Source organism: Amycolatopsis sp. NPDC052450 (genome assembly GCF_044547565.1).
In the GTDB taxonomy this organism is placed as follows: domain Bacteria; phylum Actinomycetota; class Actinomycetes; order Mycobacteriales; family Pseudonocardiaceae; genus Amycolatopsis.
The window spans coordinates 56209-113599 of record NZ_JBIUAQ010000025.1 but is presented as its reverse complement, the minus strand read 5'-3'; the positions used below and the strand labels follow the sequence as shown (position 1 = coordinate 113599).

The 57391-nt window shown below is 68.6% G+C and carries 50 protein-coding genes and 3 pseudogenes (2 of these 53 running past the window's edge); 37 read left to right on the top strand and 16 right to left on the bottom strand.

All coding sequences use genetic code 11. The features are described 5' to 3' along the window. On the top strand, positions 1-813 hold the 3' portion of the coding sequence (locus ACIHAO_RS31875) for a hypothetical protein (protein ID WP_396564080.1). 225 nt of this gene lie to the left of the window's left edge; the window shows 813 of its 1038 coding nt (coding positions 226-1038); the start codon falls outside the window, past its left edge; it ends in the stop codon at positions 811-813. A 155-nt stretch (positions 814-968) separates the two neighbouring features. Here ACIHAO_RS31875 and ACIHAO_RS31870 read toward each other — a convergent pair whose 3' ends face one another. Further along, positions 969-2336, bottom strand: a complete 1368-nt coding sequence (locus ACIHAO_RS31870) for a recombinase family protein (protein WP_396564078.1) — start codon at positions 2334-2336, stop codon at positions 969-971. A gap of 50 nt (positions 2337-2386) precedes the next feature. On the opposite strand from ACIHAO_RS31870, the gene ACIHAO_RS31865 reads away from it, so the two are divergent. The 5 genes and pseudogenes from ACIHAO_RS31865 to ACIHAO_RS31845 all read left to right on the top strand — a co-directional run. Beyond that, positions 2387-2983, top strand: coding sequence for a hypothetical protein (locus ACIHAO_RS31865; RefSeq protein WP_396564076.1), 597 nt, complete (start codon positions 2387-2389; stop codon positions 2981-2983). Next, positions 2980-3642 (top strand): hypothetical protein, encoded by a 663-nt coding sequence (locus ACIHAO_RS31860; protein WP_396564074.1) that lies wholly within the window; start codon positions 2980-2982, stop codon positions 3640-3642. Before ACIHAO_RS31865 ends, ACIHAO_RS31860 begins: the two co-directional genes overlap by 4 nt. Before the next feature lie 166 nt (positions 3643-3808). After that, on the top strand, positions 3809-4351 hold the full coding sequence (locus ACIHAO_RS31855; RefSeq protein WP_396564072.1) for a type IV toxin-antitoxin system AbiEi family antitoxin domain-containing protein: 543 nt from the start codon (positions 3809-3811) through the stop codon (positions 4349-4351). A 95-nt stretch (positions 4352-4446) separates the two neighbouring features. Next, the gene (locus ACIHAO_RS31850; RefSeq protein ID WP_396564134.1) at positions 4447-5229 is read left to right on the top strand and encodes a nucleotidyl transferase AbiEii/AbiGii toxin family protein; all 783 of its coding nucleotides are present in this window, start codon (positions 4447-4449) and stop codon (positions 5227-5229) included. Further along, a pseudogene (locus ACIHAO_RS31845) lies at positions 5162-5479 on the top strand (type II toxin-antitoxin system death-on-curing family toxin); the annotation flags it as partial. The gene ACIHAO_RS31850 and the pseudogene ACIHAO_RS31845, both read left to right, overlap by 68 nt. Here ACIHAO_RS31845 and ACIHAO_RS31840 read toward each other — a convergent pair. Further along, entirely contained in the window at positions 5467-5835 is a 369-nt protein-coding gene (locus ACIHAO_RS31840; protein WP_396564070.1) for a hypothetical protein, read from the bottom strand. The pseudogene ACIHAO_RS31845 and the gene ACIHAO_RS31840 sit on opposite strands and share 13 nt — an antisense overlap. Positions 5836-5877: 42 nt before the next feature. On the opposite strand from ACIHAO_RS31840, the gene ACIHAO_RS31835 reads away from it, so the two are divergent. The 4 genes and pseudogenes from ACIHAO_RS31835 to ACIHAO_RS31820 all read left to right on the top strand — a co-directional run bounded on the left by ACIHAO_RS31835 (position 5878) and on the right by ACIHAO_RS31820 (position 9971). Beyond that, on the top strand, positions 5878-6417 hold the full coding sequence (locus ACIHAO_RS31835) for a hypothetical protein (RefSeq protein WP_396564068.1): 540 nt from the start codon (positions 5878-5880) through the stop codon (positions 6415-6417). Then, positions 6414-8318, top strand: a pseudogene (locus ACIHAO_RS31830) (DUF6357 family protein). Before ACIHAO_RS31835 ends, ACIHAO_RS31830 begins: the two are co-directional and overlap by 4 nt. Beyond that, on the top strand, positions 8315-8836 hold the full coding sequence (locus tag ACIHAO_RS31825; RefSeq protein WP_396564066.1) for a hypothetical protein: 522 nt from the start codon (positions 8315-8317) through the stop codon (positions 8834-8836). The pseudogene ACIHAO_RS31830 and the gene ACIHAO_RS31825 overlap by 4 nt, the downstream one beginning before the upstream one ends. A gap of 64 nt (positions 8837-8900) precedes the next feature. Beyond that, positions 8901-9971 (top strand): ankyrin repeat domain-containing protein, encoded by a 1071-nt coding sequence (locus tag ACIHAO_RS31820; protein ID WP_396564064.1) that lies wholly within the window; start codon positions 8901-8903, stop codon positions 9969-9971. A gap of 48 nt (positions 9972-10019) precedes the next feature. On the opposite strand, the gene ACIHAO_RS31815 is transcribed toward ACIHAO_RS31820, so the two are convergent. The 3 genes from ACIHAO_RS31815 to ACIHAO_RS31805 form a co-directional block, all read right to left on the bottom strand. Further along, positions 10020-11381: a M20/M25/M40 family metallo-hydrolase gene (locus ACIHAO_RS31815; RefSeq protein ID WP_396564062.1), complete on the bottom strand. Its 1362-nt coding sequence runs from the start codon at positions 11379-11381 to the stop codon at positions 10020-10022. Positions 11382-11472: 91 nt separating this feature from the next. Next, entirely contained in the window at positions 11473-11847 is a 375-nt protein-coding gene (locus ACIHAO_RS31810; RefSeq protein ID WP_396564060.1) for a hypothetical protein, read from the bottom strand. A gap of 85 nt (positions 11848-11932) precedes the next feature. Next, positions 11933-12106: a DUF2716 domain-containing protein gene (locus tag ACIHAO_RS31805; protein WP_396564058.1), complete on the bottom strand. Its 174-nt coding sequence runs from the start codon at positions 12104-12106 to the stop codon at positions 11933-11935. Between the two features lie 243 nt (positions 12107-12349). Here ACIHAO_RS31805 and ACIHAO_RS31800 point away from each other — a divergent pair. Next, positions 12350-12677, top strand: a pseudogene (locus tag ACIHAO_RS31800) (winged helix-turn-helix transcriptional regulator). A gap of 386 nt (positions 12678-13063) precedes the next feature. On the opposite strand, the gene ACIHAO_RS31795 reads toward ACIHAO_RS31800, so the two are convergent. Next, a complete protein-coding gene (locus ACIHAO_RS31795) occupies positions 13064-13354 on the bottom strand; it encodes a 4a-hydroxytetrahydrobiopterin dehydratase (protein ID WP_125791925.1) in 291 nt (96 codons plus the stop codon). Between the two features lie 74 nt (positions 13355-13428). On the opposite strand from ACIHAO_RS31795, the gene ACIHAO_RS31790 reads away from it, so the two are divergent. From ACIHAO_RS31790 to ACIHAO_RS31780, 3 genes are read left to right on the top strand one after another with little or no spacing between them, the layout of a single operon-like run. Further along, positions 13429-14481, top strand: a complete 1053-nt coding sequence (locus ACIHAO_RS31790; protein ID WP_396564055.1) for a thiamine ABC transporter substrate binding subunit — start codon at positions 13429-13431, stop codon at positions 14479-14481. Positions 14482-14525: 44 nt separating this feature from the next. Continuing rightward, on the top strand, positions 14526-16103 hold the full coding sequence (locus tag ACIHAO_RS31785) for an ABC transporter permease (protein ID WP_396564132.1): 1578 nt from the start codon (positions 14526-14528) through the stop codon (positions 16101-16103). Further along, positions 16103-17119, top strand: coding sequence for an ABC transporter ATP-binding protein (locus ACIHAO_RS31780; RefSeq protein WP_396564053.1), 1017 nt, complete (start codon positions 16103-16105; stop codon positions 17117-17119). Before ACIHAO_RS31785 ends, ACIHAO_RS31780 begins: the two co-directional genes overlap by 1 nt. Positions 17120-17174: 55 nt before the next feature. Here ACIHAO_RS31780 and ACIHAO_RS31775 read toward each other — a convergent pair whose 3' ends face one another. Genes ACIHAO_RS31775 through ACIHAO_RS31765 form a run of 3 tightly spaced genes read right to left on the bottom strand, consistent with a single transcriptional unit; the run spans position 17175 to position 20124 of the window. Beyond that, complete coding sequence (locus ACIHAO_RS31775; RefSeq protein ID WP_396564051.1) at positions 17175-18044, bottom strand: ABC transporter permease; 870 nt, start codon at positions 18042-18044, stop codon at positions 17175-17177. Beyond that, positions 18041-19036: an ABC transporter ATP-binding protein gene (locus ACIHAO_RS31770; protein WP_396564049.1), complete on the bottom strand. Its 996-nt coding sequence runs from the start codon at positions 19034-19036 to the stop codon at positions 18041-18043. The genes ACIHAO_RS31775 and ACIHAO_RS31770 overlap by 4 nt, the downstream gene beginning before the upstream one ends. Further along, entirely contained in the window at positions 19033-20124 is a 1092-nt protein-coding gene (locus tag ACIHAO_RS31765) for an outer membrane lipoprotein carrier protein LolA (protein WP_396564048.1), read from the bottom strand. The genes ACIHAO_RS31770 and ACIHAO_RS31765 overlap by 4 nt, the downstream gene beginning before the upstream one ends. A 144-nt stretch (positions 20125-20268) precedes the next feature. On the opposite strand from ACIHAO_RS31765, the gene ACIHAO_RS31760 reads away from it, so the two are divergent. From ACIHAO_RS31760 to ACIHAO_RS31750, 3 genes are read left to right on the top strand one after another with little or no spacing between them, the layout of a single operon-like run. Beyond that, positions 20269-20997: a response regulator transcription factor gene (locus tag ACIHAO_RS31760; RefSeq protein ID WP_125789390.1), complete on the top strand. Its 729-nt coding sequence runs from the start codon at positions 20269-20271 to the stop codon at positions 20995-20997. After that, a complete protein-coding gene (locus ACIHAO_RS31755; protein WP_396564045.1) occupies positions 20994-22322 on the top strand; it encodes an ATP-binding protein in 1329 nt (442 codons plus the stop codon). Before ACIHAO_RS31760 ends, ACIHAO_RS31755 begins: the two co-directional genes overlap by 4 nt. Before the next feature lie 10 nt (positions 22323-22332). Beyond that, positions 22333-22722, top strand: coding sequence for a (deoxy)nucleoside triphosphate pyrophosphohydrolase (locus ACIHAO_RS31750; RefSeq protein WP_396564043.1), 390 nt, complete (start codon positions 22333-22335; stop codon positions 22720-22722). A gap of 383 nt (positions 22723-23105) precedes the next feature. Here ACIHAO_RS31750 and trpS read toward each other — a convergent pair whose 3' ends face one another. Then, complete coding sequence (gene trpS, locus ACIHAO_RS31745) at positions 23106-24071, bottom strand: tryptophan--tRNA ligase (RefSeq protein ID WP_396564041.1); 966 nt, start codon at positions 24069-24071, stop codon at positions 23106-23108. 325 nt (positions 24072-24396) lie between these two features. Between trpS and ACIHAO_RS31740 the strand changes: the two genes are divergently transcribed. Then, positions 24397-24696, top strand: coding sequence for a YciI family protein (locus ACIHAO_RS31740; protein WP_396564039.1), 300 nt, complete (start codon positions 24397-24399; stop codon positions 24694-24696). A 10-nt stretch (positions 24697-24706) separates the two neighbouring features. Here the strand turns inward: ACIHAO_RS31740 and ACIHAO_RS31735 are convergent, their stop codons facing one another. Beyond that, entirely contained in the window at positions 24707-24865 is a 159-nt protein-coding gene (locus tag ACIHAO_RS31735) for a hypothetical protein (RefSeq protein ID WP_007028942.1), read from the bottom strand. A 233-nt stretch (positions 24866-25098) separates the two neighbouring features. Here ACIHAO_RS31735 and typA point away from each other — a divergent pair, with 233 nt between their 5' ends. From typA to ACIHAO_RS31710, 5 genes are all read left to right on the top strand, one after another. Continuing rightward, on the top strand, positions 25099-27021 hold the full coding sequence (typA, locus tag ACIHAO_RS31730) for a translational GTPase TypA (protein WP_396564037.1): 1923 nt from the start codon (positions 25099-25101) through the stop codon (positions 27019-27021). Positions 27022-27874: 853 nt separating this feature from the next. Next, positions 27875-29584, top strand: coding sequence for an ABC transporter family substrate-binding protein (locus ACIHAO_RS31725; protein WP_396564130.1), 1710 nt, complete (start codon positions 27875-27877; stop codon positions 29582-29584). Positions 29585-29871: 287 nt separating this feature from the next. Further along, positions 29872-31677, top strand: coding sequence for an ABC transporter family substrate-binding protein (locus tag ACIHAO_RS31720; RefSeq protein WP_396564034.1), 1806 nt, complete (start codon positions 29872-29874; stop codon positions 31675-31677). A 182-nt stretch (positions 31678-31859) separates the two neighbouring features. After that, on the top strand, positions 31860-32876 hold the full coding sequence (locus tag ACIHAO_RS31715) for an ABC transporter permease (RefSeq protein ID WP_125792879.1): 1017 nt from the start codon (positions 31860-31862) through the stop codon (positions 32874-32876). Beyond that, positions 32869-33801 (top strand): ABC transporter permease, encoded by a 933-nt coding sequence (locus tag ACIHAO_RS31710; RefSeq protein ID WP_396564032.1) that lies wholly within the window; start codon positions 32869-32871, stop codon positions 33799-33801. Before ACIHAO_RS31715 ends, ACIHAO_RS31710 begins: the two co-directional genes overlap by 8 nt. 447 nt (positions 33802-34248) lie before the next feature. Here ACIHAO_RS31710 and ACIHAO_RS31705 read toward each other — a convergent pair whose 3' ends face one another. After that, positions 34249-36030 carry an ABC transporter ATP-binding protein gene (locus ACIHAO_RS31705; RefSeq protein ID WP_396564030.1) on the bottom strand — a complete coding sequence of 594 codons (1782 nt, stop codon included), beginning with the start codon at positions 36028-36030 and terminating at the stop codon, positions 34249-34251. A 157-nt stretch (positions 36031-36187) separates the two neighbouring features. Here ACIHAO_RS31705 and mshB point away from each other — a divergent pair, with 157 nt between their 5' ends. The 3 genes from mshB to ACIHAO_RS31690 are packed head-to-tail and all read left to right on the top strand — an operon-like array spanning position 36188 to position 38236. Beyond that, complete coding sequence (gene mshB / locus ACIHAO_RS31700) at positions 36188-37030, top strand: N-acetyl-1-D-myo-inositol-2-amino-2-deoxy-alpha-D-glucopyranoside deacetylase (RefSeq protein WP_396564028.1); 843 nt, start codon at positions 36188-36190, stop codon at positions 37028-37030. Further along, a complete protein-coding gene (locus tag ACIHAO_RS31695) occupies positions 37027-37452 on the top strand; it encodes a hypothetical protein (RefSeq protein WP_396564026.1) in 426 nt (141 codons plus the stop codon). Before mshB ends, ACIHAO_RS31695 begins: the two co-directional genes overlap by 4 nt. After that, on the top strand, positions 37445-38236 hold the full coding sequence (locus ACIHAO_RS31690) for a hypothetical protein (RefSeq protein WP_396564024.1): 792 nt from the start codon (positions 37445-37447) through the stop codon (positions 38234-38236). The genes ACIHAO_RS31695 and ACIHAO_RS31690 overlap by 8 nt, the downstream gene beginning before the upstream one ends. A 4-nt stretch (positions 38237-38240) precedes the next feature. Here the strand turns inward: ACIHAO_RS31690 and ACIHAO_RS31685 are convergent, their stop codons facing one another. After that, positions 38241-39002 (bottom strand): site-2 protease family protein, encoded by a 762-nt coding sequence (locus ACIHAO_RS31685; RefSeq protein ID WP_396564127.1) that lies wholly within the window; start codon positions 39000-39002, stop codon positions 38241-38243. 171 nt (positions 39003-39173) lie between these two features. On the opposite strand from ACIHAO_RS31685, the gene ACIHAO_RS31680 reads away from it, so the two are divergent. Continuing rightward, entirely contained in the window at positions 39174-39557 is a 384-nt protein-coding gene (locus ACIHAO_RS31680) for a WhiB family transcriptional regulator (protein ID WP_007028952.1), read from the top strand. 132 nt (positions 39558-39689) lie between these two features. Further along, positions 39690-42953 (top strand): glycosyltransferase, encoded by a 3264-nt coding sequence (locus tag ACIHAO_RS31675; protein WP_396564021.1) that lies wholly within the window; start codon positions 39690-39692, stop codon positions 42951-42953. Between the two features lie 363 nt (positions 42954-43316). On the opposite strand, the gene ACIHAO_RS31670 is transcribed toward ACIHAO_RS31675, so the two are convergent. After that, positions 43317-43748 carry a metallopeptidase family protein gene (locus ACIHAO_RS31670; RefSeq protein WP_016337110.1) on the bottom strand — a complete coding sequence of 144 codons (432 nt, stop codon included), beginning with the start codon at positions 43746-43748 and terminating at the stop codon, positions 43317-43319. A 116-nt stretch (positions 43749-43864) separates the two neighbouring features. Here ACIHAO_RS31670 and ACIHAO_RS31665 point away from each other — a divergent pair, with 116 nt between their 5' ends. From ACIHAO_RS31665 to ACIHAO_RS31640, 6 genes are all read left to right on the top strand, one after another. Continuing rightward, positions 43865-44218 (top strand): DUF3499 domain-containing protein, encoded by a 354-nt coding sequence (locus tag ACIHAO_RS31665; protein WP_073848429.1) that lies wholly within the window; start codon positions 43865-43867, stop codon positions 44216-44218. 72 nt (positions 44219-44290) lie between these two features. Continuing rightward, positions 44291-45646: a phosphomannomutase/phosphoglucomutase gene (locus ACIHAO_RS31660; protein WP_396564019.1), complete on the top strand. Its 1356-nt coding sequence runs from the start codon at positions 44291-44293 to the stop codon at positions 45644-45646. A gap of 52 nt (positions 45647-45698) precedes the next feature. Next, on the top strand, positions 45699-45920 hold the full coding sequence (locus ACIHAO_RS31655; RefSeq protein WP_125673982.1) for a Trm112 family protein: 222 nt from the start codon (positions 45699-45701) through the stop codon (positions 45918-45920). Further along, on the top strand, positions 45904-46995 hold the full coding sequence (locus ACIHAO_RS31650; RefSeq protein WP_396564017.1) for a hypothetical protein: 1092 nt from the start codon (positions 45904-45906) through the stop codon (positions 46993-46995). Before ACIHAO_RS31655 ends, ACIHAO_RS31650 begins: the two co-directional genes overlap by 17 nt. A gap of 66 nt (positions 46996-47061) precedes the next feature. Then, positions 47062-48285, top strand: a complete 1224-nt coding sequence (manA, locus tag ACIHAO_RS31645; RefSeq protein ID WP_396564125.1) for a mannose-6-phosphate isomerase, class I — start codon at positions 47062-47064, stop codon at positions 48283-48285. Between the two features lie 209 nt (positions 48286-48494). Further along, entirely contained in the window at positions 48495-49004 is a 510-nt protein-coding gene (locus tag ACIHAO_RS31640) for a hypothetical protein (RefSeq protein WP_396564015.1), read from the top strand. A 58-nt stretch (positions 49005-49062) separates the two neighbouring features. Here the strand turns inward: ACIHAO_RS31640 and ACIHAO_RS31635 are convergent, their stop codons facing one another. Further along, positions 49063-52062 carry a BTAD domain-containing putative transcriptional regulator gene (locus tag ACIHAO_RS31635; protein WP_396564123.1) on the bottom strand — a complete coding sequence of 1000 codons (3000 nt, stop codon included), beginning with the start codon at positions 52060-52062 and terminating at the stop codon, positions 49063-49065. Positions 52063-52205: 143 nt separating this feature from the next. On the opposite strand from ACIHAO_RS31635, the gene ACIHAO_RS31630 reads away from it, so the two are divergent. The 3 genes from ACIHAO_RS31630 to ACIHAO_RS31620 all read left to right on the top strand — a co-directional run bounded on the left by ACIHAO_RS31630 (position 52206) and on the right by ACIHAO_RS31620 (position 55812). Further along, positions 52206-53120, top strand: a complete 915-nt coding sequence (locus ACIHAO_RS31630; RefSeq protein WP_396564013.1) for a cation diffusion facilitator family transporter — start codon at positions 52206-52208, stop codon at positions 53118-53120. A gap of 247 nt (positions 53121-53367) precedes the next feature. Further along, the gene (locus tag ACIHAO_RS31625; RefSeq protein ID WP_396564011.1) at positions 53368-54888 is read left to right on the top strand and encodes an amino acid permease; all 1521 of its coding nucleotides are present in this window, start codon (positions 53368-53370) and stop codon (positions 54886-54888) included. A gap of 222 nt (positions 54889-55110) precedes the next feature. Continuing rightward, positions 55111-55812: an LPXTG cell wall anchor domain-containing protein gene (locus ACIHAO_RS31620; RefSeq protein WP_396564009.1), complete on the top strand. Its 702-nt coding sequence runs from the start codon at positions 55111-55113 to the stop codon at positions 55810-55812. Positions 55813-55856: 44 nt separating this feature from the next. Here the strand turns inward: ACIHAO_RS31620 and ACIHAO_RS31615 are convergent, their stop codons facing one another. Continuing rightward, positions 55857-57391, bottom strand: the 3' portion of a protein-coding gene (locus ACIHAO_RS31615; protein ID WP_396564007.1) for a hypothetical protein. The gene runs 760 nt beyond the window's last position; the window shows 1535 of its 2295 coding nt (coding positions 761-2295); the start codon falls outside the window, past its right edge; its stop codon occupies positions 55857-55859.

The following is a 57391-nucleotide window of genomic DNA, read 5'->3' as shown; positions in this document are numbered from 1 at the left end:
GGCAACTTCTCAGACCGCTCGCTGCCACCTCCGCATCTTCGGCCCCCTTCGACACGGCTCATCAGCGCGAACGGTGCGGCGCTACGGATCTTCCTGACCGCGTTGTTCGAGGCACAGACCTCCACCGCAAAGGCAGGGACCCACCCAACAAATAAGCGTCCGCTCAAGGGCACGAGGGACGTCACGGGCTGGATAGACCTGATCGCTTCACCGGCCCAGCACGCACGACGGGGCGCTGGGGCGGCCACCATCAACGACAAGAAGCTCCGTCAACTCGACGCCACGCTCGTTCGCTTGGCTGCCGACGAACTGATCATGCTGCCCAACGTCGAAGCCGGTGCCAACAAGCGTGCTGGCTTCGAACTCCTCGACGAGGGTGGCCAACGCGCACAGGGACCGAATGATCGATACGTGCTACCCAAGCCCGCTGAGAAGGGCGTCTTCAGCATCCCGCTCACCCTCTTCACGCAAGGGTGGGTCCACTGCCTCGAGGACACGGAGCTCGCCATGCTCCTTCTTCTGGCCGAGGCCGGCGCCAAGAAAAAATCTGTCAAGATCCAAGGTGACTACCGGCTGCGGCACTGCGGTCTCGGACGCGACGCCTACGAGGCCCACAACATGCTCAACCGACTCGGTCTGATCACTGTCCTGCCGGACCCCAATCGGCGCCCGGACGGCAAAGTAGACGGCTACGGTATGAATTGGGCACGTCTCCACGAGTTCAACCTGTTTCCGGAGAACTTCGCGACACCTGCCTACGACGCAGTGACGAATGCGATCAACGAGGCGCTGCTGCAGGCCGAGATCACCTAGCTTCCTTTCTTGGCACAGAAGTTGTGGCGGAAGGAAGCTCCAAGTACTAGTTCGCCTTGCCTAGTCGCCGATCTGCGACTGTTGGTGACTCTCAGGCTCATGCTGACTACGTGACCGCAAGACGATCTACTTGTTCGAGCGCACTCCGTGGCAACTCAGTCTTGGTCTTCGCGCCATTCGATCGCTACGGACTCTGGATCGAACGCCTTGCGTCCGCGTGGAGTCGGCGCGACCTTGACGACGCACAGCGCGTCCACCACGTTTCGGCGGATCATGAGCGGTGCACTGTCGAACGCGGTCACAGGATCGGCCGCGGTGAGCGTCGACGCTGCAGCATGTCTCGTGCTCAGCCGGGCCTGGGTGAGCCGTGCTTCGGCCAGTTCAGCCATGACCTTCTGGGATGAGACCTTGTATCGGCGCCCGTCAATAAGCTCGGCATCGTAGTCCGCCTCGATGCGCTCCAGTCTCTTGGCCAGCCGTTTGACTTCCTCGCTTGCCGACTTCGCCTTGTCGGACTCGGCCGGCGTGATCAGTTCGACGAGGTCCGGACGCGCGAGCCGTTCGCGAACTGTCTTGAGTACGAGGTCGTCGATGTGCTGCTGGGCGCGGGTCAGGCAGCCGTTGGGGCAGCGGTACCGGTTCCCGGACCACGAGCGGAGTTTGGTTTCGCACTTCTTGCATTCGAACAAGCCGGCGCCGAGGTGCTTACGATCTGTTCCCTGCTGGGTCTTCCGGCGCGGGTCGGCGAGCTTGGCTTCAACTAACCGGAACACGTCGTCCTCGACGATGGCTTCCCAGGTTCCTTGCTTGCCGTTGGTTGTGCCTTGATACACGGCGTGGCCTGCGTACCGCGGGTTCACAAGAATCGTTCTGACGCTCGATGGATTCCAGGGTCGGCCGTGACGCGTCGACACGCCGGACTCGGTGAGCCACGCAGCCAGTGCCCGGAGCGAATCTCCGGCAGCGAAACGGTCGAAGAGCTGCTGCACGATCGCGGCCTCCTGCTCGATGACTTCACCTGCCGGGGTGTAGCCGGTCAGGCGAACACCGAGCGGGGGCTTGCCGCGCTCTGCTCGCTGAAGAGCGGCAGCGCGTTGACGCGCCGCCTTCCGCTCGATCTCGCCGCGGGCGACGGTCGCCTTGATCCGGGCGAACATACGTCCACCATCGGTGGACAAGTCCGCCTCGCCATTAGCGGTGACCAGGAGAAGGTCACGATCCTGCGCCGCGTCGATCCAGTCTTCGAGCTGGCGTGGTTGGCGGGTCAATCGGTCCAGGTCCCAGCACACCAGCGCGTCGAACTCGCCTGCTTCATATGCGGCGACCAACCGGTCGTACTCGGGACGGGCCTTGTGTTTGTCGGATGCCGACACGGAGTTGTCCACGAACTCGTCGACGACTCGCCATCCGCGCTGGTGAGCGATGCGCAGGCAGTCGGCACGTTGTCGCTGCACGGCCAGCTGCTCGCCGGTCACGTCGAGGCTGACACGTAGGTAGATGGCGCACCGGAGAGGATCGGTCACCGACCAATTGTTGCATTGCATTGCAAATAAGAAAAGATGCAATCAGCTCTATGGGTGCCTTGAGGCTACGCAGTGCAAGCGCCGTCAGCGGCTTTGCCGTCTCCTTGCCGACCTGGCTCTGGTTAAATGGCTGGCTGATCGAGTTGGCAGTTCTCGAGCGTCAGGGAGGGGCGATGGCCGTCGAGGATGATGAGTATGCGCGCATAATGGCGCAGCTCGAGAGGGTGATGCCGGGGTTGGCTGCCCAACTGGTTGACGAATTCCGGAGCGGGCGCGCGGTTACTGAACAGGGGCTTCGGCAGGAGGGAAGGTTTGAGGAGCGGGCAAGTCGGTTGGCGGCGAGTGAGTTGCCGCCCCTGGGTAAAACAGATGTTGCTGTGATCCCGTATACGGGAGATGAACGTATCGACCTTATTCGCGAGGCTCTGCTGACGTTGGCTGACACCATGTACGCATCGCGGCTGGCAGTGCTAGAACTAGCGCGTGAACTGAATGTAGACTCAGAAATTGAGTTCGGCGACCCTGAGCTTGAAGTTCCGTCGCAAGTCAACCTCGATGACGAAACGGAGCGAGCGAGGCGCGTGCAGGTTATTGTGCATGAGCTGCTTGGCGATACGGGCCAGGCGTACCCGGAGAATATCCGATGAGCCGCGAAGACTTGATACGCGATATCGAGGTCGCGATAGGTGCTCTGCAGGATGTGTATCGAGACGATGCTGATGAATCTGACCTCTATGAGGCGTCGTTGCTTGCTTTATGTGTAGATGCAGCCAAGGCTGCGGGAGGACGTGTGCTGCTGACCGATGATGGCAGGGGCCGGTCGGCGAAGCTGTGCTTCCGTAGGAGTCCAGGAAATCTATGGGCAGGCAATTTCTCGTTCGGAATTGTGAGTTTCCCTGGCACTTCGAAGCAGCTTGAGATTCATCTGGGTGTGTACGTCGCATCGGGTGGTTCCCGTGTGGCGCACGAATGTGACGTCGCTATTCTGGATCATCAGGAGGGTGAGAGGAGTCGTCAAGCCGCTGTGCATCCCAGGAGTAGGGCGCTAGTTGCCGCTATTGAAGCTAAGCACTACAGCGCTTCTCCTTCACTGGGCGTTGGTCGCGGATTCCTTGGTTTGGCGCAAGAGCTTGGTAGTAAGAACTGTTCTTTGGTGTTTCCGTCGAAGAGTTCGGTTAATCTTGCTGCGCTTATCGCGAAGCAGAGCAGTGAAGCTTACGGTGAGTTGCTGCCTGGTCGCGACGCTGCGGCGAGGCTCCGCTCGCGCCTTGATCAGTCAATCCGTAACTGGAGGGCGCGAATCTAACTGAGACATTCGATCAGCCGTCGCGGTTGGCCTAACTCTTGGTGGTCAGTCATCTGCGGAGAGCATCATGTTGCATAGTGTGGTAATCTGGTGGAGTTCCGCTTCAACGTCTAACCGAGGCACGCGTCATTTGTCACAACTCTACCGGTTTCGGTAGAGTTGTGACATGGCTTCCGAGGTCAAGTACCGGGACATCGTTCGCGAGATAGCGCTCGATCACTACGGATACGTGACTACGAACGACGCAGCCGAGGCAGGCGTTCCTGCCGTTGAGCTCCCGAAGCTGGCTGCCCGGGGTGGCTTGGAGAACGTCGCATACGGGCTGTACCGCGTGCCGGACGTTCCTCCCACGAGATATGACCAATTCGCGGAGGCGCTCCTCCGTGTCGGCCAGGGTGCCTATCTCCATGGCGAGTCGGTATTGGCACTGTTCGGGCTCGCCGATGTGAACCCCCGGCGGATCAAGGTGGCCGTTCGCCGGCGCGCGCGTCCGAAGCTGCCGGCATTTGTCGAGCTGACCCAGGTGAGAGGCGACGTGCGGACGACGTACTACGAGGGGCTTGAGTCCCAAACCGTTGCTGATGCCCTCCTTGAGTGTCGTGGACATATCGAGGCCGAACGTCTTCTGGCTGCCGCCGAGCAAGCGCGAGCAGAAGGGCTGCTGACGACCGCCGAGTGGCGGGGCCTGAAGAAAGGGATTCGGCCGTGAGGTATTCCGGCGTGCCGACGAGTGTGCGCTCCCTGGAGCAGCGCATCCGCAACCTCGAAGGTGGCGACGGCTTGGCGCAGCGTCGCGGGATCAGCATGGCGCTGGTCGTCGTCGGCCAGATGCTGCCTGGAGGGGCGGTCAAAGGCGGCAGCGCGATGGCGTTGCGCTACGGGCGCGATACAAGGTTCACCCAGGATTTTGACGCCGCGCGAGCGCAGACGCTCGGCCGGTTCCGCAGTGACTTCGAGGAGTCTCTGGTGGGTGGATGGGCCGGTTTCACCGGCAGATTGATCGAGAAGGCCGCACCCCGTCCTCCTGCCGTTCCGACGGCGTACGTCATGCAGCCCTTCGAGGTGAAGCTCGACTATCGGGGCAGAGCGTGGTGCACAGTGAAGTTCGAGCTCGGTCACAACGAGATCGGCGATGCCGAGGAGCCCGAGTTCCATCTCGCCGAGGACTTGGCTGAGCTCTTCACTGAAGTCGGCCTCGAAGCTCCTAAGCCGGTGCCTGTGATGCGCGCAGACCACCAGATAGCTCAGAAGCTGCACGCTGTTTCCAGTGAGGGCAACGAACGTGCGCGCGATCTCGCCGATCTCCAACTTCTCGAGAAGCGTGAGAGTCTCGACCTCGAACAGATCGCCGAGACGTGCGTGCGGCTCTTCGACTATCGGCGGCAGCAGGTATGGCCGCCGGGCATTGTCGCGGGTGAACGTTGGGACACGCTCTACGCCGAAGCGGCAGAGGGCCTGGATGTGATGCCGTCAATCGAAGAGGCCGTCGTCTGGGTCAACGACTTCGTGCGTCGCATCGTTGCGGCAGGCGGCGCATCGGCCACGGTCGTCGCTGATGGGGCAGGACGCTTATCCGGGTCTGCATGAAAAAGCGGCGGTTCTGCTGGAATCGCTCGTCCGCAACCACCCGCTGGTCGACGGCAACAAGCGGCTGGGCTGGATGGCGGTGTTCGTGTTCTACGGCCTCAACGGTGTCGACCTGGAAGCGCCGGAGGACGACGCGTACGAGCTGGTGATCGCGGCAGCGACCGGGGCCGTTGCCTACGAGGACGCTGCCCAGCGCCTTGCGGACTGGACTCGCCCGGAAGTCGCTTCAACGTCTGATCAGACGCCGTAGCGGCCTTGATGGATCGTCGCGGGCGGCTTGCCGTGCCGCGCCGTGTAGGCCGCCACGATCTCGTCCGTCGTGTCCTCCCCGGCCTGGAGGCGGACCAGGTACGGCACCGCCCAGTGCAGGTCCGCCTGGTCGAACTCCTCTGTCCAGTTCGGACTGAGCCCGGTCCGGGATTCGTCGAGCACCTGTGAGAGGGCGACCTGCCCACCCGCGTTCACGGGATGCGGTCCCACCGAGATCGAGACGCGGGAAGCGGCGCCTGCCGGGTGCAGCGCCACTTCCATGGGGTGCGGGTGGTGACCGGGTGCCGTGCGTGCGATGACGAGGAACCGCAGAGGCCCGCGTTTCGTCTTCTTCATGCGGCCATTCGAGCACGCCGCCACGGACCGAGGATGAACCGCATGACGAGCCCCGCCCTCTCACCGCTCGCCCATGCCCTGGCGCGCACGGACTTCGCGGAGAACTGGTACCGCTGGTGCGACGCCAAGCGTGACTGGGCGGCCGAGGCGACGGGTACCTATGAGGAAGACACCCTGCTCACCGCGAGCGGTGCGTTCGCCGCGCTCCCCGCGAGCGAGTTCATGCGGGCGTATCGCGCGGCCGGCGCCGAGGTCTCGCGAGGATCGAGGGTGCCGGACGCGCGCCATCGGTCGTTCACGGTGGAGGTCGCCGCGGGACCGGCCGTGTGCAGCCTGGCGGTCCAGCTCGGGCGGGGGCTCAACTCCCAGGAGTGCGGTCTGGTGGTACTCCTCGACAGCGAGCCGCAGGGGCAGCCCGAGACGCTGCACGCGGTCGCGCTGGCCATCCGCCGCACCCGGGGCGAGCCCGACCCGAATCCGCCTTACCCTCGGCCGATCATCGGCAGCCGCAGCCAGCTGGAGGTCGTGTCCAGCGGCATCGTCGACGTCCTTGGCCAGGTCGCCCGCGGCTGGGCGTCATGAGCGAGGTCCTTTTCATCCGCGAGAACTCCTGGATGCCGCGAGTGATCCGCGCGGACGGTGAGCTCAGGCTCGAACTCGACGCCGGAGCCAACGCCGACCATGATCCTCGCAGGTTCGCCTTCCCGATCTCGGAAACCCATCTCGAGGTGATCCGGGACGATCTGACCCGGCATTTGCTGCTGTGGAGCGCGATCCTGCCGCTGTGTGAGGCGGCCGGGAGCCGGGGGCCTCTCGACGAACCGGCGGCGGTCGCGTTGCTGGACCCGATCCTCCTCGGCGCGCCTTCCGACGTCGAGTCGTTGTTCCGGGACATCCGCTGGGACGAACGCAGGCTCGTCACCCAGGGCGCGGACGTCGAGCCGCTCGAACGCGGGCTGCTCTTCGAGGCGTTGCGCTCAGCGAACGCGTGGTCCGATTGGTCGCTCGTCCACGAGTTCGACGCGAACCGTGTTCGCGCCCGGCCGGCCCCGCTCGAAGAGGCGCTCCTCAAGTACACAGGTCGCCACGGCGGGAAGGCGGTCCGGGATCCGGGCGCCGTCGATCCCGGCCTGCTTCCCGAGGTCACGCGGGTGATCGCCACCGCGGAGCAGGCGTGTCCAGCATGCGGTTCGCCGCGCCTTCCCGGACCTCGCCGACGACGCGGTGCGCACGGTGAGCTTCCTGATGTGCTCCGAAGCCGCAGACAAGGCCAGAAAGCAAGGATGACGATGAGACCACTGACCTTCCGCGACGCCAAGGACAACGCGCAGAAGTGGGCCCCGGGCGACGCTCGATCCGCGGCCGACGCGTTCCAGGAGTTCGTCGACCGGCACCGTGCCGACGACAACGCGTCGTTCCGCGTCGAGGACGAGGGGAGCGAAGAGGCGCTGTCGCTCATGTTCGACGACGGCACCATCTGCCGGGCCAAGGGAGCGCAGGACTCCCGGATCGAGTACCGCCTCGTCACCAACCGCGGCGACTACCGGACCCAGGTGGCCAACTTCGTCCGCGGCGGTTTCAGCGCACTCGACCGCAACGGCCCCTGGTGGCCGGACGTCGCCGCCTTCGAGCGTGCCCGGCTCCGCTCCCGGTTCGACGAGTCGACGCTCCGGCGGACCCACCCCCGCGAGCTGCGCCGCCGGCTGGAGATCCTGACCCGCGTCGACGGACACGAGCCGGTGACGGTCGACGGGGTCACGCACTTCGGTTTCGGCAACGGCGGCGGCGACACCGTCAACGCCTGGTTCACCGCGGAGGGCCGCGGTCTCGTGGTGACGTTCGACCACATCGGCGACCTCAACTTCTTCGAAGACCCGCAGGCGCAGGCCGCGCTGTACGAAGGCGTACCGGCAGACCTTCTCGCTCTGGTGAAGAACGTGCCGGAAGCGGATACGACGCTCAATGCCTCGCACCCTGACGGAGGCACCCTCGTGGTCGCCTCCGGCGTTTTCACCTTCTCCGGTCCCTGCGCCATGGCGGACGGGCTGGTGTCCCGCTTGCAGGAGGAGCAGCTGGGTGTCGAGGACACCGGGGTCGGCTGGCTTCTGGAGGGCTTCCTCGCGCTGGAGGACTTCACTCCGGCCGCGGTCGCCGACGCCGTGGCTTGGTGGAGCGCCGAGGACATCGCGAAGGGTTTCGCCGCGGCGGGCGAGCCAGAGCAGGCCGTGCCGTTCGACCGGAAGACGGTGGACCGCTTCTGCGAGATCTGGGCCGACTCCGGGTACAACGATCGCTGGGACGTGCACTACGTCCTGTTCGACAGCTACTCCCTCGAGGACGTGGGCGAAGAACGGGACGAGCTTGTGGGGTTGGTCCGGACGCTCGGACTCGAGCGCGTGGACGCTCCGCCGGGAGCCGCCGGCGGCGAGGTGTGGGTCCGCACGGATCCGCGTATCGACGCCGAGCTCGGGCGCTGGTCATGAGTACTTCGGAAGGTCGTTTCGGGTATCACTATTTCGAACCCGAGGTCGCCGGCGGCTTGGGCCCGGGAATCGACTACGACCCACGGCGCGGGGACGAACCACTCGTCGGCCCGCTTCACTATCAGTTCGCCGGCTGGCTCGGCGACGACATCGTCACGACAAGCGGGTACTGGATCGTCACCGGCAGGCTCGCCGACGCGCTCCGGGCCTCGCCACTCACCGGCTACGAGCTCGGCGAGGTGGTGGTGACCACCGACGAACAGTTCGACATGTTCTACAGCCACCTCGGCCTTCCTCGTGACTGGGAACGGCTCATCCCCACCGGCACGGAGGAGGGTGGTGAGGACTTCGTGCTCGAAACCGTTGTCGACCTGCTCGTCAGTGACGCCGCACTCGAACTGTTGCGGCGGTTCCACATCGACGACGCCGACATCTCGCCGGCGGACGAGGAACCACAGGTCTCCGACGTCATGCGGAAGTACCTCGAACTGCGGCGCGCGAAGGGCGACGAGGTCTAGATGCGCGTATCGAGGACACCGATGCGCGAACAACCGCGCCCGGATTTCGACTGAGGAGAGCACGTTGGCACGAAAGCGGAAGACCCTTCCCAAAGACTTCGCGGAGATGCTGACTTCGGCCTCGATGGACGAACTCAAAGCCGTCTTCGGCAAGTGCGAGATCGACGCGCGGGGCGGCTATGCCAAAGGGACCGCCATCGGCTTCCCGGAGTGCCCGGACGAGCTCGTCGTCTGGCTGACCGGGCAGGGCCTCGCCGTCGACACCCCGGACAGCTACGGCAGGACACCGCTTCACGCGCGGGCTGCACGCGCTGCTCCGAAGCCGATCGCGCAGATTCCGTTGCTGCTCTCGCTCGGCGCGGACATCGAGGCGGCCGACAGCTCCGGGCAAACGCCGCTTCAGGTCGCCGTGGACGGATTGAAGGCCGGGGCGGTGCGCGTGCTGATCGAGCACGGGGCCTCGACCGAGGTGCTCGACAGGCGTGGCAACACGTTGTTGACGCGAGGCCTGGTCAGTACGCGAAACGCCGACATCCCCAAGTGTGTCGAGATCGCGAAGCTGCTGCTCGAACACGGTGCGAGCATCACGGCCGAGATGCGTCGGAAGGTCGAGCGGATCGGTAGTGGGTTCGAGTTTCACCGGGAGAACTTCAACCCCGATTTCCTCGAAGGGACCGACGCCGCGCTCAGTGAGCTGTACCGGATCTTCGAGGTCGAGCCGGTCGCCCGGCGGTCGACGCACGACGGGGTATCGCCGATCGTCGTGCCCGGCGGGCCCTGGCGGGAGCGGCACAAAGCGCTTTGGGAGCTGCTCGTGCCGTCGACCGGCGCGGGCGCGACAGTGCAGTGCGAGGCCATCCGCGTCACCGGCCGGATCTTCGACGAGATGTTCCGGAACGGCGGAGCGAACTGGGACCGTGATTATCGTGCGATGGCCGACGCGTTCCCGGGTTTCCTGGCGCGGGGCGAGTCTCTCGGCGAAGAAGAACTCCGAGAAGCCAAGGAGGTCGTGAAGCAGGTCAGGTCGGGCCGGGGCGCGGACGGCCACCTCGATCGCTTGAGGGAGCTCGCCGTCGTCTGGGTCGCGAAGAATCCGGGCCCGATCGCCTTGGGGCCGGTGGACTACACCCGTTGAGGGCGGGCCGCGTGTCCCCGACAAGGCATCGGGGACACGCGGCGAGACTCACTTCCGCAGCAGGCTGTACGCAGCCGAGCCGATCAGCTCCAGCGAAACCTGAAGCCGCTCAAGGGAAACGTTGTCCTTGATGGTGTCTTCCGGCGTGTGATACGTCGGTTCCAGCAACGCCGGGCCGGACTCGCCGCGCCAGCTGAAGTTGCCGGAAGCGATCCCGCGCTCGAAGAACGGCACGTGGTCGCTCGAACCGCGGGCGACCGGGCCCTTGACGCGCGGGTCGTAGCCGAGCCGCTTGGCGGCGGCGTTGACGGCCGCGGTCGTGGCGTTGTCGGCACCGTCGACCGAGAGCAGCCAGTAGGTGATCGCCGGGTCCCAGCTGGTGGCGACCATGTCGTTCTGGAAGCAGCCGGTGATCCGCTTCGCCTCGGCGTCGGACAGGTTCTTGACGTAGTGCCGCGAACCGATCAGCCCGTACTCCTCCGAGCCCCACAGCGCGAACCGCAGCGTCTTGTTCGTCGGCAGGTGGCGCAGGACGCGGGCGAGTTCGAGGCACAGCACGGTGCCGCTGCCGTCGTCGTTGGCGCCGGGTGAGCCGGGGACGCTGTCGTAGTGCGCCGTCACCATGACGACGCCGTCGTCCTTGCCGGGGAACGTGGCAGGCCGTTCGGCGATGACGTTGTACGACGTCAGGTTCTTGTGGTGGGTGGCCGTCGCCTTCACCGTGACCGAGCCCTTGGCGAGCCGTTCGCGCAGGCGTTCCACCTGCACCTGGGCCAGGCCGAGCACCGGGATCGTGACCGGGGCGGCGAGTGTCGGCGAGAACGCGGACAGCTTGCGTGCCGGGTCGGCGCCGATCCGGCCGAGCAGCACGGCGTCCGCTCCGCGCTGCGCGGCCGTCAGGTACGCGTCGGCCTTGTTCGTCACGGCGGCGATCAGCACGATCTTGCCGGTCAGGTCTTCGGGCAGGGTGCTGCCGTCACCGGCGTCGACGACGACGGCCTCGCGGGTGATGTCCTGCGCGCCCTGCGGCGAGGAGCCGGTCTGCCAGCTGTCGCGTCCGATCGACAGGGCACCCAGGAACTTGTCGGCGATCGGGAACGGCTGCAGCGTGACCTGGTAGCGCAGCTCGCGCAGCACCTTCGCGATGTACTCCTTGGCCCGCAGTTCGCCTTCGGTCCCGGCGATGCGGGGGCCGATCCTGTCGCTGAGCACCCGCAGGTGCTCCAGTGCCCGCCGCGAACGGACCCGCGCGACCACGGGGTAGTCGCCGAACTCCAGCGACGGCGGGAACTGCGCGCCCGGACGTTGCTGCGTGGCCGCGGCGGCGGCGCCGGGGTTCAGCCCGATCGTCGCCGCGCCCGCCAATGCCACCGCGCCCGCGAGCACCTCACGTCTGCGCAGACCTGCCATGGAACACCCCTCACTCCTCGGAGAAACTCGTTCGAGTAGCTAAGAGTGACGGAGCCGCCGGGGCAACCTCCGATCGTCCCCTTTTTCCGGTTCAGCGCACGGCGAGCCGTCGGTAGGCATGGGAGGCGGCGGCGATCCCGCAGGCCGCCGCGGCGATCACCCCGCCGATCAGCAGCACGGTCCCGACGAACGGCCCGAAGTCGCCGACGTCGGCGAGCCGTCCCCAGAACGAGCCTTCGAGCAGGGCACCGACGAGGATGAACACCGGCGCGGCGATGCCGAGGAAGAGGATCCACCGGTACCGGGCGGCCAGCGTCAGCACGAGGATCCCGGTCACGCCGAGGATGAACGGGCCGGGCGGGACGTCCGGGAAACCGGGAACGCCCGAGGCGATCTGGATGATCAGGCCGGCGACGCCGGCGAAGAGGAAGAAGGCGTTGGCGACGGCCGCGGTGGAACGGTTCATGGTGAACTCCTCACTGGATTTCAAGGCCACTGAAGAGTCCCGCTCGCGGCCGCGCGGGGCGTCGGCCCGGAAGCGGCAATCGGGCCTACGCGGATCTGCGTAGCGGCTTGCCGAGGATCAGCGTGAGTTCGGCCGAAATCGCGGTCACCAGTTCTTCGCCGAACACGCAGATCGTGTACTCCCAGGGGTGCCCGAACGTGCCGAGCCGGAAGTCCGGAGTCAGGTAGATGTGGTAGTCGCGTACAACTCGTCGGCGCACGAGGTCAGGCCTTCCCGGATCACCGAAACCATCCAGTCCGGCAACTGGTACTCCGGATGCTTGTCGAGGGCTGCCAGACGTCAGGTCACCGACCCCGGGGGCTCTGCGATCCCGGGCCACTTGAGCGGGTCGTTGCCTGCTCGGAAGGAGAAGTCCGCGAAGAAGCGATGCTCATCGGCGGAGAATACGCGCCGCGACGTGGGCGAGGGTGACTTCGGACCGGTGAAGCCGTTGAGTCCCGACATGTTCGCCCCAGGTTGCCCGTCGAACCTGACCCCGTTCCGGATCGGCGACAAATGGGCGGGGCTGGTCGTGCTGTGCCTGGAAGAAGGGCCGCGCCGGTGCGGTGCCGCTGAGGGGCGTCACGTCGAAGGTGCTCACGGAGGCTCTCCGGGCGCTGGAGCGCGACGGCATGATCACCCGCACGGCGTACGACGAGACGCCGCCGCGCGTGGAGTACGAGCTCACCTCGCTCGGCCGGACGTTGTTCGAGCCGATGGAGGCATGCCGGGAGTGGGCGGCGAAGCACCTTCCGGAGCTTGTCGCCGCCAGCGAGGCCTATTCGGGCTAGACGCGGCTAGCCGAGGAGACCGAGCACGACGATCGTCAGCAGCGTGATGGCCGCGGCGAAGGTGGTCACCCAGGCGCGCTGGGCGGCGGTGATCGAAGCGTTGTTCACGGCGGTTCCCCGGGGGAGAGAAGCGACAGGTCCGCCGTGAACAGCGCGTTGATCAGGCTCCGCGTTACCTGGTGGACGCCCGTGTGATCAAGATCACTGGTCGTGTTGGTGATGCCGGTCGCGGGCCGTGTACCAGAGCACTCCGGCAGCGGCCGCCACCATCGCGCCGAATGCGGAGAACCCCACCACGATCGCCTGTGTCATCACTCGTCCTTTTCTCGTCGGTCGTACTTGCTGGACGTCCGAGAAGCGGGTTCGTGTCGCGATCGTCGCGGACGTCACATGCCGCCGAGTACCTCGTCGATCTGCGACGCAAGCGTGAAGTCCTTCTCCGTCAGCCCTCCGGCGGAGTGGGTGCTGAGCCGGAACGTCACCGTCCGCCAGCGGATGTCGATGTCGGGGTGGTGGTCGGCCGCCTCCGCCAGTTCGGCCACCTTGTCCACGGCTTCGATGGCTTTCGGGAAGCTCGGCAGCTTCGCCGTCCGCTCGATCGTGACGCCGTCACGGGTCCAGCCGGAGAGCTTGGTCACGGCTTCGCCTGCTTGCTGGTCGTTCAAGATTTCCGCCATGACTCCATGGTGGTACGCCGTCGGCTACGCTGCACTTTTGCCACGGGTCCCCCTTGAAAATCGCAGGAGGCTAGATGAAACGCGCCCTCCGCACGGTCGTTGCGGCTGGCACGGTGGCCGCCCTCGTCGCGGGCTGCTCGCTCTCCGGGAACTCGGGGAACGACCCGCAGGCGCCGGCAACGGTCACGCTCGTGACACACGACTCGTGGCTCGCCCCGCAGGACGTCCTCGACGCGTTCGAGCGGCAGTCCGGGATCAAGATCTCCGTGCTCAAGCAGGGTGACGCGGGCGCGCTGACCAACAAACTGGTGCTGACCAAGGCGAACCCGATCGGCGACGTCGCGTACGGCATCGACTCGACGTTCGCCTCCCGCGCGCTCACCGAGGGCGTTTTCGAGCAGTACACCAGCCCCGAGGCGGATCGCGGCCCGCAGCGCTACTCCGTCGACCCCGGGCACCGGCTCTCCGCGGTCGACCTCGGCGACGTCTGCGTCAACATCGACACCCGGTACTTCGTGGACAAAGGGATCCCGGAGCCGAAGTCGTTCGCGGATCTGGCCGACGCCAAGTACAAGGACCTGATGGTCGCCGAGAGCCCCGCGACGTCCTCGCCGGGGCTGGCGTTCCTGCTCGGCACCGTCGCCCAGTTCGGCGAGCAGGGCTGGCAGGCGTACTGGACGCAGCTGAAGGCCAACGGGCTCAAGACGGTCAGCGGCTGGGAAGAGGCCTACACCAAGGAATTCTCGGGTTCCTCCGGCAAGGGCCCGCGTCCGATCGTCGTCTCCTACGCCTCGTCGCCCGCCGCCGAGATCGGCGATGACGGCAAGCCTCGGACGAAGGCGCTGCTGGACACCTGCTACCGCCAGGTCGAGTACGCGGGCGTGCTGGCGGGCGGCAAACAGGTCGAGAAGGCCCGCAAGGTCGTGGACTTCCTGCTGTCCCAGCAGTTCCAGGTGACCGTGGCGGGCAACATGTACGTGTACCCGGCCCGTCAGGGTGTCGAGCTCCCGCAGGGCTGGGCGCAGGCCGCGCCGCTGCCGCAGCAGCCCAAGACGCTCGAACCGGCCAAGATCCAGGCCGGGCGCGAGCAGTGGATCGCGCAGTGGCGCACGCTACTCGAAGGCTGAGCACCGGGCTGACCTTTCGTGGGGCCGGGCTGGCCGCACTCGCCGTGCTGCCGCTCGGTTTCCTGGTGGTGTTCTTCGCCTGGCCGGTCGCGGCGATCGTCGGCCGCGGCTTCGGTTCCGGTGGGGTCGGCACGGCCATCGGCGACCCGCTGACCTGGAAGCTCGCGGGGTTCACCGTGGCGAGCGCGGGGGTCTCGACGATCGTCGCGGTGCTCGCCGGGCTGCCGGTGGCGTTCCTGCTCGCGCGGGTGCGGCTGCCGGGCGTGTCACTGGTGCGGACGCTCGTGCTGGTGCCGTTCGTGCTGCCGACCGTCGTGGTCGGCCTGGCGTTCCGCGCGCTCTGGCCCGACGGCGGGCTGCTGCCGCTGGTGCTGGCCAACGCCTTCTTCAACGTCGCCGTCGTCGCGCGCACGGTTTCCGGGCTGTGGAGCCACCTCGACCCGCGCACCGTGGACGCGGCGCGGGCACTCGGCGCGTCGCCGTGGCGTGCCTTCCGCTCGGTGACGCTGCCCGCGCTCGCGCCTGCCATCGCGTCGGCGGCGGCGGTGGTGTTCCTGTTCTGCGCCACCAGCTTCGGGGTCGTGCTCATTCTCGGCGGGGCGAAGTACCGCACCCTGGAGACCGAGATCTACCTCCGCACGGTCGAGCTGCTCGACCTCTCCGGCGCGGCCGCGCTGTCGCTGGTGCAGTTCGCCGCCGTCGTCGCGGCGCTCGTCGTCGGCGCGCTGGCGAGGCGGCGCCGGGAGAGCGCGGCGCGGCTGCGTTCGCGGAGCGAGACCGCGCGGCGGCCCAGAGGCGGCGAGTGGTGGGCGGTCTCCGCGGGCCTCGCGGTGATCGCGCTCCTGATGACGCCGATCGTGGCGCTGCTCGTCGAGTCCGTGTCCACTTCGGACGGTTTTAGCCTCGCCGGGTACGAAGCACTCGCCGGACAGGGATCGCGGGGCGCGCTTCAGGTTTCAGGCTGGGACGCGGCGTCGATGTCGCTGCGGACGGCGTTCGACGCGACGACGCTCGCGATGATCGTCGGCGTGCTGGCCTCGGTCGTGCTGGTGGCGTTGCGCCGCACGCCGGGCAGGCTGGCGCGGGGCATGGGCGAGACGATGGACGCCGCGCTGATGCTGCCGCTGGGAGTGTCCGCGGTGACCGTCGGTTTCGGGTACCTCGTCACGCTCGACGCGTTGCCGGGCGATCTGCGGACGTCGCCGCTGCTGGTGCCGCTCGCACAGGCATTGGTGATCATCCCGCTGATCGTGCGGATGGTGCTGCCGGTGCTGCGCTCGGTCGACGTCCGGCTGCGTCAGGCCGCGTCCACGCTCGGCGCGAGCCCCGGCCGGGTGTGGCGGGAGATCGATCTCCCGCTGACGGCGCGTTCGCTGGTCGCGGCGGCCGGTTTCGGTTACGTGGTCGCGCTCGGCGAGTTCGGCGCGACGAGCTTCCTCGCCAGGCCGGACGCGCCGACGCTGCCGGTCGCCGTCGCGACGCTGATCTCGCGGCCGGGGGAGCTGAACAACCAGATGGCCTACGCGGCCTGCGCGCTGCTCATGATCGTGACCGTGGTGGCGGTGGTGCTGATCGACCGGTTCGGCGCGGTCCGCGGGCAGAATTCGGTAGGGGAGTTCTAGTGTCGCTGTCGGTACGGGATCTGACCGTCCACTATGGATCGTTCGCCGCGGTGAAGGGCGCCGGGCTGGACATCGCCGACGGCGAGGTGCTGGCGCTGCTCGGCCCGTCCGGTTCGGGGAAGTCGACCCTGCTGCGCGCGATCACCGGGCTGGAGCCGCTGACGTCGGGGACCGTGCGGTGGGACGGCGAGGACCTCGCCGGGGTCCCGGTGCACCGGCGCGAGTTCGGGCTGGTGTTCCAGGACGGGCAGCTGTTCCCGCACAAGGACGTCGCCGCGAACATCGCGTTCGGCTTGCGGATGCACGACATCCCGCGCGCGGAGCACACGGAGCGGGTCGGTGCGCTGCTCGACCTGGTGGGGCTCAGCGGTTACGAACGGCGGAGGGTCACCGAGCTTTCCGGCGGGCAGGCGCAGCGGGTGGCCTTGGCCCGCGCGCTGGCGCCGGAGCCGCGGTTGCTGCTGCTGGACGAACCACTGTCCGGTTTGGACGCCGGCCTGCGGGAACAGCTGGCGATCGACCTCGCGGCCCTGCTGCGGCGCAGCAAGATCACCGCGCTGCTGGTCACGCACGACCAGGAAGAGGCGTTCACGCTCGCCGACCGCGTCGCCGTGCTCGACGGCGGCGAGATCCGGCAGGAGGGCGCGGTGCGCCGCGTCTGGCGGCAGCCGGTGGACGAGGACGTGGCGCGGTTCCTCGGCGTGACCACGTTCGTCGACGGCGAGGCGACGGGCGGGACGGTGCGGACGGTGCTCGGCGACGTCACGCTGCCCGACGTCGAGGACGGCGCGGTGCGGCTGGGTCTGCGGCCGCACGGCCTGCGGGTCTCCCCGGACGGCGTCGAGGGCGAGGTCACCGCCGTGGTGCACCGGCGGGAGCACGTACGGCTGGTGGTCGCGCCCGGCGGCGATCTGTCCACTGTGGACGCCGTCGCGCCGGTCACGGCCGACCTCCGCCCCGGCGACCGCGTCCGGCTCGCCCTGGACCCCGACGGCGTCGCCCGACTCCGCAATTAGTCACCTGGTTGCGACGATTCGTTGTCGCAAGCAGGTGACTAATTGCGTGGTGGGGTCAGCCGTCCCGCGTGGTCAGGCGCGCGTAGGCGATCGAGAGCCCGATGGCGATGTAGCAGGCGGCGCGGAGCGCGCCCTCGCCGAGCATCGCGGTGTCCACCGGATCCATCAGCACCGAAGCCGGTGCCTGTGCCCAGTTCTCGTTGAGCAGGAACGGATGCAGCCACGAAACCGCGTCCAGGAACCCGAGGATCGTGAACACGATCGTCCCGGCCAGCACCGAGGCGACGACCAGCATCGGATGTTCGGTGAACGCCGAGATCGCGAGCGCGACCGCGCCGACCGCCCACAGCTGCAGGATCACCCACGCGGCCACGAGCAGGATGCGGCCCAGCGCGTCCCACACGCTCAGTGTCGAGCCAGTGAGGGTGAACATCGAGTCGGCACCGCTGATGATCAGGCCGGTGACGAAACCGGTGAACGTCATGGCCAGTACGGCGATCGCCGAAACCGTCGCGACGCCGAACGCCTTGATCGTGAGCAGCCTGCCCCGGCCGACCGGCGCGATCAGCCAGCCGCGCAGCGTCCCGTGCGCCGCCTCGCCGGCGATCGCGTCCGCCCCGGCCATCGCCGAAGCGAGCGGGAGCAGCAGCCCCAGTGTCATGGTCAGTGCCGCGACCGGCAGGATGAAACCGTTGTTGACCGCGGAGGCCAGCAGTGCGCCGTCCTGTCCGCCGCTTGTTTCCGAAGAGTCGACGAGGGTAAGCGCGAGCCCGATGATCACCGGGATCACCGCGAGCAGCCCCAGCACGGCCAGCGTGCGCGGGCGCCGGAAGATCCAGCGGAGTTCGGCACGGTACAGCCGGAGCAGGCCGACGCTGTCGTGGCCGGTCCGCGCCGCGGGTGCCGCGGCAAGAGCGTGGGTCACGATTCCCCCTCACCGTCTACAGTGGACTCCGGCTGGGTCAGCCTGGCGAACAGGTCCTCGAGCCCGGTGCGCGCCCTCGCCGCCTCGTGCACGGCCACCCCGGCCGTCACCAGGTGCCGCAGCACGTCGGGGGCCTCGGTCGCGGTGAGATCGACACGGACGCCGTCCGGTGTGAGCCGGGCGCCGATCCTGTTCTCGCGCAACGTTTCCACCGCGAGTTCGGCGTCGGGCGTCCGCACCAGCAGCGCCGCGTTCCCCGACTCCAGCAGTTCCGTCAGCTCGCCCTGGGCGATCACGTTCCCCGACTGGAGCACCGCGACGTGCGTGCAGGTCGCTTCGACCTCGGCCAGCAGATGCGACGACACCAGCACGGTGACGCCGTCGGCGTGCAGTTCGCCGATGATCCGGCGGATCTCCCTGGTGCCCGCCGGGTCGAGGCCGTTGGTCGGCTCGTCGAGGATGACCATCCGCCTCGGCACGAGCAGCGCGCCCGCCAGCCCCATCCGCTGCTTCATCCCCAGCGAATACCCCTTGTAGCGCCGGTTCGCGGCGTCGGTCAACCCGACGCGCTCAAGCGCCGCGTCGACCGCGCCGGGGATCCCGGCCGAGGCCAGCCTCGGCTCCGCCGCGGCCACGCGCAGCAGGTTCTCCCGGCCGGAAAGGAAAGGGTGGAAGCCCGGACCTTCGACCAGCGCGCCGACGCCGGGCAGCGCGTGCGCCGCCTCGTCGGGCATCCGCTTGCCGAACAGTTCGACCTCGCCCTCGGTGGGCCGCACGAGACCGAGCAGCATCCGGATGGTCGTCGTCTTGCCCGATCCGTTGGGGCCGAGCATCCCCAGCACGGCGCCTTCGGGAACGTCGAGATCGACGTGGTCCACGGCCACCGTGCGGCCGTAGACCTTGCGCAGGCCCCTGGTGCGGGCCGCCATGGGTACCGCCGGAGCGGACGCCTCCCGAGAGGCGTCCGTCCCGGCTTCGAACGTGGTGGTCACTTCGCGGCCAAGGCCTCGAAGAGGACCTGCTCCGGCACCGCGCCGACGGCGTAGCGGCCGTCGTCGGTCAGCACGCCGCTGCCGACCTTGGTGGTCAGCAGCCAGCCGCTGCCCCAGGCACCGCTGACCGGCTTGGCGAACCGCGAAAGCAGCGCCTTCGGGTCGACCTGACGGCCTTCGTCGTCTTTCGCTTCGCCGGCCTTCGCCAGCGCGTCGGCCGGGATCTTGCCGGTGATCGCGGTGTCCCAGCCGTCGCCGACGACCTTGACCTCGGACTTCGCCTGCTCGGCGAGTTCACGGTTCTTCGGGTCGACCTCGGCGGCCTTCTCGGTCACCTTCGCACCCTTCGGCGGGGTGAACTCGAAGTTCGACGCGGGCTGGTTCGCGAAGTTGATCTCGCTGAACGAAGCCTCGAACGCGGGCGAGGACGTGCCGTTGGCCAGCACCGTCAGGCGCAGCGGCATCCGGGTCTGCTCGTCGATCGCGACGCGGATTTCACGCAGGAGCGTCCGCTCGGTCGGCTTCGGGGTCAGCACCAGTTCGTACGCCGAACGGTTCGCCACGGACGACGTCCCGTCGACGGCGATCGTGCTGCTCTCGCGCACCTTGCCGAGCAGCTCCGAGGCGACCGTCGCCGGGTCGACGGCCTTGCCGTCGACCTTGTTCTGGTGCTCCTTGGCCAGGTCGGCCGGGATGGTGATCTTGGTTGCGGAGTTGTCCTTGGAGTTGTACTCCCAGACGGCCTCACCGTTCTTGACGATGGTCTGCTGGCTGGAGCCCTCGGTGAGCGACACCTTGCTCTTGCCCGCGCCGTCCGTCGACACCTGCGCCGAGTCGATGCTGAGCGCCGACGCGCCGGGCAGCGTGCTGCCGACCTGCGGCAGGCCCAGGTCGTTGTTGACCTTGACCTTGCCGTCGAACGCCAACGGCTTCGCGTTGAGCGTCGACTGCACGAGCTCTTCGGCACTGATCTGCGGCAAGACGGGCGCGTCGCCCGCGGTGGCCGGCATCGCGACGACGGCGAGCCCGCCGACACCGAGCGCCGTGCCCACCACCGCCGCGGTGATGGCCTTCCTCTTCGGATCCATGCTGTCTCTCCCTGTTTCCCCGAACCCCAGTGTGCTCGGGTCTTGGCGACAACGCTTCCCCGGAAACGCTGAGATACCACTCAGACTCCGCCGCCGGAGCTGAGATGGCGCTGAGAGCTCGCGCGTGAGCTGGTGAAAGCGTGAATGATGAGGGACGTGAAACCTCGAGTATTGGTGGTCGACGACGAGCCCGGCGTGCGCAAGGCGTTGCAGCGGGGACTGCGCGCCGAGGACATGGACGTGGTCACGGCGGCCGACGGGCCCAGCGGCCTGCGCCTGGCGCAGACGGGCTCCTTCGACGTCGTCCTGCTCGACATCATGCTCCCCGGTCTTTCCGGCTACCGCGTGCTCGAACGGCTGCGGGCGCTCGGCGTCACCACCCCGGTGCTGATGATTTCCGCGAAGGACGGCGAGGTCGACCAGGCGGACGGCCTCGACCTCGGCGCCGACGGTTACCTCGTGAAGCCGTTCTCGTTCGTCGTCCTGGTCGCGCAGGTGCGCGCGGTGCTGCGGCGGGCGACGCCGGACGCGATCCGCGGGCCGCTGCGGATCGGCGCCCTCGAAGTCGACCGGAGCCTGCGGCAGGTCCGCTACGACGGCATCGAAGTGGCGTTCAGCCCGCGCGAGTTCGCGCTGCTGGAGGTGCTGGCGGGCCGGGCGGGCACGGTGGTCACGAAGGACGAGCTGCTGCGTGCCGTCTGGGGTGACGAACAGGCTGCGACCCGCAACGTCGTCGAGGTCTACGTCGGTTACGTGCGCCGCAAACTCGACGCGGTCGGCGCGGGCGCGCTGGTCCGGACCGTACGCGGGCACGGCTATCTGGCTTCGGACGCGCAGCTCGACGAAGTGATCGCCCCGGCGGGACAGGGGTGATCGGCTCGCCGTCTTGGTGGCGCCGCCGTTCGCTCCAGGTCCGGATCACCCTGCTCGCCGCCGCCGTCACGCTCGGTTTCCTGCTCGGGCTGGCGGCGGTCGCCGGCGACCGCCTCCAGCCGCTGCTCATCGGGTCTGTCGACGACGAACTGAGCGCTCAGCTGAACACCGCGAAGGCCGACGTCGCCGCGGGACGGACGCCGTCGGGATCGGCGGTCACCGTCCGGGTCCTCGACACCGGGGGCGGCCCGGTGGACGGCCTGCCGCCCGCGAACCTCGGCCCTTCGGAGGTTCGCGCGCTGAAAGCGGGTGAACCGGTCACGACCGGCGGCGAACACAGCTGGCGCTGGGCGGGCACCGTGGTCACCGCGCCCGACGGACAGCAACGGCTCGTCGTCGCGGGCGCGGGTCTGGTCGGCTTCGCGACCGCGGTGCACTCCGGCGGGCTGTGGCTGTTCGTGGTCGCGTCCGTCGGCGCGGTGGGCGCCGGGATCGCGACCTGGCTGCTGGTGCGGTTCGCGCTGCGGCCGGTGGCCAGGATGCGCGGCTCGGTGCGGGCACTCCCGCCGGGCGCGCGGCTGCCGCTCCCGGATTCGCACGACGAACTCCGCGCGCTCGCCGAGGAGTTCAACGCCCTGCTGGCCAGGCAGGAGGAGGGCGCCGAACGGCTGCGGCGGTTCACCGGTGACGCCGCGCACGAGCTCCGTTCGCCGGTCGCGTCGATCCGCGTGCAGGCCGAGGTCGCCGTCACGAATCCCGATCCCGAACTCGCCCAGGAGACGCTGTCCGACGTCCTCGAAGAGGCCGAACGGCTTTCCGCGCTGCTCGACGGGCTGCTGGCGCTGGCGAGGTCGGACGCGGGGGAGGTCCCGCCCGCGGAACCGGTCGAGCTGGTGAGCGAGGTGCGCGCGGCGGTCGCGCGGATGCCGGCCGACGCGCCCGAAATCCGGGTGAGCGGCACGGTCGGGAGCGCCTGGGCGCTGGCGACGCACGCCGAGGTCGAACTGGTGCTGAGCAACCTGCTGCGCAATGCCTGCCGCTACGCGCGCGGGCAGATCGTGGTGTCGGTGCTCGCGGCGCGGTCCACCGTGCGGGTGGTGGTCGACGACGACGGGCCGGGTATCGAGCCGGAACATCGGGAGCGGGTCTTCGACCGGTTCTACCGCGTCTCCGATTCGCGGGCGCGGTCCTCCGGCGGTACCGGGCTCGGGCTGGCGATGGTCGCGGAGGCCGTCCGGCGGCGTGGGGGCCGGGTGCGTGTCGGCGAATCACCCGACGGCGGGGCGCGGTTCCAGATCGTCTGGCAGGCGGCACGGCCTCATTAGGGTGTGCCGTGTGGTGATCGTGGGTGCCGCCATCGTGCGGAACGGACAGGTGCTGGCGCAGCAGCGGGCTTGGCCCGCCGACCACGCCGGGCAATGGGAGTTGCCGGGCGGACGGGTCGAGGACGGCGAAAGCGACGAAGCCGCGCTGGCGCGGGAATGCCTGGAGGAGCTCGACGTCGCCGTGACGGTCGCGGGCCGGGTCGGCGACGACGTTCCGCTGCCGAACGGGAAGCTGCTGCGGATCTACGCCGCTTCGCTGGTCAGCGCGGGGGACGAGCCGCGGGCGGTGGAGCACAAGGACGTCCGGTGGGTGTCCTCAGCGGAGCTTTCCGGTCTCGACTGGCTGCCCGCGGACCGCGTCCTGCTGCCCGCGCTACACGACTTGCTCTCAAGCGCGTGAAGGCCCCCTTCCTGGAGAAGTCCGGCGGCCCGGACGTGTGACCACCTTGACGCCGCCGGCCAAGGCTGTCCGTGTGTCGTGGCGCGGGGCCGGTGTCGCTTCTGCGTACGTGTTCTCCTGGTAGTGAGGGCCTCCTTGCCTACTCTGACGGTAGTGAAGGAGGCTTTCGCTACTTTCAGATGTGGTCCCTGGTGACCGTGGGACGGCTGTGACCTCGGCGGCCGGTCGTGAAGTACATGAAGGACTCCTTCCTTGCGTCTAGCGCAAGGAAGGAGGCCTTCATGTACTTCGGCAAGGCGTGACTCGCGTGCCTGGATGCCGCACACGGGTCCGCCGTCTCGCCCGAGACACGACACGTTCGCCTTACCCCTCGACACGGACCTTCAGCCGGCGCCGATGAGCCGCAGCGCGGACTGCAACCGGTGCTCACCCCGCTCCGCGGCCCGGACGGCGCCCGCCTTGCGCACCCGCTCCAGCTCGCCGGGATCGGCCAGCAGCGCCAGCGCGCGTTCCCGGACCGGCCGCAGCTCCTCGATGAGCGCCTCGGCGACGGCCTCCTTGACCTGGCCGTAGGAGTCGAACCGGTCCGCGAGGACCTCGGGTTTCTCCTTGACGCACGCCGCGAGGATGTCCAGCAGGTTCGCCATCCCCGGCCGGGCTTCCGGCGCGTAGGCCGGCTTCGACCCGCCATCGGTCTTCGCGCGTTTGACCTTCCGCCTGACGTGGTCGGCCTCGTCGAGCACGAAGATCACCCCGGCCTCCTCCCGCGTCGACTTCGACATCTTCCGCGTCGGCTCGGCGAGGTCCATGACCCGCGCCCCGGCGGGCGGCAGCACCGCCTTCGGCATGGTGAACACATCGCCGTAGGTGGAGTTGAACCGTTTCGCGAGCGTTCGCGCCAGCTCGACGTGCTGCCGCTGGTCTTCGCCGACAGGGACCTCGTCCGCGCCCTGCAGCAGGATGTCCGCCGCCATCAGCACCGGATAGGTCAGCAGGGACAGCCGGACCCCGGCCTGTCCCTTCGACTTCTCCTTGAACTGGATCATCCTGGCTGCCTCGCCGTAGTTGCAGGTGCACTCGAGGACCCAGTTGAGGGCGCCCAGCTCGCGGGCTATGTCGGACTGCACGAACACGCGGTCCGGCTCGATCCCTGCCGCGATCAGCACGGCCAGCTGCTCGGAGGCCATCGACCGCAGTTTCGCCGGATTGTGCGAGTTCGTCATCGCGTGCAGGTCGGAGACGAAGTACAGGTCGTCCGGCCCGCCCTCGTCCGCCCAGCGCCGAATGGCCCCCAGGTGGTTCCCGACGTGGACGTGGCCGGACGGGGTGATCCCGGACAACCTGATCATCTGCCTTCTCCCTCTCGGATTCGGGCCGCCCCAGGGTCCGGGCACGAAAAAGGCCGCCCGGTGGGGCGGCCTGGTGGTGCGCTCGTCTGGTTCAGCGCAGGACTTCGGGGCCGCCGGAGGGCGGCCACCACTGGGCGTTCTGCGTGCGCATGCCGACGATCCTACCCACCCGGCGCAAGCAGCCCTCGAACCATCGCGTCGAGAGGACTACATACGGAGTGAAAAGAAGGGAAGAGTCACTCATTACGGGCAGGTAGCGTCAACACTTCATATCGGCCGGCGCAGTACGCCTGTCACATTGGAGATCCGGGTCTACCGTCTTCACATGTTCGTCGTGCTGCTGACCTACACCGCCCCTATAGAAGAAATCGACTACGTGCTCCCGGATCACGCCGAATGGCTGACCAAACAGTACGAGCACGGCAATTTCCTCGCCTCCGGCAGGCGCAACCCGCGCATCGGCGGCGTCATCATCACCAGGCCCATGGCCAGGGGAAAGCTGGACGCGATCCTCGCGACCGACCCCTTCTCGATCAAGCACATGGCCGCCTACGAGGTGATCGAGTTCTCGCCGACCCGCACCGCTCCGGAACTGCGGGCGGTCAACGAGGCGGTGGTGCACTGAGGGAGATCCGCTAAGCCGCTTTCGCGATCTTCGTCTTCGCCTTTTTCAGGGCGAGAACGGGGCATTTGCCGCACCGCGACTTCGACCGGCAGCATTTCTTCTTGACCTTGCCGGACTTCATCCACTTGCGCACGAGTTTGTGCGGATCGTCGGGTAGTTTCTTGCCCACTCGCACTCCTCGTCGGACGGCGTCGGCGACACGCCCACGTTAGGTGAGGCTAACCGATCTTGGGGCGTGGGGGTGCTCACAGTTCGGCTACAGGTACCCTGGTGTGGTCCGCGTATGGCCAAAGCCGGCCGACGTTACCCGATCGCGTCAATGAGCAACTCGATCGAGCCACTCGTGAGCACTCGGGGCGGCGCGGGCACCACACCCGAACTTGAAACCTTTGGAGCCTTCGCGTGCCCGCAGCCAGCGCCACCGCAGTCGATGCCGGCCGCTCGTCCGGCAAGACCCGGCCCGACCTGCGCAACGTCGCCATCGTCGCACACGTCGACCACGGCAAGACGACCCTCGTCGACGCGATGCTCCGGCAGTCCGGGGCCTTCGAGGAACGCGCCGAACTCGTCGACCGCGTGATGGACTCCGGGGAGCTCGAACGCGAAAAGGGCATCACGATCCTCGCGAAGAACACCTCCATCCACCGCGAGACCGAGAACGGCCCGGTGACGATCAACGTCATCGACACCCCCGGCCACGCGGACTTCGGTGGCGAGGTGGAGCGCGGGCTGGCCATGGTCGACGGCGTCGTCCTGCTGGTGGACGCCAGCGAGGGGCCGCTGCCGCAGACCAGGTTCGTGCTGCGCAAGACCCTCGAGGCCGGTCTGCCGGTGATCCTCGTGGTCAACAAGACCGACCGCCCCGACGCCCGGATCTCCGAGGTCGTCGAGGAGACCCACGACCTCCTGCTCGACCTGGCCGGTGACATCGAGGACGCCGACCTCGACGCGATCCTCGACCTCCCGGTCGTCTTCGCCTCCGCCCGTGCGGGCAAGGCGAGCCTCGAGCAGCCCGCCGACGGCGCGGTGCCCGGGAGCGAGAACCTCGACCCGCTGTTCGAGACCCTGCTGCGCCACGTGCCGCCGCCCTTCGCCGACCGTGAAGGCCCGCTGCGCGCACTGGTCACCAACCTCGACGCGTCGAACTTCCTCGGCCGGATCGCGCTGATCCGCATCCACTCCGGCAACCTGCGCAAGGGCCAGACCGTGGCCTGGATGCGCGAGGACGGCACCATCCAGAACGTCCGCATCTCCGAACTGCTGGTCACCGAGGCGCTCACCCGCGTCCCGGCGACCGAGGCCAGCGCGGGCGAACTGGTCGCCATCGCCGGCATCCCCGAGATCACCATCGGCGACACCCTCGCCGACGTCGAGAACCCCGAGGCGCTGCCCCGGATCGCCGTCGACGAGCCCGCCATCTCGATGACCATCGGTGTCAACACCTCGCCGCTGGCCGGCCGCAGTGGCGGCGACAAGGTCACCGCGCGCCTGGTCAAGGCCCGGCTGGACCAGGAGCTGATCGGTAACGTCAGCATCAAGGTGCTGCCGACCGAGCGTCCCGACACCTGGGAGGTCCAGGGCCGTGGCGAGCTGGCGCTGGCGATCCTCGTCGAGCAGATGCGCCGCGAGGGCTTCGAGCTGACCGTCGGCAAGCCGCAGGTGGTCACCAAGATGATCGACGGCAAGCTGCACGAGCCGTTCGAGCGTCTGTCGATCGACGCCCCGGAGGAGCACCTCGGCGGCATCACGCAGCTGCTGGCCGCCCGCAAGGGCCGCATGGAGCACATGGGCGGGCACGGCTCCGGCCGGATCAAGCTCGACTACGTCCTCCCGGCGCGCGGCCTGATCGGCTTCCGCACCGACTTCCTCACCGAGACCCGCGGCACCGGTATCGCGAACCACGTGTTCGAGGGGTACTTCCCGTGGGCGGGCGAGATCCGCACCCGTCACTCCGGTTCGCTGGTCGCCGACCGCTCGGGCCCCATCACCGCGTACGCGATGATCCAGCTCGCCGACCGCGGCACCTTCTTCGTCGAGCCGGGCGCCGAGGTGTACGAGGGCATGGTCGTCGGCGAGAACCCGCGCGCCGAGGACCTCGACATCAACATCACCAAGGAGAAGAAGCTGACCAACATGCGTCAGTCCTCCGCCGACGTGATGGAGACGCTGGCCCGCCCGCGCAAGATGGGCCTGGAAGAGGCGCTGGAGTTCTGCTCCGTCGACGAGTGCGTCGAGGTCGCCCCCGACGTCGTCCGGATCCGCAAGGTCACGCTGGACGTCAACCAGCGCGCCAAGGAGCGCAACCGCAACAAGAACCGCGGCTGACCAGGGGCCCGGACCGGGCCCGTCGCGTGTCGTCCGGCTGGACACGCGTGTCGTCCACTGAGGCACCTGTGTCGTCCGTCGGATCACCCGTGCTGCCCGACGGTAGGGGCCCAAGGCACGCTTGGCTCTAGCCGGAGTCCTCACTCACGACTCGTATCCGGCCGGGGCGAAGGCTCCTTTTGTCGCATAGGACGCGGTGAAGGGAGCCTTTAGCCCATCCACGTCCTTTGTGGACGGCCGCTGCCGGGTTCTGCCGCCTTGGGCTCCACTTCCGCGCCGGAGGGCGTCTGCTCACTCACCGTGAGTAGACGCCCTCCGGCTCTTTCGGCTTCGAACGCGGTCACGCACCGTATTCGGTCGGGCGATCCCGGTTAAAGAAAGGTCCTTTCCCGACAATTTCTCCGGAAAGCGGAGCTCCTTTTCGGACGGTGTTCACATCACCGGAACGGGCCCGGTGCGCCGGGGCCCGTGAACCCGGCCGGGAACGCGGATCCGGACCGGCGCGAAACAAAAGAACCCGAATGCGTCCGGATTGGACTCGAGTTCGCGATCGTTTCGGTCATCAATCGTGCGGTGGCGAACATTCCGGCGAGGCGTTCCGGAATGTTCCGGGTTTGCGGAACCCATTACCGGAGGAACTCGATCGGGCTCGCGCGAAATGCTTCGGCCCGGACAGGAACCTTCGGGGCCTCCCGGACGTCCACCGGAGGAGGCGGCGGCCGGTCGGGCGACGACCGGGCCGATATGGGAATCTCGCTGCCGAGGCCATGCCCGGCGTGATAGCTCTATGGCGACGGGGCGAGGGACAAACCAGGAGGATCAAGGCGTGCGGGTAGTGAACACAGCGGCACCCATGCTGGCGTGCGCGGCCGTGCTCCTCGCCGCCTGCAGCAACACCCCACCGCCGCCGGTGGTCAGCTCCTCGGCCTCCCCGGTGAGCACGTCGACCACGAAGGCGCCTTCGCAGGTCGTCGTGGGTGTGGACGACGTCCTCGGCGGCTACAACCCGCACAACCTCGCCGACGCGTCCCAGGTGACGTCGGCGCTCTCGCAGCTGCTGCTCCCGTCGGTGTTCCGCCCCAAGGACGACGGCAGTTTCGAGCTGGACAAGAACCTCATGAAGTCCGCCGAGGTCGTGTCACAGCAGCCGTTCACGGTCGCGTACACGATCCGCCCGGACGCCTCCTGGTCCGACAGCGCGCCGATCGCCGCCGAGGACTTCGCGTACCTCCGCGAGGCCATGCGCGACCAGCCGGGCGTCATCGGCGCCGCGGGCTACCGGCTGATCTCGGACATCCAGTCACGTGAAGGCGGCAAGCGGGTCGAGGTCACCTTCGCCAAGCCGTACCCGGGCTGGCAGACACTCTTCAACAACCTCCTGCCCGCCCATCTGCTCAAGGACGCCCCGAACGGGTGGCAGGGCGCGCTGGCGACGACCTTCCCGGCCGTCGCCGGGCCGTACTCGATCAAGGGCCTCGATACGGCCCGCGGAGAGGTCACCCTGGAGCGCAACGAGCGCTATTGGGAGAAACCCTCCGCCCTCGACCGGATCGTGCTCCGTGCGGCCGATCAGGACGGCACACTGGCCGCCCTGCGCAGCGGCAACGACCAGTTCGCGATGACCAGGACCGACGGCACCGGCCTCAAACGGCTCGGCGAACTCGGCTCCGCCGTCCAGCTGCACACGGTCGCCCGCCCCACGGTCGCGCAGATCCTCCTGCGGCCGGTGAGTTCGACGCTGTCGGATCCGAAGGTGCGCGAAGGTGTCACCGCGCTGATCGACCGCGGCAAGCTGATCACCGAGGCGACCGACGGCGGCCCGTCGGACAAGCTCCGCGCCGACGCCCAGGTCCGCGTCCCCTCGGCCCCCGGCTTCCAGCCGACGATCCCGGCACCGGGACCGCCGTCGGCGGCCGATCCGGCCAAGGGCGAGGAACTGCTCAAATCCGCCGGATACACCAAGGAAGCCGGAACCTGGCGCAAGAACGGGAAGAACCTTTCGCTGGTCGTGGCCTCGCCCGCCAAACAGGAGCCGTACGCGACGATCGCCAAGGAGCTGACGGCGCAACTGGTGGCCGCGGGGATCGAGGTCAACGCGATCGCGCCGCAGCCGAGGGAGCTGTTCTCGACGCTGCTGGCCATGCCCGTGCTCAACGGGATCCAGCAGACGACCCCGGAGGGTGCGGGCAACGTCGGCATCGACATCGCGGTGATCGGCCAGGTCAAGGGCGGTGCGGACGTCGCTTCGGCGCTGGCGTCCACCTTCGGCTGCCGTCCCGATCAGCTCACCGACAAGACCAAGGCCGTCGTCCCCGGCAACCCGCTGGGCTTCTGCGACCCGGCCCTGCAGCCGTCGATCGACGCCGCGCTGACCGGCGCCACCCCGGTCGCCGACGCGCTTTCGGCCCTCGAACCGGAATTGTGGCGTCGGAATGTTGCCATTCCGTTGTTCCAGCTGGCCGATACCCTCGCCATCGGCTCCGGTATTTCCGGGGTAACCGCAGGTCCTCCTATGGTGGGCCCTTTCGGGTCCGCGGTGAACTGGACGCGCGGTCCGAAGTAGCCGTTTCGAGTCCGAGTCCGACCCTGGAGGGTGACCTTTCCCGGCACGTTCGAGTGGCGGACTGATTCCTCAAGGTAACCACTGTATTTCCCGAAGTCAGCCGCAAGTTACCCTTTGGTCACGATCCCCCCGTAACTGGTGACTGTTCGTGCATTTCCTTTCTAGCGTGCACCCGCAGTGCGCCAAATGAGTGTTGCTTGGCGTGTCATAGGCTCCGGGCCATCTCACCGGAGCGGTGTGGGGTCCTGTTCCGATCTCAGGAACCCAGTGCTAGGAGGGCACACTTCATGAGGAAGTCCAAGGCAGTCTCCGCCTGGTCGCTGGTCGCGGCCTCCGCGCTTGTGCTGAGCGCATGCAGCGGTGGCGAAGGTGGCAGTTCCGACCAGAACGGGTCGTCGACCGACATCAAGAGCATGGCGGTCGGCAAGGCGCAGAACGGCGAAAACTTCAAGCTCGCGGACACCCCGGGGTACGAAGGCACCGTCACGGTGGGCATCGACGACGGGTACTCGGGCTACAACAACGACACGCCTGACACCAACACGTCGTACAACACCTACATCCTGACCGCCGTGCTCGCCGGCGCCGATGTGCTCGACGGCAACAACAAGGTGCTGCTGAACAACGACGTGTTCGACTCCTGGGAGGTCACCTCCAAGGAGCCGCAGACCGTCGTCTACAAGATCAAGCCGAACGTGAAGTGGTCGGACAACGAGGCGTTCGACTGCGACGACATGTACCTGTCGTGGCTGGCGCACTCCGGTGCCGCCAAGACCTCGGACGGCAAGCAGGCCTTCCTCGCCGCTTCGACGACCGGCTACCAGCTGATCAACTCGGCGGTCTGCAAGGACGACCTGACCTTCGAGACCAAGTACACCGAGCCGTACCTGGACTACAAGGGCCTGTTCAACTCGACCGCGATCATGCCCGCGCACATCGTCGAGAAGAACTCGGGCGTCGCCGACATCACCAAGCTGACGCCGACCAGCGACGCGGCCCAGCTGGCGAAGGCCGGTGACTTCTGGACCAACGGCTTCAAGGGCTTCAAGGCCGAGAACATGCCGGCTTCGGGTCCGTACAAGATCACCGCGTTCGACGCCAACCAGAAGGCCGTCACGCTCGAGAAGAACCCGAACTGGATCGGTGGCAAGGGTGGCCCCTCCAAGATCGTCGTGAAGGCGATGGAGGACACCAAGGCCATGGCGACCGCGCTGCAGAACGGTGAGATCGACATCGCCGCTTCGACCCAGCCCGACGCCACCGCCGCCGGCACCCTGAAGGGTCTTTCCGCACAGGGCGTCACCTACGGTTCGGCCTCGCAGCTGACCTTCGAGCACATCGACCTCAACTACAAGCGCATGTTCAAGGACAAGAACCTGCGCAAGGCGTTCTTCGAGGTCGTCAACCGCCAGGAGATCACCGACAAGCTCCTCAAGGAGGTCCAGGCCGACGCGACCCCGCTGAACAGCATCGTGTTCATGCCGGGCGAGCAGGGTTTCAAGGACCTGTACGGCAGCAAGGCCGGTCTGGGCGCCGAGGCCGCGGCCAAGACGCTGTCCGACGCCGGCTGGGTCAAGGGTGGCGACGGCATCTTCGCCAAGGACGGCCAGCGCGCGTCGTTCAAGATCTCGCACAACCAGAACGCCCGCCGTCAGCAGACCGTCGAGATCATCATCTCGCAGGCCAAGGCCGCCGGTATCGAGATCACGGACGACCAGGACGCGAACTTCCTGAAGGGTGGCCGTCTCGCGGCCAGCGACTACGACGCCGCGCTCTTCGGCTGGTCCGCCGCTCCGTTCAAGGCCGAGCAGAAGTCGATCTACATCACCCGTGTCGACGACAGCAGCCAGAACTACCAGGGTCTGTCGAACCCGACGATCGACTCCGCCTTCGAGGCGGCCGTGAAGGCCACCGACGAGAAGGTGCAGCTGGAGAGCTACCAGAAGGCCGACCAGGCGATCGCGGACGAGTACGCGACGCTGCCGCTGTTCCAGACCCCGTCCATGTGGGCGTTCAAGGGCATCGACCGCACTTACATGCAGTCGTACAACGGTGTCCTGTGGAACGTCGGTGAGTGGGAGCAGAAGAAGTAGGGCTTACGCCCCGCTTTTTCACCACTCGCTTACGCGATCCTGGTGGTACGGGGGCCCGGCCACAAGCCGGGCCCCCGTACCCGCCGGAAGTAGCTGTTGACCGTAGGGTTACCGCCACTACGGTGGACAACCGGGCAGCGGTCCAGCACTTCGGCGACCAGGCCCGGATGAGGAGCAGTTCGTTGAACCTGGTGATCTACATTCTTCGCCGTCTGGCGATATCGATTCCCGTCCTGTTGGTCGGGACTTTCCTGTGTTTCATCATGGTCGCCGGCACCGGCGACCCGCTCGCCGAGATGAAGAGCAACCCGGCCATGAGCAAGGAAGCCATCGCGCAGATGGCCTCGCAGCTCGGCCTGGACCAGAGCATCGTGCCCCGGTACTTCACTTGGCTCGGCAACTTCGTCACCGGCGAATGGGGCGTTTCCATCGCCCAGGGGAACGCGCAGGCCCCGGTGTTCCCGAAGGTCATGGCCGCGTTCGAGGTCACCCTGAAGCTCGTCGTCGGAGCCGAGATCCTCGCGCTCGTCCTCGGCGTCCTCGTCGGTGTGGTCGCGGCGGTCAAGCAGTACTCGATCCTCGACTACATCGCCACCACGCTGGCCTTCCTGCTGTTCTCGATGCCGATCTTCTGTGTCGCCATCGTGCTGAAGGGCTACGCGATCCAGTTCAACGGCTGGGTCCGGGATCTGGGACTGTCCGATGTGCTCGGTAACCCGTGGATCCGCACCACGAGCCCGGAATCGCTGAATTTCGACGGTCCAGGCGGTTTCCTGGCCAGTTACGTCGGCGCGTATCTGCTGCCGACACTGTCCATCATGGCGATCAGCTTCGCCGCGTACAGCCGGTTCCAGCGCGCTTCGATGCTGGAGACGCTGAACGCGGACTACGTGCGGACGGCACGCGCGAAGGGGCTCGCCAACGGCCGGGTCATCTTCCGCCACGCCTTCCGGAACGCGCTCATCCCGGTGACCACCCTGTTCTCCGTCAACTTCGGTGCCGTGCTTTCGGGCGCGATCATCACCGAGACGGTGTTCAACTGGAATGGCATGGGCAAGCTGCTCGTCGAAGCCGTGACCAAGAGCGATACCCAGGTGATGATGGGGTGGCTGGTGCTCATCGCCAGCAGCATCATCGTCGCCAACCTGATCGCCGACCTGATGTACGGCATCCTGGACCCGAGGATTCGCGTTGGCTGACTTGAACTCCCTTATCGCGGCGGAAGACTCCAAGTCCGCCGATGGCAAGCTTCCGGACGAGGCACTGCCCGAGCCCCGGAGCCAGGGCAAGCTGGTCCTGCGCAAGTTCCTCCGGCACAAGCTGGCGATGGTCTGCACGGGCATCCTGCTGCTGCTCGTGCTGACCGTCATCATCATGCCGATCTTCTGGCCGTACAGCTACGAGGACAGCTCCTTCCCGTCCTTCGCCAAGCCCAGCGGGGACTATCCGCTCGGCACGACGCAGGTCGGCAAGGAAATGGTGTCGCAGATCCTGCGCGGCACCCAGTACTCGCTGCTGATCGCGCTCATCGTGTCGATCGTCGCCACCACCATCGGCACCGTCTTCGGCGCCATGGCCGGCTACCTGCGCGGCTTCACCGACTCGGCCATCTCGCGCGTGACGGACCTGTTCCTGATCGTCCCGCAGATCGCCGCGGCCGCCATCCTGGCGAAGGTGTTCGGCGGCGGTAGCTGGTACATCGTCGCGATGGTGCTGGCGGCCTTCGGCTGGATGCCGATCGCCCGTATCGCCAGGGCCGAGTCGATGTCGCTGTCCCAGCGCGAGTTCGTGGACGCCGCCCGCGCGTCCGGCGCCGGGACGTTCCACATCGTGTTCAAGCACCTGGTGCCGAACATGGTCGGCCTCATCACGGTCAACGCGACCCTCGCGATCGCGCAGGCCGTGCTGATCGAGGCGGCGCTGTCCTTCATCGGGCTCGGGGTGCAGCTGCCGGACACCTCGCTCGGCCGCGTCATCCTCGAGAACTACTCGCAGCTGCAGAACCGGCCGGCGTTGTTCTTCGGCCCGTTCGTCGTGCTGGTGCTGATCTCGCTGACGATCAACTTCATCGGTGACGGCCTGCGGGACGCTTTCGACCCGCGCCAGCGCCGCATGAAGGCTTGATTTTCTCCGCGCGCTGACGCAAACGCGCCGAAGGGGCGCCGACCCGCTTCAACCTCAGGTTGGGCGGGGAGGCGCCCCTTCATCGCGTCTCCGTGGGCCTCCGGCCCGAAAGAGGGCGCGCGGGGTGAAGTCTCCGGTCGGGCGCTGGCGCGCCCTTCCCGGAGACCCTGGGGTGCTGTCGGCGACGCATTCACGCGCTTCAGGACCGGGCTCAAGCCGTAACTCGCGTGTTCGGAGCCGTATCTCACGTGTCTGAAGCCGTATCTCACGTGATTGAAGGCCGAACTCGTACATCCGGCTGGAAACACGCGAGTTACGGCTTCAATCACGTGAGTTACGGCTCCAATCACGCGTGATCCGGCTCGGGACACACCGTGCCGTAGCTACACGAAGGCCCCCTTCACCGCGTCTGACGCGGTGAAGGGGGCCTTCGTGTACTGCCAGAGGTCAGTCGGCCACCGGGGCCAGCTTGCCCGCCTGCCAGGCCGCACGCCGTTCGGCCTGCAACACCGGGTCCGCGACCGGAGCGGCCGACAGCAGACGACGGGTGTAGTCCTCGCGCGGCGAGTGCAGCACCTGGTCACGCGTGCCGACCTCGACCAGCTTGCCGTACTGCATCACCGCGACGCGGTCGGCCAGCAGGTCGACGACGGCGAGGTCGTGGCTGATGAACAGGCAGGCGAACTGCAGCGAGCGCTGCAGGTCGAGGAACAGGTCCAGCACGCGGGCCTGCACCGACACGTCCAGCGCCGAGGTCGGCTCGTCCGCGATCAGCAGCGCCGGGTCGAGCGAGAGCGCTCGCGCGATGGCGACGCGCTGGCGCTGGCCGCCGGACAGCTCGTGCGGGTACCGGTTGCGGTAGTGGCCGCCGAGCTCGACCTTGTCCAAAAGGGACGCCACGCGCTCGTTCAGGGCCTTGCCCTGCAGGAACTTGTGCAGCACCATCGGCTCGGCGATCGATTCGCCGATGGTCATCTTCGGGTCCAGTGTGGACGCCGGGTCCTGGAACACGATCGAGAAGTAGCGGCGCAGCGGGCGCAGCTCCTTGTTCGACATGTTCGTGATGTCCTTGCCCGCGATCGACACGGTGCCCGCGGTCGGGCTCAGCAGGCGGATCGCGCAGCGGCCGACCGTCGACTTGCCGGAGCCGGACTCGCCGACCAGGCCGACGATCTCGCCCTTGGCGATGCTCAGCGAGACGTCGTCCACCGCGCGGTTCTTCGCCTGGCCGCGGCGGCCCGGGTACTCCAGCACGAGGTTCTTGATCTCGAGCGCCGGGGCGTCGGCCTCGATCACGGCCTCCAGTTCGGCGTCGGCGAGACGGATCTCTTCGGCGATCTTCGAGGCCTCGTCGCTGTCGGCGTCGATGCCGGAGTCGTCGAGCAGGCGGCGTCCTTCGGGGCGCTGGCCGAGCACGGGGACGGCGGCGAGCAGCTTGCGGGTGTACTCCACCTGCGGCGACGCGAACAGGTCGCGCACCGGCGCCTGCTCGACGATGTTGCCCTGGTACATCACGACCACGCGGTCGGCGAGGTCGGCGACGACGCCCATGTCGTGCGTGATGAGCACGATCGCGGTGTTGAGGGTGTCGCGCAGCTTGCGCAGCAGGCCGAGGATCTCCGCCTGCACGGTGACGTCGAGGGCCGTGGTCGGCTCGTCGGCGATGATCACCTTCGGGTCGCACGAGATCGCCATCGCGATGACGACGCGCTGCCGCAGACCGCCGGAAAGCTGGTGCGGGTACTGCTTGAAGCGCAGCGGCGGGTTCGGGATGCCGACCATCTCGAGCAGCTCGATGGCGCGCTTGTCGGCGGCTTCCTTCGAGATGTCCTGGTGCGAGCGGAGCGCCTCGCGCAGCTGCCAGCCGACGGTGTAGACCGGGTTCAGCGCGGTCATCGGCTCCTGGAAGATCATCGCGACCTGGTTGCCGCGGATCTTCTGGAGTTCCTTCTCCTTGAGGTCGGCCAGGTTGCGGTCGCCGAGGCGAAGCTCGCCGGCGATCCGGCTCGTCTTCGGGAGCAGCCCGAGCACCGACATCGAGGTCACCGACTTGCCGGAACCGGACTCACCGACCACCGCGACGATCTCGCCCGGCTTGACGTCGAATCCGATGCCCTTGACGGCGTCGACCACGCCGTCGTCGGTCGGGAACGAGACGCTCAGGTCGGAGATGGACAGAACCGAACCCGACACGCCGCCGAGGTCCGACGATGCTGCTTCAGTGCTCACCAAGATGCCCTTCGTGGGGGTACATATGGTCACGGCGCAAAGCCCGTGACTCGCGCGAGGATAACCGAGAGTCGCCCGACTAAGGTCGGTGCTCGGGGCTTCCGTTCCCGACACCCTATAAAGGAAAGCGCGCCGTGTTCGAATTAGTCTTCAAGCCGTGATCTCCGACCGGCCCAAATTGCTCCTCGTACACGCCCATCCGGACGACGAGAGCATCACCACCGGCGGCACCATCGCGCGCTATGCGGCGGAAGGCGCCGAAGTGACCGTCGTCACGTGCACTCTCGGTGAGGAAGGCGAGATCATCCCGCCGTCCCTCGGCGGGCTCGGTTCGTGGGCTTCCGATCAGCTCGGCGGCTACCGCGCGGGCGAGCTGGCGTCGGCCTGCGCGGCGCTGGGCGTCTCCCGGCACCGGTATCTCGGCGGAATCGGCCGCTGGCGTGACTCGGGGATGGCCGGGACGCCGTCCGCGGCCCATCCGCGCGCGTTCTCCGGCGGTGACCTCGGCGAGCAGGTGGCTCAGCTCGCGGAGATCCTGGACGAGGTCCGGCCCCAGGTCGTCGTCACATACGACGCTTTCGGGGGCTACGGGCACCCTGACCACATCCGCGCGCACGAGGTCACCATGGCCGCGGCGCCGGAGGCCGAGTCGGTCGAGCGGGTCTTCCACACTGTTTCTTCCCGCGACGCGGTCGCGGCCGGGCTCGCCGCGCTGCGCGGACGCTCGTCGTTCCGGGTCCCGGAAGACGGCGAACTGCCGGTGACGCCGGACGAGACCATCACGACCGTCCTCGACGTCGGCGCACACATCCCGGCGAAGGCCGCCGCGCTGCGGGCGCACGAGACCCAGGTCAGCGTGCCCGCCCCGCCCGCCTTCGCCGACCACTTCGCGCTGAGCAACGACGTCGCGCAGCCGATCACCCCGAACGAGTACTTCGTGCTCGCGCACGGACCGGCCGAAGGTGCCGCGGCCGATCTGTTCGGGGGACTCGCGAAGTGACCGAGCCGTCACCGCCGCTCACTTCGCGACAGCGCCTGCTGCTCGCCTTGCTGACCTTCGACGCCTTATTGCTCGGACTGCTCGAACTGTTCTTCCTGCCGCTCCGGCTCGACGGGATCGTGCTGCCGAAGCTCGGTGACTTCCCGATGCCGGTGACCGTGGTGCTCGCGGTGATCACCACCCCGTTGCTGGTGCGGACGACCGCGAAAGTGGTGCGGCCCTCCTTTTCGGTGATTCCGCTGCTCGTCTGGGTACTAGTCGTACTCGGAATGGGCGTGACCGGACCAGGTGGTGATCTGGTGCTGATACAGGACTGGCGCGCACTGCTGCTGATCGGCGGCGGGGCGTTGCCGGGAGCGCTGGCGCTGGGTGGCGGTCTGGGCAGTGCGGCGAAGGTCGCGAAGGGAGTCAGCAGTGGGTGAAGCGATTTCGGACCGCCAGGTCGTTGCGGTGCTGCGGCCGTTCGTCCGCGCCTGCGGGCCGATGGTCGACGCGCTGCGTGACGCGGATCCGTTCGGTCTGCAGGCCAGGGGGCGTCGTCACGAGGATCTGGACGGCGTCGAACCGGGGCTGAAGGACAAGCTGCTCAACGGGATCACCTCGGTCAAGGTGCCCGGCACCGCGGCGTGGGCCGAGATGTCGAACTATCAGCGGACCGACTGGTGGGTGAACCGGGTCGGCCGGTTCACCGCGCTGATCACCGCGATCCCCGGTCTCGGCGGCGCGCTCGCCGACCGGCTGCCCGTGCAGGACGCGCTCGGCTCGGCGGCGCAGGGAATGCTGCTGTGCGCGATCGCGGGGGAGTACGGCGTGACCGACGTCGGCGCCCGGGTCCGGCTGATCGCGTGGGTGCTTTTCGAACGCGACATCGATCCGGTGATCGCGGCGGGCAAACACGCCGAACACGACAAGGCCGCGGAAGACGACGAAGCGGCGAAGCTCACCGAAGAACTCGACGACGCGAAGAAGAAGCACGGCAAGGTCACCCTGAAGGCGGCCGCCGGCACGCTGTGGCGGCTCGGGCGGGGACTCCTGGGCATCGTCGACGAACTCGAGAAGCGGCCGCGCGGCCGTCTTTTCCACCGTGCGCTCGGGAAGCTGCCGGTGGTCGGCATGGCGGGCGACTACCTCGGCGAGCGGTCCGGCCTCAAACGCGTCTGGAAGCGGGCGCACGCATGGTTCACCGAGCACCCCGAAGGCAAGTGACCGCTCACTTCCAGAACATGAACGCGTCTTGTCCATATTGGGCGGCGAGCGTGAACCCTCCGACGGAGTCGAAGACCGCGTAAGACCCCTGCCACAGCAACGAGCTGGCTCCGGGTACGAGGAACAGCACGGCGAACAGCACGAGCGGCGCCCACGGCCGGGCCTTCGCGCCGAACTCACGCGCGCCGGGCGAAAGGTAGGGCTCGATCGCGCCCCAGCCGTCGAGACCGGGGATCGGCAGGATGTTCAGGATGAACGTGACGATCTGAAGCAGCGCCAGGAACGAGATCCCGATCACGAGACCGGACGTCATCGGCACCAGCGCGACGAGAAGCGTCAGCACCACGCCGACGCCGAGGTTGCTCAGCGGCCCGGCGAGCGAAACCCACGACTGGACACTTCGCGACCGCAGGCGCCCGTGTTCGATCCAGACCGCGCCACCCGGCAGCGGGATGCCGCCGATGAAGAGGAATACCAACGGCAGGATGATGGACAGTGCCGGATCCGTGTATTTCCGGACGTCCATGGACAGGTAACCCTTGTGGGCGACGCTGCTGTCACCACCGCGGAACGCCACGAGCGCGTGGCCGAACTCGTGGAGCGTCAGTGACGCGACCCAGCCGCCCGCGACGAGCAGGACGACGCCGATGATGATGAGCGGGTCGTACTTCTGGCTGGAAATGGTGGTCGTGTCACCGAAAGCCGCCAGTACACCGCCAAGGACGGTGACCGCGAGGATGCCGAGGAAGATCGGGCTTGGCCGCACTGCTGATCTCTGCACCCCTCCAGTCTTCCGTATGCCCGATGTGAAGTTCTCGGCGTGTCCCCTTGCGCGATGGGGCGCGGGTATCCCCCGAACTCGCTACTCCGCTTGACCTGACCGCACTACACGGGTGTAATCACAGTGATGTCATTCGTCGCTGGAAGGGGGCGGCGGATGGTGTTTCAACACCGCCAGCCTGGGGAGTGCGTGGACAGCGAGGAGGCGGACGTGCGGTTGGAAGCAGATGGAAGGGAATGGGGGCAAGTCGTGGGTTGGGGTGAGGTCCCGGAGCAGCAACTGGGCGATCTCACCGAGCTTTTCGACGATGCCTCCGCGGAAGAGCAGGACTGGCAGGAACGGGCCCTCTGCGCGCAGACGGACCCGGAGGCGTTCTTCCCCGAGAAGGGCGGCTCCACCCGCGAAGCCAAGCGGATCTGCCTCGGTTGCGAGGTCAAGGACGAGTGCCTCGAGTACGCCCTCGCGCATGACGAGCGGTTCGGTATTTGGGGCGGGCTCTCCGAACGTGAGCGTAGGAAACTGAAAAAGCGAGCTGTGTGACGGCGATCTCCGGTGGCCCCGTGCGCCGGAGATCGCTTCCGCCCGCTTCCACATAGTGGGGCCACCAACGGGTGACAGGGTCGCGTCGTAGGGTGGCGGCACTCGACTTCGCCGCCACATCTGGAGTGCCCGTTGTCTCGCACTGCCGCGTCACCTGCGCTGCGCACGGTCCCCGTACTGGCCATTGTGGTCTGTCACAACGGCGAGAACTGGTTGCCACTGGCGCTTTCCGCGCTGCGGCGCAGCGGCGTCCGGCCGCGGCACATCCTCGCGGTCGACACCGGTTCCACGGACCGGACCGCGCAAATCCTCGCCGACGCGGCGTCGGTCGGCGAAGCGCCGGTCTTGGACGGAATTCTCACACTTTCCCGTGATGTCGGCTTCGGTGCCGCCGTCGGCGAGGCCGTCGAGCACGCCGTCGAACGCTGGGGCGATCCCGGCGGCTGGCTCTGGCTGCTGCACGACGACTGCGCGCCGGAACCCGACTGTCTCGAAAATCTGTTGGCAGCGGCCGAAAATGAGCCCGCGGCGACGGTGCTCGGCCCGCTCGCGGTGGACTGGAGCGATCCGCGGCTCATCGTCGAAGCCGGGCTGTCGACCGACGCCATCGGCCACCGACAGCAGATCTCGCCCGACGAGACCGACACCGCGGTGCTCGCCGTGCCGAGCGCGGGATCGCTGGTGCGGCGCGAAGTCTGGCACGACCTCGGCGGCTACGACCCCGGATTTCCCTTGCTGCGCGAGGATCTCGACTTCGGCTGGCGTGCCAACGCCGCGGGTGGCCGCGTGCTTTCGGTGCCGGCGGCCCGGCTCCGGCACGCTCGCGCGCTCAGCACCGGACAGCGCGAACCGGACGCCCTCAGCCTTCCTCTCGCGACGGCGAACCGCGCGCACGGGCTCCGGGTGTTCCTCGTCAATTGCTCCCCACTGTCCTTTTGGTTCGGCCTTTTTCGAATTCCGGTGTTCGCGGTGTTGCGGGCGCTGGCGTTCCTGCTGTTGCGGCGCACCGGCGAGGCGGGCGCGGAACTCGCGGCCACCTGGTACCTGCTGCGCGGTCGCGGCGGGCTGCGCGCGGCCCGCGCCGGACGCGGGAAGATCGGTGGTGTCCGCGGTCTGTTCACCGGGCGGACGACGCGGCTGCGCAACGCCGTCCGCGCCGGTGTCGTCGGCCTCGTCCGGCGCGGGGTGGAACGGGATTTCGCGCTCGGGACGGTGCCCGAAAGCGCGGATCAGGAAGGGGCCTGGATCCCGCCGGAGGCGGTGAAGGCCGGGCAGGATCGTCCCGTCGGGCCCGGCGCGCTGCCCGCGGGCGCGATGCGCGGGGTCGGCTCGCGGGGGACGGGTCTGCGGCGGCCCAGCGCGGTCGTCGCTGTCGCGGTTCCCGAGAAATCCACTTCGGAGGGTCCGAAACCATCCCCGGTGCCGCGTGACGGCGGACGGCGGCCGGAGCCGGAACTCGTGTTCGTCGAGGTCGACCGGAAGCGCGTGCTCGGCGCGACCGTGTTCGCGCCGCCGGTGATCGTGCTCGTGGCGCTGACGGCGCTCGCGTTGGTGATCAACGGTTCCCGGCTCGGGCTCGATCTCTTCGGCGGGAAGCTGCTGCCGGTCGGCGGGCTCGGCGAGATCTGGTCGTCGTATCTCGCGCCGTGGCACGCGGTCGCCGGTGGGACGGCGAGTCCGGCGCCCGCGACGCTGCCGGTGCTGGGCACCCTCGGCGCGATCTTCACGCCGATCGGTGGACCCGCGGCGCTGGTCGCGATCCTGATGATCGGCGACATCCCGCTCGCCGCCCTGAGCGCGTACGCCGCCACTCGGCACCTTCGCGTGCGTCGCTGGGTTCGAGCCGTCGTCGCGGCGGCGTACGGCGTGCTTCCCGCGGCCACGGCTTCGGTCGCGCAGGGACGGCTCGACGTCGTCGTCGTGCATCTGCTGCTGCCACTGGTGATCGCGGGCATCGTCGGGCTGCTGGTCCGCGCGGACTCGCGCTGGCTGCACGTTTCCGCGCTGAGCGCGATCGGCCTGGCGCTGATCGGCGCCTTCTCGCCACTGGCGCACGCACTGGCCGTGGTCGGGCTGGTGATCGGGTTCGTGGTGCTGCCTTCGCCGACCGGGCTCGCTCGGCGGATCGCGTCGGTCGGCATCGTGGTCTTCCTGCCGCTGGCGTTGCTGCTGCCGTGGCCGAGTGTGCTGCTGCGGCATCCGGAACTACTGCTGCACGGGCTCGGCGGTGGTGCCACGGCCGCCTCCGGCGCCGACCTCGCCGGACTGGACCCCGGCGGTCCCGGCGCGTGGCCGATCGGGGTGGCGCTGGTCGCGGCCGCGATCGTCGCCTTGGTCGTCCGGCCGTCGAAGGGCGCGGGCGGCGGTGTCGCGGTCGTCGTGCTGGGAGTACTCGGCCTCGTGGCGGTGCGGTTCGTGGCGGTGACTCCGATGTCGGGCGGCGCGCACGCGACCGGGTACGCCGGGGTGCCGCTGCTGGTGATCAGCGCGGGACTGCTGTGGACGGTGCTGGCGACCTGGCAGCGGGGTGGGTCCGGTGTCGATCCGGCGCCGTGGCTGGCGAAGGTCACGGCCGTGGCCGGGGTGCTGGTGCTGCTCGCGCTGGCGACCGGCGCGGTCGTCGCCGGACGGGAAGGACCTTTACGGGCGGGTGAGCGTCCTTCGCTCGCCCCGGAGATTTCCGCGGAGCTGGCTTCGAGCGGCCGATCCGTGCTGGTGATCGGCGACCTCGCCCGGCAGACCGGTGGGCGGTTGCCGAGTTTCGGCGACGACGAACTCGCGCCGACGCCGGGCAGCGCCGATCGGCTCGCCTCGTGGCGCCGGGACCTTCTGCAAGGCTCGCCGGACGCGGTCAAACAGGCCTTCGCGGCGGCCTTGGCCTCGGGGGTCTCGTATGTCGTTCTGCCGAGCGGTGCCGGCGGCGGTGTTTTCGTCGAACTCGCGCGGGATCTGGTCGCCCCGGCGGCGCCGACTTCGGACGGGCGTCCGGTGCTTCGCCTGGTGCCCGCCGGTGGGCAGGTGGCGTTGATCTCGCCGGAACTGGCGCAGGCGGCCGTGACCGGCAAGGGCGCGCCCGGCGCGTCGCCCGGGGTGGCGCCGGTGCAGGCCGGGCTGCCCGACGTGCGGGTGCGTGTCTCGGAAGGCCCGACCGGGCGGCTGCTCGTGCTGGCCGCGGAGCTCGAGGCCGGCTGGCAGGCGAGCGTGGACGGCAAAGCCGTGCCGATCGTGCGGGCTTGGGGCCACCAGGTTGCGGTCTCGGTGCCGCCTACGCCTTCGGAGGTGGTGGTGGAGCACCAGGGCACCACGCGGAACCTGCTGCTGCTGGCGCAAGTGGCGGCGGTGCTGTTCACGCTGCTGACCGCCGTGCCTACGCGGAGGCGACCTGCGGTTTCTTGAGGCTTTCGGCTTCGCGCTGTCCTGAAGGTGCCCTTTGAGACGTTGAGCGTCCCAAAGGTGCCCTTCAAGACACTCGCGCTGCCGAGCTCCCACTCCAGCCCCGGCCGGCCTCCTGGCGCCGGGGCCCTCTGGTGCCGGACGCCCCCAATGTGGCATTGGGGACGGTGAGTGTCCCCAATGCCACATTGGGGGCGCCCCGCCTTCAGCGTCCGACCACGCTCCCGGAGTTGCCCACAGCCCCTTCCCCTTGTGGACAACTCGGCGCTCCAGCCCCGTTTCCGCAGGTCCCGTCGCTACTCTGCGATACGCTGGGCTGGGGACGCCCCCCGGGGAAGGGCGGGGGCTGGGGTGCGGAGGTGAGGGTTATTCGCCTTCGATGACGTCGGGTTCGACGCCCAGGTAGCCCGCCACCTGTTCGACGAGGACGTCGTGGACGAGTTCCGCGAGTTCGCCGGGGTCTTTCGCGCGTGCTTCGAGGGGGCGGCGGTAGAGGACGATGCGGGCCCGCGTGGGGAGGCCGGCGCGGTCGACGCCGGCGGGCACGAGCCGCGACAGCGGGACGGCGCCGTCGTGCAACACGCCGTCCACTCCGGCCGGTGCGCCATCCGAGCGAACTTCGGGGACGTCGTCGACGGCGACGTCGAGCTTCGTCAGCTCGTGCCGCCACCGCGCTTCGATCGGTTCGAGCGCGTCCAAAACCAGCGCGTCGAACCTTTCCGCCCTGCTAGCGGCGGCGGGAAGGGTCGACGGATACAGCGCTCCGCGCAGGCCCCGGCCGTGCCGGTCCCGGCGCATCCGCCGTCGCTGTCGGGAATCACGAGCCGTCGCCACGAACCGAAGGGTACGCGCTCGGCGAATCAAAGCGCGTGTCGCCGGTACGCCCGGCCCGTGACGCGCTATCGTTCTCGATCGTGCGGAGCGTACGAAAGTGTTCGCGAACGGGTTGCCTCGAACCCGCTGTCGCCACGCTCACGTATGCCTACAGCGATTCGACAGCCGTCGTGGGGCCACTGGCCACCGCGAGCGAACCGCACTCCTATGACCTCTGCGAAGCCCACGCCCTCCGGCTGACCGTGCCCAAGGGCTGGGAAGTCGTCCGGCACGAAGGGGCCTTCGCCGCTCCGGACCCGTCCGCGGACGAGCTGACCGCGCTGGCCGAGGCCGTGCGTGAAGCGGGCCGTTCCGACAAGCCCGCGCCCGAGCCCGAACCCGAGGGACCCTCGGGCAGGCGCGGCCACCTGCGCGTCCTGCCCGGCCGCGCCTGACGCGAGTGCTCGCCGGTAGGCTTTCGAGCGCGCCAGAGGGCGTTGTAACGAGACTATTGGCGGGGAGCAGGCGTGCCAGACCTTTCGGGCATCGTGAAGGCCTACGACATTCGCGGCGTGGTCGGTGAGCAGCTGGACGCGGCACTCGTCCGCGACCTCGGTTCGGCCTTCGCCCTGTTGATCAAACCCGAGTCGGACGCGATCGTCATCGGCCACGACATGCGCGACTCCTCGCCCGAGCTGTCCGCCGCCTTCTCCGACGGCGTGACCTCGCAGGGCCTCGACGTCGTGTCGATCGGCCTCGCCAGCACCGACCAGCTCTACTTCGCGTCCGGATCGCTCAACCTGCCGGGCGCCATGTTCACCGCCAGCCACAACCCGGCGAAGTACAACGGCATCAAGCTGTGCCGCTCCGGCGCCGCCCCGGTCGGGCAGGACTCCGGTCTCGCGGAGATCCGCGACACCGTCGAGCAGGGCGTGCCCGCCTTCGCAGGCCAGCGCGGTTCGGTGACCGAGAAGGACGTTCTCGCGGACTACGCGGCATACCTGCGCAAACTCGTCGACCTGTCCGGCAGCCGCCCGCTGAAGGTCGTCGTCGACGCGGGCAACGGCATGGGCGGCCACACCGTCCCGACGGTCTTCGCGGGCCTGCCCATCGAGGTCGTGCCGATGTACTTCGAGCTCGACGGCAACTTCCCGAACCACGAGGCCAACCCGCTCGACCCGAAGAACATCGTCGACCTCCAGGCGAAGGTACGCGAAGAAAGCGCCGACGCGGGTCTCGCCTTCGACGGCGACGCGGACCGCTGCTTCGTCGTCGACGAGCGCGGCGAGCCGGTGTCGCCGAGCGCCATCACCGCGCTGGTCGCGATCCGGGAGCTGGAGAAGGAGCCGGGCGGCACCATCATCCACAACCTGATCACGTCGAAGGGTGTCCCGGAGATCGTCGCCGAGCACGGCGGCAAACCGGTGCGCACCCGGGTCGGGCACTCGTTCATCAAGGCCGAGATGGCCAAGACCGGCGCGATCTTCGGCGGCGAGCACTCCGCCCACTACTACTTCCGCGACTTCTGGCGCGCCGACACCGGCATGCTGGCCGCGCTGCACGTCCTCGCCGCCCTCGGCGAGCAGACGGGCCCGCTGTCCGAGCTGACCGCGGAGTACTCGCGTTATGCGGCCTCCGGTGAGATCAACTCGACGGTCGACGACCAGGTCGCGCGCATGATGGCGGTCAAGGACGCGTTCGGCGCCCGCGACGGCGTCGAAATCGACGAACTGGACGGGCTCACCGTGCAGCTTCCCGGCGGCGGCTGGTTCAACCTGCGCCCGTCCAACACCGAGCCGCTGCTCCGCCTGAACGTCGAGGCCGCCGACGCCGAGGCCGTCCGGGCGCTGACCGAAGACGTATTGGCGATCGTCCGTGGGTAACGAATGTGTCGTGAAAACACACATCGAGACGTCCCACAGGTAGGGAGTAACCATGGCCGTCACGTTCGACGCACAGTTGCTGGAGATCCTGGCCTGCCCGTCCCCTGATCACGCGCCGCTGCGGCCGGGGACGACGGCCGACCCGGAGGCCGACGCGCTGACCTGCACCGAGTGCGGTCGGGTGTATCCGGTCCGTGATGGAATCCCGGTACTGTTGCTGGACGAAGCCACCGAGCCGACGACCCCGGATGGCGATCATGCCGACGGTCCCTGACGATTCCCTGCTCGACGATCCCGCGAGGCTGGCCGAGGCCGACACCGCGGGGCTTCTCCGTGCCGCCGCGATGGCGGGCGCCCAGGTCCGGGCGATGGCCGAAGCCGCGGCCGAACTCGAGCTGAGCGACCGGCTGGACGTCGGCCGCCCGCGCTCGCTCGTGCTGATCGACCGGCCGGGCGTCAGCCGGACGCTGACCCGGCTGATCGGCGCGCTCCTCGCCCCGTCGTGCCCGGTGCCGGTGGTCGTCGCCGAGGTGGTGCCGAGCTGGATCGGCGCGCTCGACGTCGTCTTCGCGCACACCGACGACGCCGGTGACCGCGAGCTGGCCGCGTCACTGGAACGTGCCGCCCGGTTCGGGGCGACCGTCGTGCTGTCCGCGCCCGCGGAAGGCCCGGTGGCCGCCGCCGTCGCGGGCAAGGGGTTGCTGCTCGCGCCGAGGATCCCGGTTCCGCCGGAGATGGCCTTCCCGCGCGGTCTCGCGGCCGCCCTGCTCACCGCGAACGCGCTCGGCCTGCTGGTGGCCGACCTGGAGCAGCTCGCCGACCACCTCGACGCGGAAGCCGAGAAGGACTACCTGTCCAGGGATTCGTTCGCGAACCCGGCCAAGGCGATGGCGCTGAAGATGGCCGACCGGCAGCCGCTGCTGTGGGGGCTGGACCCGGTCGCCGTCGCCGTCGGCGAGCACGCGGCCCACGCGTTCGCCGCGCACGCCGCCGTCGTCTGTGACGCGGAGGACTACCGCCAGGCGCTGGCCAGGCCCGCCTTGCGGCGGGCGGCGTTGTCCGGCGGCCGGGATCGCGATATCTTCGCGGACCCGGAGGAGGGGAACGGTTCGGCGCCGAGGGTGTTGCTCCTCTCGGTTCGGACGGGACCGGCCGCGGACGCGGCCCGTTTTGAGGCGGAAGACCTGCTGCCCGGTGCGGATGTGATCGCCCCGGCCGAAGAGATCGAAACGGACGAGATCGTGCGTGCGGCCGTTCTCGCGCTGCGTTTCGAGCTGGCCGCGGTCTATCTGGGGCTGGCCGTCGGCAGCATCGGCGGCGCCGGGAGGTACACGCCCGCAACGGCGTGAGTCCCGAGCGCGACGTAAGCAATGAGGGCCGGCACCACCCGTGCCCGGCGAGGAGTTGAGGTGACAGTGGAGCTGCTGCGCAATGCCGTGCGGCCCTACGCGTGGGGATCGAGAACGACGATCCCCGAGCTGCTGGGACGTCCGGTGCCGGCGCCGCATCCGGAGGCGGAGCTGTGGATGGGCGCCCACCCCGGTGACCCGTCCCACGTCATCGGCCCGGACGGCAGCGAGCGGAGCCTGCTGGAGCTCGTCGAAGCCGATCCGGTCGGCCAGCTCGGCACGACCTGCGCCGAACGCTGGGGCGGCAGGCTGCCGTTCCTGCTGAAGATCCTCGCCGCCGAAGAGCCGCTTTCGATGCAGGCGCACCCGTCGGCCGCGCAGGCGGCGGAGGGGTACGCGCGCGAGGAGTCGGCGCGGATCCCGCGTGACGCCTCGAACCGCAACTACCCGGATCCGACGGCGAAACCGGAACTCGTCTGCGCGCTGACCGAGTTCCACGCGCTGGCGGGCTTCCGCGACCCGGAACGCACGATGTCGCTGCTGAAGGCGATCGAGACACCCGGGCTGGCGAAGTACGCGGTGCTGCTGGAGGCCCAGCCGGATCCGGCCGGGCTGCGCGCGCTGTTCACCACCTGGATCACGCTGCCGCAGGCCGCGCTCGACGAACTGCTGCCCGAGGTCCTCGATTCGTGTGTGAAACACGTCCAGGGACGCGGCGAGTTCGACGTCGAATGCCGGACCATCCTCGAACTCGGCGAGGCGCATCCGCGGGACGCGGGGGTGCTCGCGGCGCTGCTGCTCAACCGGCTCACCCTCAGCGCGGGCGAGGCGATCTACCTGCCCGCCGGCAACCTGCACCTGTACCTGCACGGCACCGCGGTCGAGATCCTGGCGAACTCGGACAACATCCTGCGGTGCGGGCTGACCCCCAAGCACGTCGACGTGCCGGAGCTGCTCCGCGTCGTCGACTTCGCGTGCGGCGAGATGCCGGTCCAGAGTGGCGAGCGCGAGGAGCGCCTGTCGGTGTACCGCACCGACGCTCCCGAGTTCGAGCTGTCGCGGATCGAATGGGAGGCAGGGGACTGCGGCGAGGTCGCCGTCCACGACGTCGGCCCGCAGATCCTGCTGTGCACCGCCGGTGGCCTGCAGGTCACGGCCGACGACGGCGAACAGGTCGAGCTCCGCCGCGGCCAGTCGGTGTGGCTCCCGGCCGCCGACCCCGCCGTCCGTGTGCGGCCGCTTTCCGCTGAGCGCACGCAGGTGTTCCGCGCCACCGCCGGCACCTGCTAGCCCCTCGACCCCGCAATTCGGCACCTGGTTGCGGTACTTGCACGCGCAAGTACCGCAACCAGGTGACGAATTGCGGGGTTCTTGGGCTACGGAGTGCTTGCCGAAGTGTGTGCGTTCCGTGTGGTGGCTTCCGCAACTATCGCCCGAAGGGGTGACCCGGCGCTTGGCGTCGGCTCGTCCCGGATGTCGATAGCCAAGGAGCAGCAGTAGTGACTTCCCATCCCGACGCGGCGAGCGGACGCGCTTACCGGGTGCCGGTCTCCGCGCGCCCCACCGCTCTGCTCGCCGCGCTCGGACTCGCCGTCGTGACCGTGCTGGTCCCGGTCGTCGACCTGGTGCTTCCCTTGCCGAGCGGCCAAGACCTGGCCGGTTCGGCGCAGGCGCTGGCGGGATTCGCCGGCGACACGATCGAGTCGATCAAAGCCGCGGGCTCCGGCCTGCACGGCCTCGCCGCCGGCGCGGAGAGCAGGCTGAGCCTCCCGCTGGTCGTGCTCGTCTCGCTCGGCGCGCAGGTCCTGCTCACCGCCGCGCTGGTGGTGACGGGCACCCAGCCCGTCCGCGTGATGCTGACCGTCGCCGGGCTGATCAACGTGTTCGCGGTCGCGCGACTCGGGCCCGCCTCGCCGCCGGTGTGGGACGCCGCGGCCAACGGGGTGCTGGTGATCGCGCTGGCCTGGTTCTCCGCCGGACGGCGTGAACCACGGCTCGCCGCCCAGTGATCCCGGACTGATGGTGATTTCCGGGTGGTGCCCGTCTGAGGGGTCGGGCACCGCTCGGTCAGGCCGGGGCGGGTTCGGTGAGCGACAACAGCAACCGGACGAGGGTCGAAGCGTTGGCGTCGTGGGGGACTTCCAATCGCTTCGCCTCTTCACCCGCCGCCTCGGCCGCTTTTGTTTCCCCGACGGCCTCGTACGCCCTGCGCAGCACGTGCAGGGTGAGGCCTGTCGCGGGTTTCCCGCCCATGGCACGGAATTCGTCGAGACAGCGGCGCAGCACGGGGATCGCGCGATCGGCCCGGCCGTCGCCGATCCAGCTGGCGGCGATCGCCCGCGTGCAGGAAAGTTCCCTCGGCCGTTCTTCGAGCGCTCCGGCCAGCCGCCGCGCGTTCTCGTAGGCCTTCACCGCGCCGTCGCGCCGTCCGGCGCCCGCGAGGATCGCGCCCTGGGTACGCAACGACTTCGCCAGTGCCGATTTCGCCGTCGTCCGGCGCAGGACCCGCACCGATTCCTCGATCGTCGCCAAGGCATCCTCCGGGCGTCCGTCGAGCATCAGCGACCACGAAAGTCCTTGCAGGGCAACACCGAGCTGTCGTTCGTCGCCGCTTTCGCGCGCCTGGGCGAGAATCCGGCGATCGATCTCCAGCGCCTCGGAGACCTTGCCCAGTCTGTGCAGCGCGGCGGATTCCGCTCGCCTCGCGTGGGTTCCGGAATCCTCCACAGTGGACAGTTCGCGCGCCTGGGTGGCGGCGTGCAGGGATTCCCCGGCCCGGCCGAGCCCGACCAGGCTGTGCGCCAGATTGGTCTCCACCCACGCCTGCGTGGCCAGATCGCCCAGCTCCGCCAATTCCTTCGAACATTCGCGATAGCCCTCGACGGCGCGTTCGTACTCGCCGCGAACATGCAGCAACACCGCCAAATTCGCCTCGGCGATGACCACGATGTGCCGGTCACCCGCCTCGCGGGCGGCGTCGCGCAACGTCTCGTACGCCGTCCGCATATCGGTGTAATGGCTGTGCAAGTACAGGTACGCGCTCAGTCTTTCCAGTATTCGCAAGGCTTTCCGCAGCCAGCCGACGGCACACAGCGACGAGACGGCGGCGACCAGGTTGGCCCGCTCCACCGAGAACCAGGTGCCGGGATCACGCAGCAGCCGCTCGACCAGTTCGCCCGCCAGGGGTTGCACGGGGACATCGTGATCCGACAACGGCATCGGCACCGTCCTCGGCAGGCGGCGGGCCGCCGTGTCGGCGAGACACAACGCCGCGTCCGACACCTTCGCGACGGTGGCCACCCGCTCGGCGCGGGTCTCCAGTTCCCTGCCGAGTTCCGTGGCGAACACCCGCACCAGGTCGTGCACGCGGAACCGCTGCTCACCCGTCGGATCGAGACCGGTGGCTTCGAGCAGGCTGGCCTCGACGAGTTCGTCGATGGCCTCGTCCGAGCGTTCGTCATCGACCAGGGCCGACACCGCCCACGCGGGCAGGTCGAGCGTGCGGCAGCGGCCGATCAACCGGAACGCGCGCCGCGCCGCCGGGCTCAGCGCTTCATAGCTCAACGCGATGCTGCCGCGCACCTGGAGATCGCTGACCTGGAGCTCGTCGAGGCGCGAGACCTCGTCTTCCAGCTTCCCGGCGAGCTTCCCGAGCGGCAGCCCCGGCCGCATGGCGAGCCTGCTGCCGGCGATCCGCAGTGCCAGCGGGAGATTGCCGCAGGCCTTGGCGATCCGCTCCGCGTCCGCGGCTTCGGCGCCCACGCGGTCCGGCCCGGCAAGCCGTGCCAGCAGGGCCATCGCCTCGGCGCCGGACAGCGGTGCGAGGTGGAGGCGATCCGCCCCGGCGAGCCCGGAAAGCCGCCGCCTGCTGGTGATCAGGACCGCGCTGCCCGGCGTTCCCGGCAGCAGCGCGCGGACCTGATCGGGACTCGCGGCGTCGTCGAGCACCACGAGGACCCGCCGATCGGCGAGGCGGCCGCGGTACACCGCCGCCCTGGCGTCGACGTCGTCCGGGATGGCCGGGCCGGTGACGCCCAGCGCGCGCAACAGGTCGCCGAGCACGGTGGCGAGGTCGCGCGGGCTGGAGGCGCCTGCCAGCGGGACGAACAGCTGCCCGTCCGGGAAGGAGCGGCGGAGCCTGTGCGCGGTGCTGACCGCGAGGGTGGACTTGCCCGCGCCGGGCTGGCCGGTGATCACCGCGACAGGGACCCCCGCGCCGTCGCCGAGCAGCCCGGAAAGCTTCGCCATCTCGTCCTCGCGGCCCGCCAGATCCGCGATGTCCGGCGGCAGCTGGCAGATCGGGAAGACCGGCGACGGCTTGGCCGGGGGCACCGGATCCTCACCGCGCAACACGGCGGCGTGCACGCGGCGGACCTCGGCGCCGGGTTCCACGCCCAGTTCCTCGACGAGGGTGGCACGCAGATCGCGGTGGACGGCCAGCGAATCGGCCTGCCGCCCGGCGCGGTGCAACGCGATCATCAGCTGCGCGGCCAGCCGCTCGCGCAGGGGATGTTCGGTGATCATCGCCTGGAGTTCGCCGGTGAGCTCGCCGTGCCTGCCGTCGGACAGTTCGGCGTCGACACAGTCTTCGAAGGCGGCGAGCCGTTCCGACTCGAGCCGGGCGACGTCCGCGTCGAGCCGGGGGATGTGCAGCCCGGACAGGACCGGCCCGCGCCATTCCGCCAGCGCCCGGCGGTAGTGCCCGGCGGCCGCCGCCGGATCGCCCGCCCGCGCCGCCGCCTTCCCGGCCGCGGCGGCTTCGCGGAAGGACAGCAGATCGAGGTCGCCGGGCTCGACCACCAGCCGGTAGCCGTGGGGATCCCGCTCGATCTCCAGTCCCTCGAAGCGGGCCCGCAGACGGGAGACGTACGTGTGCAGATTCGAGGAGTACGACTTCGGCGGCGTCTCCGGCCAGAGGGTCTCGACCAGCGCGCCGACCGGGACGGGCGAGTTCGCGTTCAGCAGCAGGACGGCCAGCAGGGCACGCTGATGATCGCCGCGCGGCGTCGTCCGCCGCCCGGACGGGCTCTCGATCGTCAACGGTCCGAGCACGCCGAATCGCGGCACGGGCACCTCCCAGGTCATGAGAGGGGCGAGACTAGCGAGGGGGCCCGACAATTCTGTGACCTGTCCCGCCCGCCGTGTACGGGCTCATCTGCACTGCTAGCCTTCGAACCCGGCATATCGGGACACCATTTGGGGAGTTGCACGTGTCTGCAGGTGGCGGAACCAAGGCGATCATCGCCGCGCTCGTGGCGAACGCCGGAATCGCGGCCGCGAAATTCGCCGGCTACCTCATCACAGGGTCGTCTTCGATGCTGGCCGAGTCCGTGCACTCGCTCGCGGACACCTCGAACCAGGGCCTCCTGCTGCTGGGGCAGAAGACCTCGCAGCGCAAGGCGACCCGCACCCACCCGTTCGGCTTCGGACGGGACCGGTACTTCTACTCGTTCATCGTCGCGCTGATGCTCTTCAGCCTCGGGTCGATGTTCGCTCTGTGGGAGGGCGTCCACAAGATCACCGAGCCGGAGGCCCTGACTTCGCCGCTGGTGGCGGTCGGCATCCTGGTGGTCGCGATCGGGCTGGAGTGCTACTCCTTCTACACCGCGATCCAGGAGTCGAAGAAGATCAAGGGCGACGCGGGCTGGTGGGCCTTCATCCGCCAGGCCAAGACGCCGGAACTGCCGGTGGTGCTGCTGGAGGACGCGGGCGCGCTGCTCGGCCTCGTGTTCGCGCTCGCGGGCGTCGGGCTTTCGGTGATCACGGGCGATCCGGTGTGGGACGGCATCGGCACCTTCACGATCGGCGTGCTGCTCGGGATCATCGCGATCATCCTGATCATCGAGATGAAGAGCCTGCTGATCGGTGAAGGCGCCTCCGAGACCGACCTCGACTCGATCGTCGACGAACTCGCCGCCGGCAAGGTCGAGCGGGTCATCCACATCCGCACGCTGTACATCGGCCCGGACGAGATGCTGGTGGCCGCGAAGCTCGCGCTGGTGCCCGGGCTGGACACCGCGGACATCGCGCAGGCCATCGACGACGCCGAAGCGCGCGTTCGCGCGAAGGTGCCGACGGCGAAGCTGATCTACCTGGAGCCGGACTTGGACCGCGCGCTGGCCTGAGCCTGGCCGGCGGTTCGCTCCTCAGATGTCATGAAAGGGTCGTTCAGGACGTTTTTCGTCCTGAACGACCCTTTCATGACATGGGCGGAAGGTTTCGCAGTCGCTTCGCGAACGCGTCCGGAGCAACTGTCCGTACACCGCCGATTACCGCCGCGACCTCCGGGTACTTGGTTGCTCTCCCACCGCGCTGCCGTGACGGCCGGGCGATAGGGTCCCTTGAACCGCAGTCAGGTGTAGGAGGTCAAGGGTGCCCGGAAACGGTCTGTGGCGTACGAAAACCATCGAGCAGTCCATCGCGGACACCGACGAGCCGGGGACGAAGCTCCGGCGGAACCTGAGCGCGTGGGATCTCACCGTCTTCGGTGTCGCCGTCGTCATCGGTGCCGGGATCTTCACCCTCACCGCGCGCACGGCCGGTGACTTCGCGGGGCCGTCGGTCTCGCTCGCGTTCGTGTTCGCGGCCATCGCCTGCGCGCTGGCCGCCCTCTGTTACGCGGAATTCGCGTCGACCGTCCCGGTGGCCGGGAGCGCGTACACGTTCTCCTACGCCACGTTCGGCGAGTTCATGGCGTGGATCATCGGCTGGGACCTCATCCTGGAGCTCGCCGTCGGCGCGGCCGCGGTGTCGAAGGGCTGGTCCGCCTACCTCGAAACCGTGCTCTCCTACATTTTCGGCAAGGGCACGAAGACGACGTTCGAGCTCGGCCCGATCCCGGTCGACTGGGGTGCCCTGCTCGTGGTGCTCGTACTGGCCACGCTGCTCGCCGTCGGCACGAAGCTGTCTTCGCGCTTCTCCATGGTGATCACCGCGATCAAGGTCGCGGTGGTGCTGTTCGTGATCGTGCTCGGCATCTTCTACATCAAGGCTTCGAACTACACCCCGTTCATCCCGGAGGCCGAGTCCGCCGCGGAGTCTGCGTCCACCGGGGTCGACCAGTCGCTGTTCTCGCTGTTCGCCGGTGGCGGCAGCAGTTCGTTCGGCGTCTTCGGCCTGCTGGCCGCGGCGTCGCTGGTGTTCTTCGCGTTCATCGGGTTCGACATCGTCGCGACCACCGCCGAGGAGACCCGCAACCCGCAGAAGGCCGTGCCCCGCGGCATTTTCGGTTCGCTCGCCATCGTCACGGTGCTGTACGTCGCCGTGTCTCTCGTGGTCGTCGGCATGGTGAACTACAAGGAACTCGCCACCTCGGCGGGTGACGGCGGCAAGAAGACGCTCGCGTCCGCGTTCGCGGCCAACGGCGTCGACTGGGCGGCCAACATCATCTCCGTCGGCGCCCTCGCCGGGCTGACGACCGTCGTCATGGTGCTGATGCTCGGCCAGATCCGGATCATCTTCGCGATGTCGCGTGACGGCCTCATGCCGCGCAGCCTCGCGAAGACCGGGGAGAACGGCACGCCGAAGCGGGCGACCATCGTCGTCGGCGGGCTGGTCGCGGTCGCGGCGACGTTCTTCCCGGCGGACAAACTCGAGGAAATGGTCAACGTCGGGACGCTGTTCGCTTTCGTTCTGGTCTCCGCGGGCGTGCTGGTGCTGCGCAAGACCCGGCCCGATCTGCCCCGCGCCTTCCGGGTGCCGCTGGTCCCGCTGATCCCGATCCTGGCGATCATCGCCTGTGTCTGGCTGATGCTGAACCTGACCGTGCTCACGTGGCTGCGGTTCCTGGCCTGGATGGCGCTGGGCGTCGTCATCTACTTCGCCTACAGCCGTCGCAACTCGCTGCTCGGCAAGCAGAACAAGGACGAGGTCCCGACGTCCGTTCCGGACTGATCTTTCTCGTTTCGGCGGCCCACCATTCCTTTGTGGATGGTGGGCCGTTCTGTCGGGGGCCCCGGTTTCGGTGTGAAATCGGTGTGCGATAGCGTCCGGTCTCTGCTTCCCCCTGACGGGTGAACGGGGCTCGTGCAGACCTACCGCGAGTTGACCTTCATCCCTCCAAAGAGGCGCCACGCTTTGCTCGTTTGTCCCCCGATCGGTACAGGAGAGCTCTGAATGCAGATCATCACCGGACGGCGTGTCCGCTCCGCCGCCACCGTCGTCGCGCTGGCGACCGCCGCCCTGCTCGGGGTCACGGGCACCGCGCTGGCGTGCCACACCGACGACCCCCGCGCCATCCCGACGCCGAAGAACGTCAGCACCTGTGAGAAGGCGAAGCTGCCGGGCACCGAGATCTCGACGAAGGACCTGACCTTCACCGGTGGCACGGAGAAGGACAAGTACCTCAACATCACCGCGGTCGGTGAAGGCGTCACCGTCACCGCGATCGTGGTCAAGGGCGGCGACGGCTACAACATCTACGAGCCCGGCAAGCGCGGTCTCGCCGAGACCCCGCCGTGGGAGAAGCTGCGCTCGCCGATGAACGGCGGCGGCAAGCAGGCCGACATCAGCCACTGGTTCGCCTGCGGCGAGAAGAAGACCAAGCCGACCGAGCCGACGAAGCCGAGCGAGCCGACGAAGACCTCGACGGTCAAGCCGCCGACGACCGCGCCGACCACCACGGACAAGCCGTCCGAGACCTCGGCTCCGTCGAGCACCGCGGTGCCCGCCCCGAACGTCGGCGGTAACGGCGGCAACGGTGGCGGCCTCGCGGACACCGGTTTCGACAACGCCTGGCTGCTGTGGGCCGGTGGCCTGCTGGTGCTGGCCGGTGCCGGCGTCCTGGTCCTGCTGCGCGTGCGTCGCAAGGCCGACTGAAACTAGCTGACGCCTGAAGGCTCTCTTCCTCGCGAAGGGGGCCTTCAGCGCATTTGCGGGAAGTCGCCGAACAGCGATCCCTGCTCGCCCCAAGGGTTCGTGGGGCGGGGGCGGCCGAGACCGGCGGCCATCGCGACGGCGTTGTCCCATTCGGCGTCGACGACGTAATCCGTGTGCTTGAGGACGCCGGGCGCCCAGCGGTGCCGTCCGGTCGGCCCGCGCATCGGATCGGGCAGCCAGTGATCGCCGCCGAGCACCAGGACACCCTGCTCGTCGGCTTCGGCGGCCAGCGGCCCCGTCCCGCCGCCGGGCAGGTAGCCGTCGCCCAGCAGTTTCCCGGACACCACGCGATGCCGCCACGTCGTGACGCCGCCGCCGAAGATGTCCGTGCCGCGGCACAGCGCCCGCCAGCGGCCGTCGAGATCCTCGTACAACCCGGCGAGCTGCTCCTGCGGCAGCATCGCGGGGAAAGCACGCTGATAACCCCATTGGAGGGGAGAGCCCGCGGTCAGCAGTCCGACGCGGTCGCGGTCCTCCGGCGGCAGATCGGCGATCACCCGCGCCGCGGCGAGCACGGTCAGCAGGCTGCCGAGGTTGTACCCGGACAGCACGACGCGCGTGCCCGGCTCGGCCAGATGCTCCTTGACCCGGTCCGCGAGTTCCGGGACGACCCTGAGCGCGTAACTCGGCGGCACGGTCGGATGGGCGGCGCGCGGCCAGAAGCACACGAGATCCGCCAGCGCGCCGAGGTGACGGCTGCGCTTGGGGGTGGTCGCGGCGGCGAACACGACACGCAGCAGTCCCGCCGCCATCGCGCCCAGCGCGAACACGCCGATCGCCGAAATCGGTTTGAACCAGTCGGGCAGCGGGCCGAAACCGAAGCGCAGCACCAGGAGGGCGCCGCCGCCCGCCGCCATCGCCAGCGCGACGGTGAGCGCGAGATGGTGCAGATGCTTGCGTTCCCACGAAGCGCGGGCCCACGCACTCGCGGCTTCCTCTTCCTGCGCCTTGTCGATCTCCATCAGCGCGACGATCTTCGGGATGCCGCGGCGCAACCGGCGCAGCGGGACGGCCACCGCGAAACCCAGCACGCCGAGCACGACGGCGAGCGCGAGCCCGGCACCCCACAGCACCGTCACCAAGGAGTAGGTGTCGGGCAGCCGGAGATCGGTCGCGCCGACCAGTTGCCGCAGCGCGACCGCGAGCCCGGCGCCGAAACCGCCGCCGAGCAGGCCCGCCAGCGCGACCACCGGTGCCGCCGCCCAGCCACCGAGCCAGGGCCGCAGCCGGTGCGGCAGATGCTTCCAGGCCGACCGGCCGAGCAGCGCCGCCGGGGCGAGCACCAGCGCGAACAGCAAGGTCACCGCCACCATGGCCGCGCCGAGCGCCTCGACCGTCCCGTCCGCTCCGCCGAGCCCGCCGCCCGGCAGACCCGCGGGCAGCGGCGTCCGGCGTACGACGGCGATCCCGACCAGCGCGACCGCGACCGCGATCACCCCGCCCCTGATCACCGGTCCGGCGGAGAAACCGACCGTCGAGGCCACCAGCGCGGCGAGGACGAGCGCCAGCGCGCAGATCC

Excerpts from the sequence above, each read along its gene's own strand:
- ACIHAO_RS31865 (WP_396564076.1), top strand. The coding sequence starts at position 2,387 with ATGGGTGCCTTGAGGCTACGCAGTGCAAGCGCCGTCAGCGGCTTTGCC.
- ACIHAO_RS31860 (WP_396564074.1), top strand. The coding sequence starts at position 2,980 with ATGAGCCGCGAAGACTTGATACGCGATATCGAGGTCGCGATAGGTGCT.
- ACIHAO_RS31855 (WP_396564072.1), top strand. The coding sequence starts at position 3,809 with ATGGCTTCCGAGGTCAAGTACCGGGACATCGTTCGCGAGATAGCGCTC.
- ACIHAO_RS31850 (WP_396564134.1), top strand. The coding sequence starts at position 4,447 with ATGGCGCTGGTCGTCGTCGGCCAGATGCTGCCTGGAGGGGCGGTCAAA.
- ACIHAO_RS31840 (WP_396564070.1), bottom strand. The coding sequence starts at position 5,835 with ATGAAGAAGACGAAACGCGGGCCTCTGCGGTTCCTCGTCATCGCACGC.
- ACIHAO_RS31835 (WP_396564068.1), top strand. The coding sequence starts at position 5,878 with ATGACGAGCCCCGCCCTCTCACCGCTCGCCCATGCCCTGGCGCGCACG.
- ACIHAO_RS31825 (WP_396564066.1), top strand. The coding sequence starts at position 8,315 with ATGAGTACTTCGGAAGGTCGTTTCGGGTATCACTATTTCGAACCCGAG.
- ACIHAO_RS31815 (WP_396564062.1), bottom strand. The coding sequence starts at position 11,381 with ATGGCAGGTCTGCGCAGACGTGAGGTGCTCGCGGGCGCGGTGGCATTG.
- ACIHAO_RS31810 (WP_396564060.1), bottom strand. The coding sequence starts at position 11,847 with ATGAACCGTTCCACCGCGGCCGTCGCCAACGCCTTCTTCCTCTTCGCC.
- ACIHAO_RS31795 (WP_125791925.1), bottom strand. The coding sequence starts at position 13,354 with ATGGCGGAAATCTTGAACGACCAGCAAGCAGGCGAAGCCGTGACCAAG.
- ACIHAO_RS31790 (WP_396564055.1), top strand. The coding sequence starts at position 13,429 with ATGAAACGCGCCCTCCGCACGGTCGTTGCGGCTGGCACGGTGGCCGCC.
- ACIHAO_RS31765 (WP_396564048.1), bottom strand. The coding sequence starts at position 20,124 with ATGGATCCGAAGAGGAAGGCCATCACCGCGGCGGTGGTGGGCACGGCG.
- ACIHAO_RS31760 (WP_125789390.1), top strand. The coding sequence starts at position 20,269 with ATGATGAGGGACGTGAAACCTCGAGTATTGGTGGTCGACGACGAGCCC.
- trpS (WP_396564041.1), bottom strand. The coding sequence starts at position 24,071 with ATGATCAGGTTGTCCGGGATCACCCCGTCCGGCCACGTCCACGTCGGG.
- ACIHAO_RS31740 (WP_396564039.1), top strand. The coding sequence starts at position 24,397 with ATGTTCGTCGTGCTGCTGACCTACACCGCCCCTATAGAAGAAATCGAC.
- ACIHAO_RS31725 (WP_396564130.1), top strand. The coding sequence starts at position 27,875 with ATGCTGGCGTGCGCGGCCGTGCTCCTCGCCGCCTGCAGCAACACCCCA.
- ACIHAO_RS31720 (WP_396564034.1), top strand. The coding sequence starts at position 29,872 with ATGAGGAAGTCCAAGGCAGTCTCCGCCTGGTCGCTGGTCGCGGCCTCC.
- ACIHAO_RS31680 (WP_007028952.1), top strand. The coding sequence starts at position 39,174 with ATGGTGTTTCAACACCGCCAGCCTGGGGAGTGCGTGGACAGCGAGGAG.
- ACIHAO_RS31670 (WP_016337110.1), bottom strand. The coding sequence starts at position 43,748 with ATGCGCCGGGACCGGCACGGCCGGGGCCTGCGCGGAGCGCTGTATCCG.
- ACIHAO_RS31655 (WP_125673982.1), top strand. The coding sequence starts at position 45,699 with ATGGCCGTCACGTTCGACGCACAGTTGCTGGAGATCCTGGCCTGCCCG.
- ACIHAO_RS31650 (WP_396564017.1), top strand. The coding sequence starts at position 45,904 with ATGCCGACGGTCCCTGACGATTCCCTGCTCGACGATCCCGCGAGGCTG.
- ACIHAO_RS31620 (WP_396564009.1), top strand. The coding sequence starts at position 55,111 with ATGCAGATCATCACCGGACGGCGTGTCCGCTCCGCCGCCACCGTCGTC.